This window comes from Schaalia canis (genome assembly GCF_003858455.1).
Taxonomy (GTDB): domain Bacteria; phylum Actinomycetota; class Actinomycetes; order Actinomycetales; family Actinomycetaceae; genus Pauljensenia; species Pauljensenia canis.
Genome location: NZ_RQZF01000014.1, coordinates 1 through 57200 on the forward strand (window position 1 = coordinate 1; position 57200 = coordinate 57200).

The 57200-nt window shown below is 58.4% G+C and carries 40 protein-coding genes; 11 read left to right on the forward strand and 29 right to left on the reverse strand.

The annotated features are described in order from the left end of the window. The coding region (locus tag EII11_RS10555; RefSeq protein WP_165867142.1) for a hypothetical protein at positions 1–1031 on the forward strand (1031 nt) is incomplete at its 5' end. Continuing rightward, on the forward strand, positions 1028–1771 hold the full coding sequence (locus tag EII11_RS09795) for a hypothetical protein (RefSeq protein WP_124872235.1): 744 nt from the start codon (positions 1028–1030) through the stop codon (positions 1769–1771). The genes EII11_RS10555 and EII11_RS09795, both read left to right, overlap by 4 nt. Before the next feature lie 464 nt (positions 1772–2235). Here EII11_RS09795 and cysS read toward each other — a convergent pair whose 3' ends face one another. The 5 genes from cysS to EII11_RS09820 form a co-directional block, all read right to left on the reverse strand. Further along, on the reverse strand, positions 2236–3684 hold the full coding sequence (gene cysS, locus EII11_RS09800; protein ID WP_124872237.1) for a cysteine--tRNA ligase: 1449 nt from the start codon (positions 3682–3684) through the stop codon (positions 2236–2238). 10 nt (positions 3685–3694) lie between these two features. Continuing rightward, positions 3695–4507, reverse strand: a complete 813-nt coding sequence (locus EII11_RS09805; RefSeq protein ID WP_124872240.1) for a heme ABC transporter ATP-binding protein — start codon at positions 4505–4507, stop codon at positions 3695–3697. After that, complete coding sequence (locus EII11_RS09810; protein WP_124872242.1) at positions 4508–5611, reverse strand: FecCD family ABC transporter permease; 1104 nt, start codon at positions 5609–5611, stop codon at positions 4508–4510. Beyond that, the gene (locus tag EII11_RS09815; protein WP_124872245.1) at positions 5608–6717 is read right to left on the reverse strand and encodes a heme/hemin ABC transporter substrate-binding protein; all 1110 of its coding nucleotides are present in this window, start codon (positions 6715–6717) and stop codon (positions 5608–5610) included. The genes EII11_RS09810 and EII11_RS09815 overlap by 4 nt, the downstream gene beginning before the upstream one ends. A 112-nt stretch (positions 6718–6829) precedes the next feature. Next, positions 6830–10798 carry an HtaA domain-containing protein gene (locus EII11_RS09820; protein WP_124872247.1) on the reverse strand — a complete coding sequence of 1323 codons (3969 nt, stop codon included), beginning with the start codon at positions 10796–10798 and terminating at the stop codon, positions 6830–6832. Between the two features lie 226 nt (positions 10799–11024). Between EII11_RS09820 and ispF the strand changes: the two genes are divergently transcribed. After that, positions 11025–11525 (forward strand): 2-C-methyl-D-erythritol 2,4-cyclodiphosphate synthase, encoded by a 501-nt coding sequence (ispF, locus tag EII11_RS09825; protein WP_124872250.1) that lies wholly within the window; start codon positions 11025–11027, stop codon positions 11523–11525. Between the two features lie 188 nt (positions 11526–11713). Here the strand turns inward: ispF and EII11_RS09830 are convergent, their stop codons facing one another. The 7 genes from EII11_RS09830 to EII11_RS09860 form a co-directional block, all read right to left on the reverse strand. Beyond that, on the reverse strand, positions 11714–13132 hold the full coding sequence (locus EII11_RS09830) for an MFS transporter (RefSeq protein WP_124872252.1): 1419 nt from the start codon (positions 13130–13132) through the stop codon (positions 11714–11716). 134 nt (positions 13133–13266) lie between these two features. Beyond that, positions 13267–14049 carry a 2-C-methyl-D-erythritol 4-phosphate cytidylyltransferase gene (gene ispD, locus EII11_RS09835; protein ID WP_124872334.1) on the reverse strand — a complete coding sequence of 261 codons (783 nt, stop codon included), beginning with the start codon at positions 14047–14049 and terminating at the stop codon, positions 13267–13269. Positions 14050–14062: 13 nt separating this feature from the next. Continuing rightward, positions 14063–14671, reverse strand: coding sequence for a CarD family transcriptional regulator (locus EII11_RS09840; protein WP_420820454.1), 609 nt, complete (start codon positions 14669–14671; stop codon positions 14063–14065). A gap of 129 nt (positions 14672–14800) precedes the next feature. After that, on the reverse strand, positions 14801–15487 hold the full coding sequence (locus EII11_RS09845; RefSeq protein ID WP_124872255.1) for a response regulator transcription factor: 687 nt from the start codon (positions 15485–15487) through the stop codon (positions 14801–14803). Continuing rightward, positions 15484–16644, reverse strand: coding sequence for a sensor histidine kinase (locus EII11_RS09850; protein WP_124872258.1), 1161 nt, complete (start codon positions 16642–16644; stop codon positions 15484–15486). Before EII11_RS09850 ends, EII11_RS09845 begins: the two co-directional genes overlap by 4 nt. Before the next feature lie 205 nt (positions 16645–16849). After that, on the reverse strand, positions 16850–17587 hold the full coding sequence (locus tag EII11_RS09855) for a phosphoglyceromutase (protein WP_124872261.1): 738 nt from the start codon (positions 17585–17587) through the stop codon (positions 16850–16852). Positions 17588–17761: 174 nt separating this feature from the next. Beyond that, entirely contained in the window at positions 17762–18103 is a 342-nt protein-coding gene (locus tag EII11_RS09860) for a histone-like nucleoid-structuring protein Lsr2 (protein WP_124872264.1), read from the reverse strand. A gap of 247 nt (positions 18104–18350) precedes the next feature. On the opposite strand from EII11_RS09860, the gene EII11_RS09865 reads away from it, so the two are divergent. After that, positions 18351–18797: a GNAT family N-acetyltransferase gene (locus EII11_RS09865; RefSeq protein WP_124872268.1), complete on the forward strand. Its 447-nt coding sequence runs from the start codon at positions 18351–18353 to the stop codon at positions 18795–18797. 162 nt (positions 18798–18959) lie between these two features. Here EII11_RS09865 and EII11_RS09870 read toward each other — a convergent pair whose 3' ends face one another. The 4 genes from EII11_RS09870 to EII11_RS09885 all read right to left on the reverse strand — a co-directional run bounded on the left by EII11_RS09870 (position 18960) and on the right by EII11_RS09885 (position 27787). Continuing rightward, positions 18960–19949 carry a class C sortase gene (locus EII11_RS09870; protein WP_124872271.1) on the reverse strand — a complete coding sequence of 330 codons (990 nt, stop codon included), beginning with the start codon at positions 19947–19949 and terminating at the stop codon, positions 18960–18962. Between the two features lie 86 nt (positions 19950–20035). Continuing rightward, complete coding sequence (locus EII11_RS09875) at positions 20036–21706, reverse strand: SpaH/EbpB family LPXTG-anchored major pilin (RefSeq protein ID WP_124872274.1); 1671 nt, start codon at positions 21704–21706, stop codon at positions 20036–20038. Positions 21707–21749: 43 nt separating this feature from the next. After that, positions 21750–26522 (reverse strand): MSCRAMM family protein, encoded by a 4773-nt coding sequence (locus EII11_RS09880; RefSeq protein ID WP_124872277.1) that lies wholly within the window; start codon positions 26520–26522, stop codon positions 21750–21752. 410 nt (positions 26523–26932) lie between these two features. Then, positions 26933–27787 carry an aldo/keto reductase gene (locus EII11_RS09885; RefSeq protein WP_124872280.1) on the reverse strand — a complete coding sequence of 285 codons (855 nt, stop codon included), beginning with the start codon at positions 27785–27787 and terminating at the stop codon, positions 26933–26935. A gap of 59 nt (positions 27788–27846) precedes the next feature. On the opposite strand from EII11_RS09885, the gene EII11_RS09890 reads away from it, so the two are divergent. Further along, positions 27847–29148 (forward strand): M18 family aminopeptidase, encoded by a 1302-nt coding sequence (locus tag EII11_RS09890; RefSeq protein ID WP_124872283.1) that lies wholly within the window; start codon positions 27847–27849, stop codon positions 29146–29148. Between the two features lie 199 nt (positions 29149–29347). Here the strand turns inward: EII11_RS09890 and EII11_RS09895 are convergent, their stop codons facing one another. Further along, positions 29348–30916, reverse strand: coding sequence for an aspartate-alanine antiporter-like transporter (locus tag EII11_RS09895; RefSeq protein WP_124872286.1), 1569 nt, complete (start codon positions 30914–30916; stop codon positions 29348–29350). 180 nt (positions 30917–31096) lie between these two features. Here EII11_RS09895 and EII11_RS09900 point away from each other — a divergent pair, with 180 nt between their 5' ends. The 4 genes from EII11_RS09900 (at position 31097) to EII11_RS09915 (ending at position 33965) form a co-directional block, all read left to right on the forward strand. Continuing rightward, the gene (locus EII11_RS09900) at positions 31097–32038 is read left to right on the forward strand and encodes a DUF2510 domain-containing protein (protein WP_165867144.1); all 942 of its coding nucleotides are present in this window, start codon (positions 31097–31099) and stop codon (positions 32036–32038) included. After that, positions 32028–32474 (forward strand): RNA-binding S4 domain-containing protein, encoded by a 447-nt coding sequence (locus EII11_RS09905; RefSeq protein ID WP_124872292.1) that lies wholly within the window; start codon positions 32028–32030, stop codon positions 32472–32474. Before EII11_RS09900 ends, EII11_RS09905 begins: the two co-directional genes overlap by 11 nt. 72 nt (positions 32475–32546) lie before the next feature. Further along, complete coding sequence (locus tag EII11_RS09910) at positions 32547–33407, forward strand: aldo/keto reductase (protein ID WP_124872296.1); 861 nt, start codon at positions 32547–32549, stop codon at positions 33405–33407. A gap of 120 nt (positions 33408–33527) precedes the next feature. Beyond that, positions 33528–33965, forward strand: a complete 438-nt coding sequence (locus EII11_RS09915; RefSeq protein WP_124872299.1) for an ACT domain-containing protein — start codon at positions 33528–33530, stop codon at positions 33963–33965. Between the two features lie 230 nt (positions 33966–34195). Here EII11_RS09915 and EII11_RS09920 read toward each other — a convergent pair whose 3' ends face one another. Further along, positions 34196–35320 carry an NADH:flavin oxidoreductase/NADH oxidase gene (locus tag EII11_RS09920; RefSeq protein WP_124872302.1) on the reverse strand — a complete coding sequence of 375 codons (1125 nt, stop codon included), beginning with the start codon at positions 35318–35320 and terminating at the stop codon, positions 34196–34198. 41 nt (positions 35321–35361) lie between these two features. Between EII11_RS09920 and EII11_RS09925 the strand changes: the two genes are divergently transcribed. Further along, the gene (locus EII11_RS09925; RefSeq protein WP_124872305.1) at positions 35362–36684 is read left to right on the forward strand and encodes a DUF4921 family protein; all 1323 of its coding nucleotides are present in this window, start codon (positions 35362–35364) and stop codon (positions 36682–36684) included. 22 nt (positions 36685–36706) lie between these two features. Here EII11_RS09925 and EII11_RS09930 read toward each other — a convergent pair whose 3' ends face one another. Beyond that, positions 36707–37804, reverse strand: a complete 1098-nt coding sequence (locus EII11_RS09930; RefSeq protein ID WP_124872307.1) for a substrate-binding domain-containing protein — start codon at positions 37802–37804, stop codon at positions 36707–36709. A 243-nt stretch (positions 37805–38047) separates the two neighbouring features. On the opposite strand from EII11_RS09930, the gene EII11_RS09935 reads away from it, so the two are divergent. Continuing rightward, entirely contained in the window at positions 38048–38314 is a 267-nt protein-coding gene (locus EII11_RS09935; protein WP_124872310.1) for a DUF4235 domain-containing protein, read from the forward strand. A gap of 187 nt (positions 38315–38501) precedes the next feature. On the opposite strand, the gene EII11_RS09940 is transcribed toward EII11_RS09935, so the two are convergent. From EII11_RS09940 to EII11_RS09985, 10 genes are all read right to left on the reverse strand, one after another. Further along, entirely contained in the window at positions 38502–46136 is a 7635-nt protein-coding gene (locus EII11_RS09940) for a DUF7927 domain-containing protein (protein ID WP_205649286.1), read from the reverse strand. 402 nt (positions 46137–46538) lie between these two features. Continuing rightward, on the reverse strand, positions 46539–46892 hold the full coding sequence (locus EII11_RS09945; protein ID WP_124872315.1) for a sterol carrier family protein: 354 nt from the start codon (positions 46890–46892) through the stop codon (positions 46539–46541). Then, positions 46892–47485 (reverse strand): RloB family protein, encoded by a 594-nt coding sequence (locus tag EII11_RS09950; protein ID WP_338068047.1) that lies wholly within the window; start codon positions 47483–47485, stop codon positions 46892–46894. Before EII11_RS09950 ends, EII11_RS09945 begins: the two co-directional genes overlap by 1 nt. Beyond that, positions 47482–48816: an AAA family ATPase gene (locus tag EII11_RS09955; RefSeq protein WP_124872319.1), complete on the reverse strand. Its 1335-nt coding sequence runs from the start codon at positions 48814–48816 to the stop codon at positions 47482–47484. The genes EII11_RS09950 and EII11_RS09955 overlap by 4 nt, the downstream gene beginning before the upstream one ends. Positions 48817–49006: 190 nt before the next feature. Further along, on the reverse strand, positions 49007–51385 hold the full coding sequence (purL, locus tag EII11_RS09960) for a phosphoribosylformylglycinamidine synthase subunit PurL (RefSeq protein WP_124872321.1): 2379 nt from the start codon (positions 51383–51385) through the stop codon (positions 49007–49009). A 182-nt stretch (positions 51386–51567) separates the two neighbouring features. Beyond that, the gene (purQ, locus tag EII11_RS09965; protein WP_124872323.1) at positions 51568–52275 is read right to left on the reverse strand and encodes a phosphoribosylformylglycinamidine synthase subunit PurQ; all 708 of its coding nucleotides are present in this window, start codon (positions 52273–52275) and stop codon (positions 51568–51570) included. Next, a complete protein-coding gene (locus EII11_RS09970) occupies positions 52272–52541 on the reverse strand; it encodes a phosphoribosylformylglycinamidine synthase subunit PurS (protein ID WP_124872326.1) in 270 nt (89 codons plus the stop codon). The genes purQ and EII11_RS09970 overlap by 4 nt, the downstream gene beginning before the upstream one ends. 99 nt (positions 52542–52640) lie before the next feature. Next, positions 52641–53576, reverse strand: coding sequence for a phosphoribosylaminoimidazolesuccinocarboxamide synthase (locus tag EII11_RS09975; RefSeq protein WP_240623142.1), 936 nt, complete (start codon positions 53574–53576; stop codon positions 52641–52643). A gap of 65 nt (positions 53577–53641) precedes the next feature. After that, complete coding sequence (purD, locus tag EII11_RS09980; RefSeq protein ID WP_124872329.1) at positions 53642–54973, reverse strand: phosphoribosylamine--glycine ligase; 1332 nt, start codon at positions 54971–54973, stop codon at positions 53642–53644. A 103-nt stretch (positions 54974–55076) separates the two neighbouring features. Then, positions 55077–57023 (reverse strand): hypothetical protein, encoded by a 1947-nt coding sequence (locus EII11_RS09985; protein WP_124872332.1) that lies wholly within the window; start codon positions 57021–57023, stop codon positions 55077–55079. Positions 57024–57200 lie beyond the last annotated feature (177 nt).

Sequence of the window (57200 nt, forward strand, 5' to 3'; positions counted from 1 at the left end):
CAAGCCAACCATCCAGCGCACGCCTAGCATCCAGCACCATCGAATACCTGGCCAACCGCACCCAAGGCATGGACTCAGCAGGCAACCCCCTGATCTTCCACAACGATGACGAGAAGATCCTGCCCGGCACGGTCGGAAAAACTGGCATCAACAAGCTTGTGCATATCCTGGGCACACACATGCTTTCAGTGGAAGAAGCAATCCGATACGGTGATGACTACAAATCTGCCATCGGGGCTTCTGAGACTATCGGGCGTGATGATTACGGAAGCATGACCAACATCCCGCGATTCAATAGGCCAGATTTATTGACGCTAATGAAGCCTGTTGTTTCGTCGGACGAGGGACTGCGTGCTCTGCGTCAGGCTGTGACGAACTATCAGGATTTGCATTTCGCTGTGGTTCTGCGGGATCACTATGGTAAACCTTCCTATGATCAGGCCCTGAAGCACGCGCTTGGAACAGATGCCAAGCTTGAGGGCTTTTTCATTGACCAGATCGCAGAGGCGCGCATTGATGCGATGAAAACTAAGGCTGACCTCGCGCAATACTGGATTGATCTAGGAAAAGATATCTCAGGCAACCTTCCCTTCTCGGACATCCCAGTTGCCGGGAACTTCGCTGGGTTCTTGGCAGACCGCTCCTTGAGTGAGCTTGAAAGAAGTGTTCTTGGGAACATAGAGCATGAAGAATCAGCAGAACGCCTCACCGCTGAACTCTTGGCCCAGGATGCCTTGCGTGCGCGAAAGGGCGCGATCGTCGGTGCTCTGAACGAAGCAGGCATCATCGATCATGACTTAGTCGTCCAGTTCTGCACCGACACCGATATGCCAACACGCGATGCACACGCCTGGCTTCAGTCCGATTTCCCATCCGTTGATGTGACAGAGCAAGACATCCCTGATGAGAGGATGCGCTCGTCAGAGGAAGTCAGAAGGCAAAAGATCATTGATCGTATTGCCGGTAGGTACTTCGATCTACACGACTACACTCAGGACTACGAGACAGCTTTCGAAGGATTCTTCAAATGAAACCCCTTAGTGACAGAGCACGCATGGTGCTGGGCACAGTCTGCGCCGCCCTACTTTTAGGCGGGTCGCTCAGCGCATGCTCTCACACACCAAACACGAGAAACGCTCCGCCCCGGGTAGAACTCTTAACAGCAGATGAACTCAAAACCGCTGAGCCTGCGGTCCGCGAAGAGTACTACATTGGTTCTTCAACGAGATGCGGTCCAGATGAAAATGGGAAGCTGCCGTCTGCTCTTGAGAAGACTCCAAATGTTACCTATTTTGAACAAGATGAACGGCGAATCATCATTGGGGTCTGGGATGAAGAAGACTCACGCCCTTCACAGACACTTGAGGATATCGTAAACGGCATAACGCATGACAAGTGCCGATTGGGGAAAGCCTACTTCACGGCTTTGGGGGAGAAATATAGCTCCAGCCAATGGCGCGTGGATCCGCTCAATTTTGGCCAAGATGTCGTGGCCTTCCGCGCCATAGAGTGGGCGGTTCGTCCTGAAAATCCGGTTCCTCCAGCGCCGGTGAAACGCGAAGGCGTAGAGGTGTACTCGACTGCGCGTGCTTATGGGATCGTTGACGGCAAACTCGTCATGGTCCGAATAGACGACACTACCGTTGAACCCCCAAGCGAGGCAGAACTGCGCGCCCTATGGAACGCCCAAGCAGGTAAAGTCCTCTACCTTGACGGCCTCGAACACGCTCAAGAACTCCTCACACCCCAAAGCGAACAAACAAACAAGTAAGAGGCCAAGCTAGGCTTGACCACCCAACACCAGGCCTTGCCCTCCCACCTCACATGCGGACAGCCTCGCCAACCCCTGCGCCCTCGCCACTTGACAAACAGCAAAGAGATACCGCAAAACATTGAACCAGGACCTGGGTCCCACAATTCAGAGCATGCTCACCCCACACCAGTTCACCAGGATCACGATTGAGGCATGCCCGACTCCGCAGCACGGTTATCCGTTGGTTTCGAACTCTATTGTTCCGAATCCTTCTGCGACACGAACGGGAGCATCATGACCCTTCCCAAGCGCCTTTTTCACCTCTTCAGCGCCGGGGATTGCTTCCCCGCCCGTAGCGCCGCCGCGACAAACACCCCGACCAGACGGCATCCCACTTTGCCGAGTCTTTGAAACATCATGGTCTTTGCCCTATTATGATCCGATTCTTCTTCAGGGCAGCCTCGATCACTCTGCCACTGGCCTTACGCCAGATGCCAGCTTGCTCCTTCGCGGCCGTCCTCAACGATCACACCGGCGGCAGCCAGACGATCACGCAGGGCGTCAGCCCTCGCCCAGTCCTTTTCGGCGCGCGCCTGAGCGCGTTCCTCAATGACGGCTTTCACCAGCGCATCAAGGGCATCAAACTGCGCTGAATCTGCACCGGCTCCGCCCTCGTCCTTCCACTGCGGGGACACGGGATCCAAGCCGAGCACGTCAAGCATCGAACGCACAAGAAGTTGTTCGCGGCGAGCAGCCTCCACATCACGGGCCTCCACTGCCACGTTTCCGGCCTTCATATGCTCATAAATGACCGCGAGCGCACCGGCAACATTGAGGTCGTCATCCATGGCGGCACTGAAGGCTTCGGGAAGCTCTGCCGGGGTCAGCGCCTGCACCTCGTCGATGGGCACTTCGCCAGCAACATCAATGGTGCGCTCAACGAAGGCACTGACCTTCGCCCATGCTGCCGCTGCTGCGGGGAGCGTTTCCGGCCCCCATTCGATGGAGGATCGGTGGTGCACGGTGGACAGGGCCCAGCGGACGGCGGCTGCGGGAGCCTCGGCGGTCAGAGTCTCCACAGAGAGCACATTGCCCAGGGACTTCGACATTTTTTCGCCCTTGGTGGTCACCCACGCGTTATGCACCCACATGCGGGCAAAGCCCCACCCTGCCCCATGAGACTGCGCCTGCTCGTTCTCGTGGTGGGGGAAACGCAGGTCAATACCGCCACCGTGAATATCAAACTCTTCACCCAGGTAACGCTTGGACATAGCCGAGCATTCCAGGTGCCAACCTGGGCGGCCCCTCCCCCACGGGGAATCCCACGAGGCATCCGCCGGTTCGCTGGGTTTCACGGCTTTCCACAGTGCGAAGTCACGCGGGTCGCGTTTGCCGGCCTCCACAGCCTCGTCAATCTGAGCGTCATCTTCGGTGGAGAGCATGTCGTCAAGCTTTTGGCGGGTGAGGGAGCCGTAATCGGCTTGCGAGCGCACGTCGAAATAGACATTGCCTTGCCCGTCAGCGTAGGCGTGACCGGCCTCCATCAAGCGTGCAATCAGGTCGATTTGTTCGGGGATGTGCCCGGTTGCTCGGGGCGCCACGGTGGGCGGAAGGACGCCGAGCGTGGCATAGGCGGCATCAAATTCGCGTTCGAAGCGTGTCGCCCACGCCCACCACTGCCATCCGGCCTCGGCGGACTTGGTGAGGATCTTGTCGTCAATGTCGGTGACGTTGCGAACGTAGGTAACGCTCATGCCGTAGCGACGCACCCAACGGATCAGGGCGTCGAAGGCGACAGCACTACGCAGGTGCCCCACGTGGGGGGAGCCCTGCACGGTCGCGCCACACAGGTAAATGCCAACGTGACCGGGGGTGACCGGTTCGAGGGGTTGGAGGCGGGCGGACTTGGAGTCGTACAGGTGTAGTGCCATGCTCTCTATCTTAGTGGCGCACCTGCTGGGGCAGAACCACGAGGCGCCCGTCGTGAACGGTGGCGACCTCAATGGGCCATTCGTAGACGCGGCTGAGTAGCTCCCCGGTCAAGACCTCTGTGGGCGGGCCAAAAGCGGCGATACCCCCCTTTTCCATGAGGGCGATTTTGTCGCAGTAGGTGCCCGCTAACTGCAGGTCGTGCATGACGGCCACCACCGCGTGCCCAGCTTGGGCCAGCTCACGGCAGACCTGCATGGTGCGTTCCTGGTGGGCAATATCGAGGGCGGCTGTGGGTTCATCAAGGTAGACCAGCCCCGTTTCTTGGGCGAGGACGCGCGCGAAGGTGACGCGGGCTTTTTCGCCACCTGACAGGTGGGTGACTTCGCGGTCCTGAAGGGCCGTAACGTCGGTTTGCTCCATGGCTCGCGCAACGGCGGCCTCGTCAGTGTGAGTGTCCGTGTCCCAGCAGTGGCGGGCCATGGCGACAATGTCGCGCACCAGGTATGAGAAGGGGAACTCAATGGTTTGAGGCATGACGGCGCGTAGTTGAGCGAGCTCCTTGCGGCTGTGCTCCTCGATGGGGCGCTGCCCGTAGCGGATGGTGCCTGCTTGAGGGTGGAGATCGCCAGCCATAATGCCCACCAAGGTGGACTTGCCGGTGCCATTGGGGCCCAGCAGGCCCACCACCTGGCCGAACTCAACGCTGAGGCTGACGTCGTGGAGGATTTGGCGCGTGCCGTAGGAGAAGCTGATGTGCTCCGCCGTCACTGCGGGTGTGGAGAGTGCGGGCGCTGATGCGTCTCGTTCGTTTGCGGGCGTCATTTAGTGTCCTCCTCGTTGCAGGCGGGCACGCAGAAGCATGAAGAAGGTTGGCCCACCCACCAGCGCGGTGAAGATGCCGATGGGAAGGTCTGCGAAGGGGATGATGGTGCGTGCAGCGAGGTCTGACAGGGTGACCAGCAGGGCTCCGGCCAGCATGGCTCCGGGAATGAGTACGCGATTCAGCGGACCCAAAGCCAGGCGCATGACGTGGGGAACGATCAGGCCAACGAAGGCGATCACGCCCGCGTAAGAGACGGCTGCGGCGGTCAGCAGGGTTGACAGGGTGATGGCCGCCAGTCGCAGTGCCTGCACGTTAATGCCGACGTGTCCGGCGGCGCGCTCTCCCAAAGAGAGGGTGTCGAGGCGCTGTGCCAGGGCGAAGGCCCACAGGATTCCGATGGTGACAACCACGGCCACCGTCCACACCTGGGCCCACACCGTGCCGTTGAGGGACCCCATCTGCCAAAAGACAATGTGGTCGCGGGCGGTGGTGGGCGCAATATAGGTGGCGATCGAAGCCAACGCGGTACACACGGCGGTCACAGCAATACCCGTCAGCACCAGGGTGACAACATCAGCTTTGCCGTTGGAGCGTGACAGGAGGTAAACCACCATCGCTGCCAGCAAACCGGAGAGGAACGCTGCGGCGGGCACGGCGAAACCGGCCAGAGCCTGTGGGATGAATACCATTGCGAGGGCCGCGCCAACCGATGCGCCCGAGGAGACGCCGATAATGCCCGGTTCTGCCAGGGGGTTGGAAAAGACAGCCTGCATGACCGCGCCAGCGACCGCCAGTGCTGCGCCCACCAGGAGTCCCAAGACAATGCGTGGGAAGCGAATATTCCACAGGGTTGAGAACGCCAGCGTGTCTTGGGGGTACTCTGTCAGCCCCAGGGGTGCGAAGGATGAGCGCAGGACGTCACTCACGCTCACCTGATATTGGCCCAGCAGTGCCGAGGCCAAAGTGGAGGCCACCAGTCCCACGATGACCACGCTCATGGTGATGACCATACGCACCCGGCGCCGCTCGAATCCCAGCAGTGTGGGCGCCGCTGAGGTGCGCGTGGTGGCGGGGCGCAGTGCAGTCTCGGTCGCTGCGCTCATTGTTCGTCGTCCACGCCGTAGAGGGCGCGGGCAATAGCAAGCAGGGTGTCACCCGTTTGCGGGCCGAAGGACAGGGAGAGGCCATCGGGGATGGCGATGATGCGCTGTTTTTGTCCGGCGCGCGTTTCTGCCACGCCCGGGCGGGCCAGCAGTCCGGGAAGCCCTTCGGTGGATTCCAAGCCGGAGGTCATGACGAAAATAACTTCCGGGTTGAGGGTGACGAGGGATTCAGCGTTCGCTGGCGATACTCCTCGGATGCCGTTAGCTCCTGCAACGTCACGAGCGCCGACGGCTTCAATGAGGGCGGCTGCGCCCTCGTCTTGACCGAGGATGAAGAACACGCCTGCGGTGCCGCGAACATAGAGGAAGGCGGTATCGAGGGGTGTTTCGGGTGTCCATTCTTTGATCTGTGCGAGGGCGTCGTCAATGCTCTTTTGGGTGCGCTCTGCCAGGGCTTTTCCGGCTTCGTCGGCGCCAATGGCGTGGGCGATGGTGCCGATCATGTCATCAATGGTGTCGATGCTGTGATCGGGGTTGATGAGGACGAGGGGAATACCCGATGCGCGGAGTTGATCGAGGGCTTCGGGTGGGCCAACGGAGCGGTCGGCAATGATGACGGTGGGCTGGAGGGAGAGGATCGCTTCAGCGTTGAGGGTGTGTCCGTTTTCGGTGACGACTGGAAGGTGAGCGAGCTGCTTTTCCGTTGATGAGATGGTGCGGCCGACGAGTTTATCGCCGTAGCCCAGGCCAATGAGGGTGCGGCTGATTGCGCCGGGTAGGTCAAGGGCGAGGATCCGCGAAGTGTCCGTAACGGTGACGGAGTTTCCTTCGGCGTCGGTCAGGGTGACGGGGAGTTTTTGGGGGAAGTTTCCTTCGATCGGTGTGGGGTCGTCGAGGTCAGGAACTTGCGAGAGGCCTTCAAGTGTGCGCGGGTCGGGTAGGTTGACCGTTGTCGCAGTTGAGGCAGATTGGGTGTCCTCAACAGACTGGGCCTGTGAGGTGGCCGATTGAGCGCTGGCGGCTGCGTCGGCCGGGTGGGTGGGGGTGGTGCAGGCGCCAAGGAGCAGGGCGCAGGCACCGATTGCTGCAAGAATCCTGGTTTTCATGTTTTCCTCATGACTGTGCGGTGCGGGGTGAAGAATGGGGTCTTCACCCCGCACCGCAGGGTCTTTACCGCTCACATTTTAGGTGGTGAGCAGTATTGCGTGATTGTGGCATTCAGTGGTGCTGGCGTGCACGCACGCCGCGTCCTGACATGCCCACTGCTGCTGCACCGAGAGCCAGCACCATGAGCGACATCCACACGAGAGCCTGGGCCTCGGTACCGGTGGATGCCAGGCCACGGCCTGCGCCTCCGGCGGTGACGTCACCGAAAGCGTCGTACTCGATAAGTTCGCCGGTTTCGGGATCGCAGGCGGTGGCGGGAGCCAGCGACGCGGAGGAGGACATCGGGTCAAGGGCAGTGCCGGCCGCGTAGAAGCCAGCGAATGCCTTAGCACCTGTGTCGGTGAGGGTCACCGATGCACCGTCGAAGCTCAGGCCGCTGTCGGAAGCGCTCACGCCGTTGAATCCGAGCGAGGCGAAGGCCACGCGACCAAGGTTGAACTTGTTACCGGAGGTATCCGAGCCGGACACCGTCATGTACAGAGTTCCACTGTTGCCATTGATCTGAACAGCGGGGTTACTCATGGTGAGATCCAGGATGCCGTTGTGGCCGTAGAACTGGACGGTTCCGCTGTAGTAGATGGTGCCGCTGCCGGTGGAGGTGTTATACAGGCCACCAGAAACGGGGAAGTTGAAGGTTGAGCCATCCCAGGTGACACCGTTGAGGTTCCACCCACCCTTAGCAATAGAGCCACGAACGTAGGTGGTGAAGGAGCTACGGACACCCCATGAGAGGCTGCCGGAGGTAATGCGCTTACGGTGGGGGTCCACCGCACATTCCTTCTTCTGCTTCTTCACATCCGGCGTACCGCCGTTGGCGTTAGGCTGCTTCGTCGTGGGATCCTCGTTCTTCTTCGGGCCATCCTTTGTCGAATCATCCGTGGCGTTGTTGTCCGTGGATCCGTCACCGGTCTTGGGGGTCTCCACAGGGGCACCTGCAGAAATGGTGATCGGGTCGAAGTCGCTGGCACCCTCGGCGTAGAAGCCACCAAAAGCCACGGAGCCTTCCTTCGTGAGCGTGAGCTTGGCGAAGGTGATGGTGGCGTCCTTTCCGGTGCCCTTGACAACGGGGGCGGAGAGGGTGGCGAGGGTGACGCGGCGCAGTTGCGGCGCAGCCTTTCCTTCGGCAGCCTTCTTCAGGGCTTCAGGGTTGCCCAGAAGCGCCATGTCCTTGGCGTCGTAGGGACGGGAGGCAACGTCTGCAACCAGGGTCCAGGTGTTGCCGCTTCGGACGATCTCAGGGTTGGCGATGGTGATGTCCAGCAGGCCGTGGTGTCCGGTGAAGTGGACCTTACCGGCGAAGCGGGAACCAGCGTAGTTGGCGAGGTCAACGCCCACACCCTTAGGGCTGGGGAAGTTGAATTCGCCGGTGGCGCCTTCAGAGAGGGTCCAGGAGCCCTTTGCGAGGCCCTTGAGGTAGCTGCGGAACTGTTCGCGGACACCCCAGGTCAGTGTGGGTGAGAACTTCTGAGGAGTGGTGTCAGCGGAGGAGTTGTCCTTTGGCTGCTCACCCTTCGGGTTTTCCTTGGGGTCCTCGGTCTTGGGCTGCTCACCCTTCGGGTTTTCCTTGGGGTCTTCGGTCTTGGGCTGCTGGTCCTTCGGGGTGTCCTTGGGAGCGTCTGCAGCGCGCAGCGACACGGTCAGTGCGTCAAGCGCACGGTTTCCTGCCTTATAGAAACCACCGAAAGCCTGAGCGCCCTGTTCGGTGAGTTCCACCGAGGAGAAGCTCACCGTTGCACCCGTTGAGGTGTGGGCGAGGTTCATTCCGCCAAGGTTGGCCAGGTGGACGCGTGCAGGTGCGGGAGCGTCTGTCGAGGATGCTGCCGCGCGCAGGGAGGAGCCAGGACGTGCGCCAGGCATGGCGAAGGGGCGGGAGGCAACATCAGCCATGAGCTTCCATGCCTGGCCCTCACGCACGATTGCCGGGTTAGCGATCGTGAGATCAAGCAGGCCACCATGTCCAAGGAAACGTACCTTGCCCTTGAACTCTGCGCCCGTGAAGTTACCGTGGGCAAGGGTTGCACCGTCAGCCAAGGGGAAGACGAAGCGGCCGGTGGCGCCTTCGGAGACCTCAACCTTGCCGTGAGCAATGGGTCCGGTGACGTAGTCGAGGAAGCTCTTGCGGATACCCCAGTTCAGGTCAGCGGTGTATTTCTTCCCTGCATCAGCCTGAGGGGGAGCGGGAGTTTGTGGCTCATCCGCCTTCTTGTCTGCTGCGAGGGTTTCTTCCAGGGTGCGGGGGTTCATCGCCTGTGCTTCTTGACCGGCGGCGGGCTTGTCCTTGAGTTTGCTTCCCAAGGATTCGAGTCCAGTCCAATCAGAGAAGCGGTTACCGCTGACGTGCAGCGAGGTGAACCATTCCTGGCTTGCGGCCGGCCATGTGGCGAAGGTCGAAGGATCGGTGATGAAGTTGTTGGCAACGTTGATCTTCTGCATGGCGCGCATCCTCTTCAGAGGCGTCACGTCAGAGATGCGGTTGTCATTGAGGTAGAGCTCGCGAGTGTGGAAGTTTTCTCCCAGGGGGGAGATGTCCTCGATACGGTTGTTCGCAAAGTTAAGGATGCGCAGGTTTTCAGATCCTACGGGCAGTCCGGCGATGTCCTTGATCTTGTTGTTCGCGGCTTCGATCGTTCCCAGGTTTTCAAGCTTCTTGAAATTCGGGATCGTCGTGATCGCATTGTTGGAGACGCGGAGCGTCTCAAGCTTGGTCAAATCAGCCAAAGGCGACAGATCGGTGATTGCATTGTTGTCGAGCTCGACAGTATGCAGCTTGTTCAATCCAGCCAGAGGTGCCAGGTCGACGATTGCGTTGTGAGAGAACTTGATGGATGCCAGGTTCTTGGCACCTTCGAGGCCCTGCAGAGAGCGAATCTTCTGCTCGTCGGTTTTGTTGATACCGATGCACTGCATGGACTGAAGGGTCTGGATGACCTTATTCGTGATGGGGGTTGAATCCTTCAGATCAAGCTCCCAGCGAATGCAGTGAGCCAATGTAGGGTCAGGAACGTTGACGTCAACGATTGCTTCATTAGGATCTACGAGCGGCTTGTTGCCTGGATCCTTGTAGAGGTCGGGGAAAATCTTCCACAGGACGGGCTCGGGAGCCTTTGCATTGGTCCCGTAGAGCTGAATGGTAGCAACGAAAGGATCGCCCACTTCACCGTGGTAGAAGCCAACGAGTTCCTTGGACATTTGGGTGATGCGCGGCTTATGCGAGGCAATCACCAGGTAACCGTCACGCATTTCCCATGTCAGATCCTGCAGATCAAGCAGAGCCTGCTGAGTGAAGGTCTTTGCGCCGCCACCAGCCAGGGTTCCCTTCGTTGCGGCGTCCACCAGGAGCTTCTTGTTGGTGAAGTCGATGGTGGGGTTGGAGATCTTCACGTCCAGTACGCCACCGTACTTAAGCCAGTGGACCTCGCCACCGAATTTCAAGGTCGTGGGGTTCTTGACGTCAATGTTCTGCCCCTGCTTGGGGTACCACACGAGGTTCTTGCCTTCGGAGAGCTCACGCACGCTGGTGCGGTCTTCATTCTCGCTACCAACGTACTCACGGAAGGAACGCCTGAAGTCCCAGTTCGCAAAGCCCAGGTGGACTTCGTAGTTGGTCTTTTCAGGTTCAGAGACCTCCGCTGCCCCTTCAGGCGCGTCAGCAGCATCGTTTGCTGCTGGAGTATTTGGAGTTGCCTCACCTTGCGCGCCTTCGCCCTGGGCCGCATTTCCTTGAGTGCCCTCAGTTTGGCTACCTGCTGCTTCGCTGGGCTCGGAAGCCTCAGGCTGACCCTCAGCAGCGCCACCCTCTTGCGGCACATCCTGAGGGGCAACAGGGTCGCCGGCAGCGGCTTCAGCGCTGTCGGGCGAGGTTTGCGCGCCAACAGTGGGTTCACTGCTGACTGTTTCGGCGTTGTCGGCGGTAGGCATAACATCGCTCGCCATTGCGGCGTTGCCTGGGAGGATGCTTGCTGTAGCAAGAAGGGCTGTCACCACGCTGGTGACAAGCGCTCGCTTTGTTACAGGTCTCATGGTCTGCAGTACTCCTAAATACACTATAGGCGCACCAATATTCTATTGGCCCCATTCACCTTAATTAGGGCACCCTAATCGGACAAACAATCTGACAGGCTGCCATTAAAAAGGAAGGGCAGATGACCTGCATAAACAGGCATTTAATTCATAGATTATTGATCTAATTCTCATTCTCCGTTCCCGCCTCAGGCGCAACGCCGCCGTCCTGGCCTAAAGTGGAGGGATGTCGACACCTCCTCCCGTCTTTCGCATTGGCCACGCTCTTGACGTCCACGCCTTCTCCCCTGAGATGGACGGCACTAAGAAACTCATGGTCGCCTGCCTGGAATGGCCCGGCGAAACGCCCCTGGTAGGTCACTCTGATGGCGATGTTGCCGCTCACGCTATCTGCGACGCGCTCCTAGGCGCTGCGGGCCTGGGCGATATGGGCACCGTCTTTGGCACCGATCGCCCCGAATGGTCAGGGGCTTCCGGCGAGGCTTTCCTGCGCGAAGTCATGCGGATGCTTGAGGTTGCCAAGTGGCGTGTCGGAAACATTCACGTTCAGGTCATTGGTAATCGCCCCCGCATGAAGGCTCGCCTCCCCGAAGCCGAGGAACGCTTGAGCGCCCTCGTTGACGCCCCAGTCAGCGTTTCAGCAACAACCACCGACGGCCTCGGTTTCACCGGCCGAGGCGAAGGCCTTGCCGCTCAAGCCACAGCTCTCATCGTCCGCGCAGACTAACTCACTTCAGCCCCGCCCTACCCTAGCCTCAGCGACGCATAACCCCTACGCCCCAGTTACGTGACACTTGTTGCGTTTGGTGACAGCTATACCTGTCACGCTATGCAACAACTGTCACACAACCATCGAGGCGTCACCACCCTCAGCGCCGCCATGCGCAACTGAGCTGACCGGCTACCGTCGCCGCCTTAGCTTTCATAGATATTGATGTGGGCGTCATCCTCACGGATAGGGATAAGAAGCAGCAGGCCCACCAGCAAGATGAGGACAATGCCGACAATGCCCCAGTGGGTAGCCGAGTGTCCCTCGGTAATCTTCGAACCGATCCAGACAGACAGACCATACATCGCTGGAGCCAGGAAGGACACTGCACGGCCCGTGGTGGCGTACAACCCAAACACCTCACCTTCACGGCCTTCAGGAATGATGCGCGCAAGGAAGGAACGTGAAGCAGACTGTACCGGCCCAACAAAAACACACAGAATCAGGCCCAACACCCAGAAGGTGATCTTGCCGTAGTCAGCCATGAAGAACACACCCATGCCAGCCAGGATCATCAGAAGCAGTGATGCCTCAATCACGCGCTTAGGTCCGAAACGGTCATCCAGGGCACCAAAGGAGATGGTGGCAATACCGGCGACAATATTTGCCGCCACACCGAACATCAAGACCTCGGACTTCCCAAAGCCAAAAGCAGAGGCTGCCAGGATCGCTCCGAAGGTAAATACTCCAGCCAAACCGTCACGGAAAACTGCTGAGGCAATGAGGAACTTCAGGGTGTGGGGAGCCTCTTTGGCAAGGCTCTTCACCGTCTGGAACAGTCGACGGTAGGAGTCAATGATCGACTCTGAAGGCTCAGGGGCGCGGGAACGGCGAGGCTTCGGGGGCCGAATGACCACGGGCAAGGCGAAGATGCCAAACCATGCGGCGGCGATCAGCATGGACACGCGCACGTCCATATTGTTCGTACCGCTGACACCAAAAAGGCCAACCTCAGGCTTGATGAAGCCGAAGAAAAGCACTAGCAGCAGGATAATGCCACCCACGTAGCCAGCGCCCCAGCCCAAGCCAGATACGCGCCCCATGTTCTTCTTGTCAGCCAGGTGATTGAGCATGGCGTTGTAGTTGACCGAAGCAAACTCGAAGAAAATATTGCCCAGGCCCAGCAGGGCAATGCCCAGCCAGAGGGCACCGATGGGGCCAAGTGGGCTGCCGGGATACACGAAGTACATGACGCCCATGCAGGCTACGACGGCGTAGGTGAAGATACCCACCAGCAGACCGCCTCGCCCTGCACGGTCAGCGCGTTGGCCGGTCACGGGGGCCAGCAGGGCGATGACAAGGCCCGCGATGGTCAGGCCCCAGGAAAGGTACTGGTGGGCGTCAGTTTCATTCGTGAAAAGCCCATCCGTCGTCAGGTAGACGGAGAAGATGAAGGTGGTGGCAACGGCATTGAATGCCGCCGACCCCCAGTCCCAAGCAGCCCATTCAAGGATGGGGCGGGTGAAGAGTTTAGCCTTCTGTGGTGCAGTAGCCTGCGTGGTCTGCGCCTGCGTGGGGTCGGCCGTGGCCTGAACAGCATTGTGCGCAGCTTCGGGCTGGGACATGGTGCCTCCATGGTGCGTGGGCGGTGCCCTGGGGTGACGGCCGGAACGGTCCGCCAATGGAACGGTAGCACGAGGCGGCCCGTGAAACAGAGTCCTTCGTCTATGTGTGGACGCCACTCACAACAAGCTGGGCATCAGGAGTTGTTGTGACGACGCTCCAGGACCTTCATCATCGCTTCAACGAAGAGCAGATCCTTCGTTGTTGTGATCTTCAGAGCCATTCCGTCGCCCTCAACTACGTGCACGCGGCCGCCCATGGCTTCAACGAGGCCCGCGTCATCGGTGGCTGCGGTGCCTTCTTGCGCGCCGCGCTCACGTCCAGCCTCGTGGGCTGCTTGGAGGGTGCTCCAACGGAAGCCCTGCGGGGTTTGGACCGATACCAGGGTCGAGCGGTCGGGGGTGGCGACGACATAACGCGGCTCCGTCCCCGCTGGTGAATCGCTGTGCGCGGAGGCCACCTGTTTAACGGTGTCGGTGACAGCAAGGGCTGGGATGACAGCCTCGCATCCGTCTTTTACGGCGGCGATCACACGTTCAATCATGACTGGGGGCGTCAGGCAGCGTGCAGCATCATGGACGAGGACGACGCTGCTATCCCCCAGCGTGGCTCCGCAGCGTTGTGCGAGTGCGGGAAGTGTCGCCATGCCAGCGGCGACGGAGGCCTGCCGGGAGGCTCCACCTGCGACGACCTCGACGGGAAGGTCAGGATGACCTGGAAGAGGGGTGACAAGATTACTGAAATCGTCAATGCGTTCGGCGGGAGCTGTGACAACAATTCCTGCGACGCCAGCATCAGCCAAGCCTTGGGCAGCCCGCACGAGCATAGGTACGTCTCCCACAGGCACGAGGGCCTTAGGAAGAGCGGCACCCAGGCGTGTGCCAGAGCCTGCGGCGGTCAGTACGGCAAAGGTTGGCACGGACGTATTACGCTCAGGCGGTGGTTTCAGCGGCGTCAGCGTCCGCAGATTCAACAGCCCCTGCTTCAACAGCCCCAGATTCAACAGGCTCAGAGTCAACACCCTCAGAGGCGCTGTCAGCTTCGGGGTCTACGGTGTAGCCTTCAGCGAGCACAGCGTCAAGGCGTTCGGCGGCAGCAGCCTTGGAGATATTGCGGGCGAGCGCCAGTTCGGAGGTGAGAATCTGGCGAGCCTTGACAAGCATGCGCTTTTCGCCGGTGGAGAGCTTCTTAGAGTCATCACGGCGGGTCAGGTCACGGACGACCTCTGCGACCTTAACAATGTCGCCGGTGGCGATCTTCTCCTGGTTGGCCTTGAAACGGCGTGACCAGTTGGTGGGTTCTTCAATGTAGGGGGCGCGAAGAACGGACAGCACATGGTCGAGGCCGTCCTCGTCAACAACGTCGCGCACGCCCACGAGGTCGACGTTTTCAGCGGGAACCTGGATGACGAGGTCTCCCTGGTTCACGCGAAGCTTGAGGTAGGTCTTCTCTTCCCCGCGGATAGTGCGGATAGAGATGTCTTCGATTGTCGCTGCCCCGTGGTGGGGGTAAACAACCGTCTGACCAATTTCGAACGACATAGGATCGCGCTCCCTGGGACTCGACACGGCAAATTACATTCTATCATCACCATTGGAACCCCCCGGGGAGGAGTTGCCCACAACACAGTGACCCGACTACACCTGAACTGCCGGCCTAGTGGGGCGGCATCACAGTGCGACGAGCTTGTAGCCCACACCTCGTACTGTCACCAGACGCTGCGGAGCCGAAGGGTCGCGCTCGATCTTTGAACGTAAACGTTTAACGTGAACGTCCAAGGTCTTAGAATCATGGAAATCTTCAGTCCCCCACACACGTTCCATGAGCTGCGATCGCGTCAAGACCCGCCCAGCATTGCGGGCCAAACATGCCAGAAGCTCGAATTCACGCAAGGGCATGGACACAACCTGGCCATTAACGCTGACCTCGTGACGCTCCACGGATAGGCGTAATGCGCCTACCTCTAGCACCTCATCGCCATCGTCGCTTGATGAAGGTTCCCTACGACGCATGACAGCTCGCACGCGCGCCAGCAGTTCACGGTAGGAGTAGGGCTTCGTAATGTAATCATCAGCGCCGTTTTCTAGACCGACAATCCTGTCAGCCACATCATCTTTGGCCGTCACCATAATGATGGGCGTGTTGTGGTGGCGACGGATTGTGGCGCAGATGTCCATTCCTGAGATACCCGGCAACATAAGATCAAGCAAAATGAGGTCAAAGCGCCCCGATAGCGCCTGCGTCAGGCCGCTTTGTCCATCTGCCGCTTCGGTGACGGTGTAGCCATCGCGTTCAAGGGCGAAAGCGAGGGCTTCACGGTAAGTGTCTTCATCTTCGATAATGAGGATGTCAGTCATGAAAGGTCACGTCCTTCCCTTTCAGCGACGGGCAGTGTCATGGTGAAGGTTGAGCCAGCGCCCTCTTCAGATTGGACGCTTACGGTGCCGCCATGTTCGGCAACGATGTGTTTGACGATGGACAATCCCAAACCGGTGCCTCCTGTTGCTCTGGAGCGTGCGGGGTCCACCCTGTAGAAACGCTCAAAAACGCGTTCTTGAGCGTCGCTGGGAATACCGATCCCCGTATCAGCGACATGGATGTTCACCCAGTCGTCAGTGCGTTCGCAGCTTACGCGGACAACACCTCCGGCGTGAGAGTAGCGAACTGCATTGTCAAGAAGGTTATGCAATGCGGTGATCAGCAGATCTTCATTCCCCCACACCAGAAGAGGTGGAAGAAGCGTGGTGTTGGGGCTTTGCAGGGTGATGTCGTGCTGTTCGGCTCGTGTTTCTTGGCGTTGAATGGCAGCATTGACCACCCCACGGCAATCAGTGATTTGGGGTTCGTAGGGAGCTTCGGGGCTTTGGAGGCGCGAGAGGTCGATAATGTCTTGGACGAGGTTTCCTAGCCTGCGTGCTTCGCGGGTAAGGCGTGGGGCGAAGCGTGCAATGGCCTCGTGGTCGTGGGGGTTTGCCGAAATTGTTTCCGCAAGAAGACTGATCGCACCGACGGGTGTTTTCAGTTCATGGGAGACATTTGCAGTGAAGTCTCGGCGGGCGGCTGCGTCACGGCGATGTTGGGTGCGATCTTCAGCGATGATGAGTACCCTGCTGGCGGGCAAGGATGCGGCATGGATGTGAAAGTCGAGCATTGCCTCATCGTCCATGCCTGATCGCGGTAGTTGGATTTCTCGGGAGATGAGGCTCCCTGCGCGACGAGCCCGACGGGCAAGGCTGATCAGTTCGGGGTGGGTGAGTTCTCGCCCGTGAATGATGCCTTTGGCGTGGGCATGAGCGTCGGCGCGAACCACCTCGTCATCTTCGTCGAGGATGATGGTGATGCCCGGAATGGCGTGCAAGACTGCAGATAGTTCGGCGGAGAGGCCATCAGTGGTGGCGGGCGTTGTCGAAGTATTGGCGTGTTCGCGTTCGGAAATACGGAAGGCTGCCACGCCAACAGCGCCGACGAGGACGCCAAGGGAGGCCACCATGATGAGGATGAGCACGTCTGGCACGCCTCCACCATAACTGGCATTTCCGTTGCGGGAGGGCCCATATCCCACATTCTGTCGATCTTGGTCGAGGCCGAGCCGAGTCTACGAAGGGGGAGTGAGCGCGGTTACGGCCCCGTGAACAAAAAGGGGGCTGGTGGGAGCGTTGTGCTCCCACCAGCCCCTGGATGCTGTGTCAGGTATCTATTGATACGTGATGTTTAGCTTGTCACTTGCCTTGGTTGGCAACTGCAGCGATCTTGGCCTCTGCCTCAGGATCGAGGTAGGTGCCACCCTTCTTGACGGGCTCGAGGGTTTCCTCGTCCAGCTCGTACACCAGTGGAATACCGGTGGGGATGTTGAGTTCAGCGATGTCCTCGTCAGAGATGCCATCAAGGTGCTTGACGATAGCGCGCAGGGAGTTGCCGTGCGCAGCGATCATCACGGTCTTGCCGGACTTAATGGTGGGGACGATTTCCTCTTCCCAGTAGGGCAGGAGGCGCTCCAGCACGTCCTTGAGGCATTCGGTCATGGGGATCGGTTCTCCAGCGTAGCGAGGGTCAGCGTCCTGGGAGAATTCAGAGCCGGCCTCGATGACGGGCGGGGGAACGTCGTAGGAACGACGCCAGAGCATGAACTGCTCATCGCCGTACTCGTCGCGGATTTCCTTCTTGTTCTTGCCCTGCAGTGCGCCGTAGTGACGCTCGTTGAGGCGCCAGTTGCGCACAACGGGGATCCAGTGGCGGTCGGCAGCATCAAGAGCCAGATTGGCAGTCATGATGGCGCGACGCAGCATGGAGGTGAAGAGGATGTCGGGCAGAACGCCATGTTCCTTGAGGAACTCGCCGCCGCGGACGGCCTCGGCGCGACCCTTGTCAGAGAGGGGCACGTCAACCCAGCCGGTGAACAGGTTCTTTGCATTCCATTCGCTCTCGCCGTGGCGGAGCAGCACGAGTGTGTAGGTCATGGCTCTATTCTTCCATTCTTCGCCCACTGCTGTCACGGCCTAAGGGCCTGACTTGTTTCGGGGCCATATGCGCGAAGGGAGTACGACGGTTGGCCGCCCCGGGATCGCCTGATAGATACGGGAAACCCCCGGGCGATACGCACCGGGGGTTTCCTTTCGTGGTTCTTGCGGAGGTCAGCAGGTTGCTGGATTCTCCTGGTAGTAACGCTCAATGATCTCGGTCGAGATGCGACCGCGATCTGAAACGGTAATACCCTTACTTCGCGCCCATTCGCGAATGGCGGAGGTGTCATGTGCGGAAACTGAACGTGACGATGAACGTCGCTGTTGACGGGCTGCTCGTCCAGTTATGCGGCGGGCAACGGCGGTCCATTTAGCAAATGCTTCATCCATCTCAGCAATATGCTCAGCACTGAGATCAATCTCGTAGCAGACGCCCTTGTATGCAAATTCGATGGTGTCAGCGGCTTCACTCTGATCGAGATCATCGATCAAAAGAACCTGTGTCTTTTTCATTTTAAAGTAACCTTCCTGTCTGTTCAACAGAAACGGTGAATCGGCCTTACATATCATAACAGTTAGAGGCTTTTAGAAATCAAATCGAGAGATACGCAATGCACACACATGCGGGAATCTGATAGCAACAATTGCACATCTGTATTGGCCGGCTCTTCGAGGCAGGGGTAGCATGTCAGCAGTTAAAACAACACCCAGCCGCACCAATGCGGCCTCTATCAGCACCCCCTCACCCCTTAGGACAGGCATGAGCATCGAAATCGCACACTCCCCTAACGCCGAACTTGTCTCTGCCATGGAGCGCCTCATTCCCCAGCTTTCACGCAGCTCAGCCCCACTTGACCAGGCAGGCTGCGAACGCTTGTTGGCTCAACCGGGTGTATTTCTTTTTACCTTCCGCCCAGACACCCCAAACGATGATGGCGAGCAGCCCATTCTGGGGATGCTTTCACTGGTCACCTTCGAAATTCCGACCGGCATCCGCGCCTGGATCGAAGACGTCGTCGTCGACAACGAAGCGCGTGGTCACGGCGCCGGGCAGGCACTGGTTGAAGCAGCATTAACCCACGCTGAAAAACTTGGAGCACGCACGGTAGACCTGACTTCCCGCCCTTCTCGTGAGGCAGCCAACCGTCTTTACCAAAGGTGCGGTTTTGTTCAACGTGAGACAAATGTTTACCGGTTTAACGGTTAAGACACCAGACCCAGAAAAGTTTTTCACGAAAATCTAACAGCGCCTCGGAAATAAGGAGGGGAACACCCCTAAGGATTTCCGTCCCCAATCCGGCAAAAGGTGCCATCTGTTACCCCACTGCCAACATCCTTGATGCAAGTTTTGAGTGAAGACTGAAACCTATTATCTGGTCATTTTATCCGCGAGTTTCCCATTCCTACGCACATGCTGAGGATGCATAGTCGCACCCTCTTCACGGCGGAAAGAACCCCGCGCCCCTACCTCGTCCACTCGGAAATCCTGAGGACTTTCTCGGCGCTGCACGCGATACTGCCACCACGCATGGATAGCATTCACGGCCGCAAGGACAATAAAAACGAGCGCCCAAATCGCCCACCATGGGAAGCGCGGCAGTTGCGACTCATCCTGTGATTGCTGCACGTCCTTAATGGGTGTTGGGGTGACGCGCTCGCCGGTGACGAGAATACGGTGAGAGTTAATCCCTAAAGGCGTACAGGTCACCAGCGTAGCGATATCTTTTTGCGCCACCGCACGAAGGCTTTGGTTTTCTTCGGGCTGCACAACTTCTTTTTTGGCAACCTTATAGGTCAACACCTCACCGAAAACCTCAACGGTAAAGGTGTCGCCATTATTGAGTTGGTCAAGGTCGGTGAAAAGACGGGACTGGGCAAGACCTCGATGAGCGGTCAGCACCGTGTGCGTTCCTATACCCCCAACGGGTAGAGATGTTCCCTGGAGGTGCCCTACCCCGCGGCTGAGCACCGTTTCACTTGTGCCGTGGTAAATCGGCAGATCAACGTCAATGCTTGGGATACGCACCCTTCCCATCAGCCCTTCATGATCAGCCTTGAGGAGATCTTCGTAGGGCCATAGTGACGCCACCATCGGGTCAACAAAGTTACCAACCCCGGCAGGCTTCCGATGATTAGGCAGAAGGTCAGCTCCCGCGCTCAGTGCTGCGTTGTACTGGCGTGCGGCGCGCAGTTGAACATCCGCTTCAGGATCGGCATGTGCCACGTTGGAACCAAGAGCGTTGATGATTTGTGACTGCCGGTATTGATTGATCCACGAGGCAGTGTCGGAGTAGAGCAGGAGCCCACCGCCAAGGAGGATCAGGGCGGAGGTGAGGAGCCGTAGGAGGAAGAGTCTCATGCGTAGTTTTCAGGTAGTGGTCGCGTGCACGATGGGTGCAGGCGCTTTTATGCGCCTGCACCCATCGACAGTGGCGTCAGGATCTGTCAGTGACGCTTCTTGCGACGCATGGCAACCAGGAAGGTTCCCATTGCGGTCAGCAGAACGGCACTGCCTGCCAGGGCAAGGAGGACCTGGCCCGAGGCGCCGGTCATCGGCAGGCTGGGCAGGATGTCTCCGGCAGTGCCACCGGGCGTCTGCTTGTCAACATTAATCTTCCACTTATCGTTGATGATGTCGACGGGGGTGCCCTTGTCGCTGCCTTCGTAGTTAGTGTAGGGGGTCAGCGTTTCGGGGCCGTTAAGCTCGAACTTGATGGGGTCGGGCAGCTTCTTGAAGCCAGGAGGAGTTTCCACCTGAACGATGTAGTAGTCACCATTGGGCAGGGTGAAGGTTCCATTACCGTTCTTGTCGGTGACGATCTCGGTGCGTCCGTCCTTGCCAACAACAACGGCCTCGTCGCAGCGATCGCCGCTGGTGGCACAGGCCTTAGCAGCGTCTTTATCTTTGAAGATCTTGTACTTTGCGCCTTCAACGGGAACGGTGTTGTCGCCACCGCCGCCGGGGGTTTGCGCAAGAATGTCCACCGTGCTCCAGGGGGCAGGGGTGGGAGCGCCATCGCCACCGGGGACGACGGGCTTAGGGCCGTTAGGATCGCTCGGGTCGACATTCTCATTTCCGTTGTAGAACACGCCCGATGCCCACTGGTCGGAAGCGTTGGGGCCGCCGGAGTTGACGATGCCACCGCCGGTGACCTTGTCGGCAATCTTCACCTGAAGCTCAACAACCAGCTTCTTGTTGCGGTGGTTCATCAACGTGGCACCATCAGCGATAGTGGCTTCGACGGTGCCCATCTGACCGGGGGCACTGGGGGAACCATCGGATTCAAGTCCAGTTGTCTTGGCGACTACGTTAACGGCAGTTCCAGAAGCGAAGGCGGTACCGAAGTTTGCCTTGTCGGTGTCGGCGGGAAGGATCTTTGCGCTCACGCCCACGTAGTGCGTGTCGGTATCGATCTTGTCGGTGAACTTGAAAGAGGTGATGTTCTGCTGGCCAGGGATGGTAAAGGAGACGTACCACTTAACGACGTCGCCAACCTTGGTGGCCCCGGTCCCGTCGAAGGTTTTTTCTACCAGCGAGGCGGTGTTCTTGGGGTAGACGTGAACCTCGTAGTTCCAGCCGGATGCTGCGTCCTTCGAGGGGAAGGGGACGGTAACAAGGAAGGGCTTGGCGACCGAGGTAATACCGTTGTTGCCGTGGTCGGCGCCTTCAGTCACGAGGTAAACGCCGATGGCGCCCACGTTGAAGGTGGCCGAACCGTCAGCTTGGGTGCGCTGCGTGGTGGCGGGTTCAAGGGTGAGGCCCTGACCGGTGATGGTGTCAGCGGTTGGGGTGGCCTCGAACGCGGTCTTGAGTGCCGCGAGCTTGGTCCAGCCTGCCTGCTCAAGAAGGTTGATGCCGGTGATCTTTTGGACGCTGAATTCAACGTCCTTCAGAGGGCGCGAGCCTGCGGGGGCTGCTACCTCGTGGGAGGTACCTGCTGCTGCTGCGGCGCTGGGCTCGGAGAGCTTGTGAACAATAATCTTGCTCTGTGCGTTTTCTTTGATATTGGCCGTGCCGTCGGCTGCCATTGCAGGCAGGGCGACGATGGCCAGCATGAAGGCAACCACCAGGGCAAATACCCGGGTGAGCGTCATGCTCGGCGTGCGAGTACCCATTTCAGGTTCTCCTTTTCTGGTTTCTTGTGCACTGTGGCGGGATTCAGGGACGTTGTTGCGCTGTGCGCAGCAACAACACAGTGGCCACGCCTGCGATCAGAAGCACAAGCATGCCGCTGATAAGCAGGTGGTCTCGGCCTAACCCGCCTGTGTGCGGGATATTTGGGACACCGGAGTGATCATTGGTGATGGCGTCTCCACCGGTGAAGGAGTGGGTCAAGGCATCTGCTTGGACTGTGAAGTCCTTGCCGTTAGCTCCGTTTTCCGGCAGGCGGAAGCCGACGGGCGCTTGGGTTTCGCGCAGCTCGTAGTTGCCCCATTTGAGCGCATCAATATGGAACTTTCCAGCTTCGGGTTGTTTATCCAGGCCCGTGCATGCGGCTGCTTCGTTGGCAACGCAGTCCGTCAGAGGCACGCCCTGGGCCCAGTCGCCGTCACCGTTGCCTCCTTCTGTTGAGGTCAGCATCCAGGCTGACCCTTCTAGAAGGCTTCCGTCAACGGCACTGATCTTGTCGAACGTCAGTGAGCCAAGTTGGCGGATGGCATAAGTCGTAACCTCTGCAAGATTGCTCGCACTGACGGTGACCTTAATGTAGTCCTTGCCTTCGGCAACGACCTTACTCACACCCGACACTTCTTCTACATGAAGTCGATCAGGATCAAAGCCCTGCGGTGTCACGGTTCGACCGATGTAGTAAATACCTGGCCGCATTCCAGAGAAGACGTACTTCCCACTCTTCTGATCGAAGGCCGCTACCTTTCCTGTGGCAACATCGAAGCTTCCGGGAGTGGCACTTTCTGGGAAAATCTTCCACTCTTCGTTTCCGCTCATTGGTGCAGACGTTCCTACACCGAGCGCGGTGTCGGGATAACCTCCATCAAAACTGCGGAGCGTCACATTGGTAAGTCCTCCGACGATGGTAGCCTCACAAGTGACAACAGCATCCGTGTCGGGCACCTTTAGCGTCCAAGTCTTGCGATTATTTGCCATACCCTTATCCGTCGCTACAAACGTGATCTCTGGCGAAGAGCCCTCTTTATAACGACACTCCAATATGGGTTGATAGGCGCTTAACGCATCCGCTGGAGAGGTTGTCAGAGTGACTGTTCCCTCGGCCTCGTTCATCGTCCTCACAGGCGAGGTCAGGATGCCGATCGTTGTCTGGCCTGCTGGAATATTCGAAGAGGCTGACGCAGTGGATGCCGGGGTGGCGGGATTTGTCTGATTCCATGCAATGGTGAATTGATGGGTGGATCCTTTCAGACGATCACCCTTAGCCTTTAGTTGGATACTCGGGCACGCTCGATTGGAGTCAACCGGAGCGTCAAAGTGCTGCGCAGTACGGTACTGATTCGGCACTGACGTTGCGAAGGCATAACCAGGATTGGCTACGGCATCAATACTGCCATCCTGGTTTTTCGTCCATGTCACCTCTGCGGTACTTGGTGGTATCACCCAGTAAGCATTACTGGGTCCACAAGGGTCAATTTTGCGATGCCCCTTTAAGGCAGAAATCGTTTGAGGTGCCGGGACAAGCTTCCAATTGAAGGCATAGGTGTGTTCCGTTTGTTCCGTTGCCTCATAGACGGAACGCTGCGAGCGTTCACCGCCATAGTAGAAGGCGTGCCCAGGCAATGTTGGGATGTCTTCTTTCCACATCATGCCCTCAGGTGGGCTGGGTGATGTCGCAATGAGAGTACATTCATCCTTCCACCATTGCCGACCTACCTTTGTGACTGTGGTCATACGGGGATTTTGGCCCGCTGGCACTGTCATAGCCGGAAGAGCCGGAACAGCATGTCCCGAGTTCTCACAGACCAAGCGACCGTTGAATACCAACGGACCGACGTCGACAGCAGCAGTTACTGGGATTTCGACGGTGTTCTTCCATCCAAAATCGAGCAATTTCCCAAGGATATTCCACCGCACATCAGAGAACTCATAATGCTGGTTACGAATACCGAACTCAAGGTTTGACTGATTAGGATTCCCCTTAATATCACCCTTTGATGTGATGATACTGAATGCTCGAAATCCTTCTGACTGGACAGGGCTGATAACTCCCATTTTCGCCGAAACTACAATGTCGGCCTTGTTATCACCTGCCAGGCCGGAAAGAACACCTTTGAGGGAGTAATAGTCCCGTTCAAGAGTCAGGAGACCTGTGATCTTATCCTGACAGCTTCCCTTCTTAAAGAAACACCTAGCTACACCTTGGACTTCCGGCGGAAGCGTCGCAGCAAAGAGGTCGCGACCGAGAGCTTCCTTGGGGAAAACGATAGATCCCTTTGGATAGCGAATCTCATAGGAGATGGCGTCACTTTGACCGTTGTGACTCTGAATAGTTGTCGTGGTGGAATGCGAAGCGCCGGGAGCAGAATCATTGGCGGGTGCCGTCATGAGAACGCTTGTGTCATGACAAACATAGGGAACACTATAGCCATCCTCAGCCCTTATTTGTCCGTTGTAGGTAATATCCAATCCCGGAAAAGTAGGTAAATCGTAGGGATTTGTAGCCTCTGTGTGGGCTTTCAGAAAAACTGAACCCTTCGAGGATGGACATTGACTCGACTCCTGAGAACTTCTGCTACCGATTTCATAATCAAATCGAAGGGTACTCGCGTCGGGATCCGTTGGATCATATGCCGGAATTGTTACGACACCTTCATCTATAAATAAAGGAATCTGCGTAACCGCCCCGGTCGAACTCCCAGTTTTCACTGTACCGTCGCTACCAATGCGCCTATAGTCCCATTCTGAGGATGAAGAATAGGGAATATTCCAATAGAAAGCGGAGTCGTAATCATTGCCGGTATTAAACTTTAACTCCTTATTTCCCACATTCTTAACTGTCACATGAAAACGCTTGTATCCACCCGTTACATACCCCTCCGGATCACTCGCGAAGCCCGAATGCAGACCTCCCGCATAGAGGGGAAGATCATTATCGGCAGTGACCGTAATTTCAATCTTCGGCTTTTTCTCGCCACAAGCCCAAGCTCCACGCACCGTAGTTCCCGGCGTCAAAAGCACATCTTGACGCCGATCAAAGATTCTACGGAAACCCGTGGAAGAATTCTCGGACTGAAGATAGACGACAGTCCCATTATTAGCAAAAGGAGCCCTTACTTCGACCTTGGGTCGGAAGAGAAGGTCAACAGGCTGACTTTCCTCACGATTCGGGACTTTTAGACATTCAGAAAAAGTATAGGTGGTGGTCGCCTGAAGTTTGATTTTTTTACCAGGCGGGACAGAAACCTGCCTTTTCCTGAAATTGTGGACCGAAATTGGGTCACGTAGCCCTTCGAGAGCACCGCTAAGACGCAGCGGCCATTCAAGAGGAGGACATACTGTATTGTCCTCATCATCAATGCAATTTACCTCTTGTTCTGCCGTTATTGCCCCGGGATTTTCCCGAGTTAGAAGGTGTCTCTGATTCGGCGCATTGTAGCCCGATTCATTCAGCATTAAGGAGAACCGCGGATCCAGACCGCTTTCCAGAGAGGCTAAGGGGATGGGCTGCGTGCCGGTATTTTCTGCGACAAACTCCACCCTAGTCACCGCTTGCCCGGGAGATGCGGAAGAGGTGTTTGCTGTGAGATCGCGCATACTTAGATTCAGCGTTGTCTCAGGACATGGTTTTGCAGCAAAAGATGCAACCTTCTCGACAACATCCTCTTCAGCGCCTACTCCAACGATCCTGGGTTGAGGACTATTAGAATAGGTGCTCGCGCCATTTTTTACCGTAAGTGCATAACTCCTACCCTCGGGCCCAATGCATGACGCAAATAGCTTGACACGAAACTTAAGAACTAATTTTTCACCTTTCGCCAACACAGGCAAAATAGTGCTTTGCACTTGATATGGGCCGGATCCTGAAATTTGATGATTAATCGCCGAGTAATAAGAGCGGAAGTTATTCGGACTCACCTGCAGGTTCTCACAGAGGCCAGAAGATGAGTTCTGCTCATCACATTGAACCTCTGTTAGATACTCCTGCCCAAATGCTTCCAAGCGATCCCGCCCAGGAATTCGGCTGCCTCCATCTGAATCATCGAAGGCTAACTGTGACTGAACCTGTGGCCGAAATTGCCAAAGGTCTTGCCTTCCCTTGTTTTCCCAGGAAATAGTATATTCAGCATAATCAGCCGAGGCTCCATTCTCATCATCGGGAGCACCCACTCGCAGTGCGGTAGGAGGAGATGGGGGCGTAACTACAACATCCACACGCGACGTTGGAGGTGTACTACTATTCGCAATGAACTGACGGAAGGACTGTTTAGTAGCCGATTCGAGACCTGACCCGGGTCCCACACTCAGACTGTGCATCGTCTCCGATTTTTTGTATGGAAGGTGGGCTTGAAGTCTAATCCGGTAGTGATGCTGCGGGGGCAGTGAGTTCAGAGCACCAGTCATGCTCGGCGAACTATTTCCCTCCCAGATCTCATTGTCCGTAAGTATAGCTCCGCCACCGGAAAAACAATTTTCCTTCTTCACAAACTCAGGTTCCCCGCCAGCGACAAGACGATAAAGTTCGCACGGTTGATCTTCATCAAGGAGAGAAGCGTGCCACGTTCCTTGACCGAAGGTGAACGTGACAGGAAGATCAGTCAAGGCCTCTGTACCAATATTCCCGATGATGGCGGTGTATTCCGTTAAGGTCCCAGCATTAGGGCTCTCGGCATAGTGAAGGCGCAGATCAAGATCGCCTTCACTAACAGCAGCGGCAGCACGCACAGAAATGATAAAACCCGCCAACGCTAAAACCATCACTACGAGCGTGACTACAAACTTGCGTAGCCTAAACACTGACATTGCGGGCCTCCATTGAATGCGGGAAGTATGGCAGTCTTAGCTGACTTCTAATGCTATATAAAATACGATCACACTTTAGCTATACATATTCAACATAGGCAAAAATTTATACCAATTGGACAGCTTAGTTGCCTAATTCATGGATGAGACGGGCTCTACATCCAGATACGAGGCACCCCAACGACTCTAGCCAACTGTGCTTTTCCTGCGGACTTGCTGCATATGAACCAAGAATTTCGACGCTCACAAACAGTGACCAAGCCGCAGAAGTTTGCCCGCCGCATTAAGAAAAAGGCAGATGCTAACGACTCAAATAGCTCACTACCAGGTCAAATAACAATTCCATTACGAATGGCTGCCTGGAGGGTATGCACTCTCACCTTGACAGCCCGCCAACAGGTGACCCACGCCTAGAACTCCTCATAAACGGCCGGATCCTGCCCCTTCATACGCCCATCCACACGCACCAAGGCAGTAATCGCCTCCAGCTCCTGTGCACTCAAGCGACACTCCACAGCTAACAGGTTTTCACGTTGACGCTCCACATTCGCGGACTTCGGCAACGGGATACTCCCCCGCTGCACATGCCACGCCAACACCACCTGCACGGGCGTCACCCCATGCGCCCGCGCGATGCTACGGACAACGGCCTCGTCAGTTGAGCCATTATTACGGCCCAAAGGACTCCATGACTGCGTGCGCACCCCCAACTCCTCATGCACACGCAACGCCTCGACCTGCGGGAAATACGGATGCAACTCAATCTGATTTACCGACGGCAACACGCCTACCTCATCGCGCAGACGCTCTAAATGCTCCGGCAAAAAATTCGACACCCCCACCGAACGGATCAGACCCTGCTTTTGCAGGTCCACCAACGCCTGAAACGCCTCCACATACAACCCCACCTTCGGATTTGGCCAATGAATCAAATACAAATCCCAATAATCCAAACCCGCCCGATACAACGACTCATGCACCGTATCAACCGCCTGATCATAAGCGTGACGCCTGCCCGGCAGCTTCGACGCCAACACCAACTCATCACGGCCCACCCCACAACGACGCTGCACCTCACGCACAGCCTGCCCTAGTGCGCCCTCATTCTCGTAATTAAAGGCCGAATCAAGAAAGCGGTAGCCCTGCTCGATCGCGCTCACCATCGCCGCGACCCCCGCAACGCCATTCAACTTATAGGTGCCCAGCGCCATCGCCGGAACACTCACGCCATCATTCAAGGTGTACTGCGGAATGTTCACACTCATGTGTCGAGCATAACCCCGCCCTCGAATACCCGCCCACATTTGAGGCTTAGGATTGAACTATGACTTTCTCCTTCGACCCCACCACCGCCAACGCCCTCGACTACACGCATTTCCTCAACGACTGCCCCTCCTCCTTCCATGCAGCCCACGTCGTTGCCGGGCGCCTCGTCGACGCTGGCTTCACCATGCAGGACGAAACCCAACCGTGGGACGCCACCCCCGGCGGACACGTCATGATCCGCGAGGGCGCCGTCATCGCCTGGGTCGTCCCCGAAAACCTGGCCGATAACGCCGGATTCCGCATTGTCGGAGCACACACCGACTCCCCCACCTTCACCCTCAAGCCCAACGCCTCCACCCAAACCGCCGACGGCTGGAACCAATTCGGCGTCGAAATCTACGGCGGTATGCTCATCAACTCCTGGCTGGACCGCGAGCTCGCCCTCGCCGGACGTGTCATCACCCACGATGGGCGTGAACTCCTCGTCCGAACCGGAGCCCTGGCCCGCATCCCACAGCTCGCCATCCACCTTGATCGCACGGTCAACTCCGAAGGCCTGACCCTCAAGCGCCAACAGCACATGCACCCCATCTGGGCAGTCGACGCTCCCGGCGCGAACATCCTTGACATTATCGCCCGTGATGCCGGGCTGGAATCGGCAGCAGACATCGCCTCCTACGACATCGTCACCATCCCCCAACAAGGCGCCGGATTCTTTGGAGTCAACGGCGAGTTCATTGCCTCTGGACGCCAAGATAACCTCTCCTCCGTACACGCGGGCCTGGTTGCCTTGGAGACGGTTATTTCTGAAGGAATACCTACCGATGGTGATGTGCGTGTCTTTGCCTGCTTCGATCACGAAGAAATTGGCTCCCACTCGCGCACCGGCGCAGCCGGGCCGCTGCTCAGTGATGTCCTCACCCGCACCGCACACGCCCTGGGCCGCGACGCCGAAGGCCTCGCACGCATGATTGCGGCGTCCTTCTGTGTGTCCGCCGACGCCGCACATTCCGTGCATCCCAACTACGGTGAACGCCATGACCCCGACACCCGTCCCATGATGGGACGCGGCCCCGTCATCAAGATCAACGCCAACCAGTCCTACGCTACCGATGCCACCGGCATCGCACGCTGGAAGCAGGTGTGCGTGGCTGCGGGCGTGCCTGTGCAGGAGTTCGTGTCGAACAACGATGTGCCGTGCGGCTCCACCATTGGCCCGATCACCGCCACCCGCCTGGGCATCCGCACCGTTGACGTTGGCATCCCCCTGCTTTCCATGCATTCGGCCCGCGAAATGGCTCATGTCAACGACCAGTACGCGCTGACAACTGCCCTGGCGGAATACTGGAAGCAGGGCTGAGTGACGACTGAGCGCTTAACGTCAGCGATAGCGCTTTAATGTACAACTTAGTGCCTTGTGTGCGGTTTAGTGCCTTGTGTACGTGGTGCACCACGTACACAAGGCACTAAGTTGTACACAAAGCCTTAAAGCGTACGCCGGGAAGGGAACACAAAGCCTTAAAGCCTACGCCGGGAAGGGAACACAACGCCTTCACGCGCTACATCACCCACAGCAGGGGCACCAGCAGAATCTTGACAATGATGGTGAAGGCAAAAAGCGTGGCATAAGCGGACTCAATGCGTTCATCGGCCAGGCGACCTTCCGCAGCTTGCAGCACTGCAGGCTGCCCCAAGAAACCGGCCACTGCACCGGCCGTACGCGCAGCCGACAGGCCCAGCACGCGGCCCGCGAGCGCCTGCAGTACGCAACACACTGTCACAATCAGCGCGGCCAGAAGTACAGCCTTCCAGCCTGTCCATGTCACCAGCAGTGCCGCCATGTCGCCACCGGTCACCAAGCCCAACGCCGCGAGGAACAACATAATGCCGATCTGGCGGATCGTCATGGCTGCTGAAGCGGGTAAGGTCCACAGCAATGGACCTGTTCGGCGCAATGCGCCTAGGAGCAACCCCACCAGCAAAGGCCCGGCAGCAGAACCCAGTTGGAATGAGGCTCCACCTGGCATCGGGAAAGGTACGGCCCCCAGCAGCATGCCGAGCACCATGCCGATACCAATAGCCATGGCGTCAACTTCAGCGACGCGTTTTTCCGAATCCCCCAGCCATGTCTGAATGGCATCAAGCTCGTCTGCGGGGACGACAACAGCAACATGATCTCCCATTTGTAGGGCAAGATCGTCGCGGGCAAGAAGGTCCAAGTCGCCGCGTCGTACACGGGTGATGACAGCACCGAAGCGGGCAGCAGTATTGAGCTCAGAAATGCTGCGTCCAGCTACTTCGGGATTTGACACGACGATGCGTTCAAAGGCAACGTCTGATCGGTCGTGAGCAAGGTGATGATCGAGTACATCACCTACTTGGGTGACAGCTTTCTCCACTGCTTCGGGAGCGCCGACCATAATGACTTCATCCCCTGCCAGCAGGTCCTCACCGGGCACGACAACGCGTGTTCGGTCGCCTCGTCGCAGGTAGCTCATCCGTAAACGCTGCTGTCGCCACCCGGGTACTTGGCGTGTATTAATGTCCTCGCGTACCCGCACTGTGACGGCTTCAAGTCCCAGACCTGCAGTTGAAGGCGTGTCTTTGGCTCCCACCCATGAGCGCATGACCGTGATGGACACAATGACTACGCCGACGATGACACCCACCGGGTAGCCCAGTGCGTAACCGACCGCGGCTTGCGGGTCGCCTGTGACGCGCGCCGCCGCATCCAGGGCGGGGGCGGCTGTGAGTGCGCCGGTGAAAACACCGATGGTAAGGGATTTATCGAGTTCAAAGAACCGCCCGCCCAGCAAAGCTAAAACTGCGCCGACGACACTAATCATCGCAGCCGCCATCAGCAGACCGGATCGCGAGCGCAGATCGTGAAAGAAAGCAGCGCCGGCAGATACGCCAACGGTGTAGACAAAGAATGCCAAGCCAATCTGCTGGACGATCTCTAGGCCCTGGCCAACACCGGGGTAGAAAGCGGACACTGCCAGCCCGATAAACAGGGCGCCGGCAGCACCAAAACGAATCGGGCCGATGCGGATTGCGCCGATGGCGGCACCGATTGCCACAACAAGAAAGAGGGTCAGAAGGTGATTCGCCGTCAGTAAGTCCGCCATATCTCTAGCTTAGTTCGCCCCCTCATTCTGCCCGCTATCAGAGAGCAATTCTGCAAAAAAGCTCATTTCCTGGCACGATTAACAGCAGCATTATTCCGTGACTGTCGTGATGGTGGCGATTGTAGAACCGGCACACGGTTGCGGGGTTTCGGTCGGTGGTGCATGAAAGGATGGTTGCCCATGACGCATCCTCCCCACGGTTGGTATCCCGACCCCAGCGGGCAGAATCTCTACCGGCGCTGGGATGGAGAAAAGTGGTCTGACCTGACTAGTAATGATCCGTCATCGCCGGAGGCAACCTCTTTAGATCCTCTACATTCGGGCGAGGCCAACGCCACTGCTTCTTTCCCCGGCACCTTTGCGCGCACTGCGCCCTCCTTCGGGCCGCAGGCTGATTCTTTGGAGGATCTTTTTCCGTCTCGCCCTGTCTCGCCCGCTACTGCTCGACGCCAGCACTGGCGCAAGGCCCTTGCCTGGACGTTGATCGCTGGGGCGCTCCTTATTCAATTGGGTGCCATTGGGGTCCTTGCGATCGAGAATTTCAATCTCGAAAATCTTGTTGTTGAGCAGCGCAATGAAATCGACACGCTGAAGCGCCAGCGCGAGGAAGAAAACCAACGGCGCGAGCAGGAAGCACAAACACAGGCAACGGCATGGTGCGCGGGAGTGTCGGAAGAAAATCGTCTAGCTGTCCCCGAGCTTTTTATGAAGTATCAGCGGGCGGGACGTCTGACTCAGGAAGCTACTCAGAATGCCTGCGCGGATCGGGTGGCTATTGCCCACGCCGTGTCCGTGGTGGATTTTTCTTTATTGCAGTCGATTGTCATTGATGAATGTTCGCATGTTCCCGGTGAGGATACTGCGTTAGTTCGTGGCACTTTGGCGTTAGCTGGCCCCTCAGTGGGCGATCACGTTGCTGAGTCTTTACAGACGGGTGATGTGTGGATTGATGTTGCCCTTGTCGGTGCTCGCAGTAGTTCTCCTGCGGCAACCACGCGCGTTGAGGCTGTCTCACCGGGTGAGTCCCGAACCTGGGAAGTGACCTTACCTTTCCAGGGGCTTTCTGATATTCACTCGTGCCGTATTCATTCCGTGTCATGGTGGCCGTCCAATGCCTCCTAATCACGTAGTGGATGCTGATGCTGCCCCTATTGTCCCGCCTCCTGCGAACGCTTTAGCAAGCGGCTCGGAGGTGCGTGTTGATACCTGGTTGTGGGCCGTGCGCCAGACGAAGTCTCGTTCGGCTGCGACCGCCGCCGCCCGCGCGGGCCACGTCAAAATCAATGGGACTACCGCGAAGGCCTCGCAAAAAGTCCGTCTCGGTGATGAGGTTCGCCTCAGGGTTGAAGGTTTCGATCGGGTTCTTATTGTCACCGGTTTATTGGTGAAGCGCGTGGGCGCACCCCAGGCTCGCGCCTGCTACGAGGATCGTTCTCCTCTGCGGCCTCGTATGGCGGGGGCTGTTCCAATCCGCGAGCGCGGCAGTGGGCGTCCTTCGAAGAAAGAACGCCGCGAGTTGGATAGGCTACGAGGACGGGATTCCCATGAGCACTACTGATTAAGCCTGCCAGTGGTGTACCGCTACTGTTCGTCGTATTTTTGCCGTCCTCCATCGTTGTAAGGAAGCACCATGACTACGCCCGCATCTGCCGCCCCGATTCCCTATCTGCCCCTGCCCACTGGCGCGCTGATCCCTCAGCTTGGGTTTGGCACCTATAAAGTCACCGAAGGCGTGTACGAGGCTGTCACCTCAGCCTTGGCGTTGGGGTATCGTCACATTGATACGGCACAGATGTATGGCAACGAGGCCGAGGTGGGCCGCGCGATTGCCGATTCGGGTATCCCTCGTGAGGAATTGTTTATTACCTCTAAGCTCAATAATGACGTTCATAAGCCTGGCCCTGCCCGCGAGGCTTTTGCTGCGACCTTGCGTGATCTTCGCACGGATTATGTGGATCTGTTCCTTATTCATTGGCCACTGCCTGGCTTGTATGGTGGGGATCTTCTGATGCCGTGGCGAGTGTTGGAGGAGTTTTATGCGGCCGGTCAGGCGCGTGCTATTGGCCTGTCGAATTTTGAGCGGCATCATGTGGAGGTCATTCTTGAGGGCGGCTCGGTTGTTCCTCACGTTAACCAGTTCGAGGCTCACCCGTATTTTCCGAATAACGAGTTGCGAACTTTCTGCTGGCGTCAGGGGATTGTGACCGAGGCGTGGTCGCCGTTGGCTCGCGGGAAGGCGGCACAGGATCAGCGTCTTGCTGCCATTGGCGAGGCGCATGGGGTGAGTGCCGCGCAGGTCGCGTTGCGTTGGGCCTTGCAGCGCGGCGACATTATCTTCCCGAAGTCAGTGACTCCTGCCCGTCAAGCAGAGAACTTTGATCTTTTCGCTTTCTCTTTGAGTGCTGACGAAATGGCTGTTGTTGATTCTTTGGACGAAGGTGAAAAAGGGCGGGTTGGGTCACACCCCGACACGATGAACCGCATCCGCTAGCGAAACAAATGGCGGATTTTCAACGCTTCTGCCTGTGAGGGTGGCATCTGACAACAGATGTGTTTTCTCGGTCAACGGACAGCGCTTTAAGACCTGTCTGGATGCGGATACCCTCGAAACATGTCCGCATTGTCAGATCTTGATCAGGTCCTCGCCTCCCTCGCCCCTACCCCCGAGGGTGTCTACGTGTTTGCTTCCGTAGCTGAGGTTCCTGCTGGCCTTCAACCATTCGCGCAGATCCGCGAAGCCGAAGGCATTACCGTCATCACCACCTTTGAAGACGCTCAAAAGGCTGGCCTTCCCCTTGATGAAGCCTACGCCCGCATTACTTTGGGGGTTCATTCTGCACTTAACGCTGTCGGCTTGACCGCTACGGTTGCTCAGACGATGGCAAGCCGCTCAATTTCATGCAATGTCATCGCTGGCTACCATCATGATCATCTTTTCGTCCAGGCTGACCGGCAGGCTGAGGCTGTAGCCTTGCTCAAGGAACTCGCTGAAAGCGCGCAGGGCTGGTTGCCCTCCACTGACGATCTTCTTGATGACCCCACTCTCTGACCATCTTCACTATTGATCCTCGTCAACGGATCACGCTCCACAAACCCCGGCACCGCTCACGGCGCCGGGGTTGTTCGTATCGGACGGGTTGCTTCTCAGGGACTTCTGCCCACTCATCGCGCGTGGTTGCACCGATTGCTCCGGGCCAGGCGCAACTCGATCGACACGGCGGAACCCGTACAACGCGGGACTACCGGTGGACCAAGAGAGCCTGACAGGCGCACGCCTCCCTACAGTCGCTTCAAGCTTCGCTGGTATTGGGGCGGTAATTCAGGATCACACCGCAAATGCGAGCGCCACACCTGAGGCAGCATCGGATCGCTCAGCAGCCCGCGAGCGACCTCCACGACATCAGCCTGTCCAGTCACAAGGATCTGCTCGCCCTGCTCAGGGGCTTGGATCAGGCCACAGACGGACACCGGCGCCGCACTGCCCTGATCACGCAAAGCAGCGCGCACAGCCTGGGACCCAAAGACCTGATAGCCAGGACCGGCAGGAATCTTCACATCCGGGTAGCTACCACCTGAGGACATGCAGAACATATCCATACCGTCCTCGACCAGCAGCGATGTCAACGCCACTGTTTCTTCAAGAGTCCAGCCTGGACGCCCGTCAGCGGGGTTTTCCGCCGACCAATCCGTCGCTGACAGGCGGATCAGGAGGGCCTTATCGCCACACACCTCGCGGACACGGCGGGTAATCTCACGAACAAAGCGGGTGCGACCGTCAAAAGTGCCACCCCACGCATCCGTTCGCTGGTTCGACGCCGGAGAGAGAAACTGGTGAATCAGGTAGCCATGCGCACCATGTAATTGCACGCCGTCAAAACCTGCCTCCACCGCGCGCCGTGCAGCCTGCACGAAAGCCTCAATGATCTGCCAGATCTCATCCTCTGTCAGTTCATGAGGCGTCGGCTCACCCTCCGCAAAAGGAATGGGAGAGGGGGCCACGGTTTCCCAGCCGCCCTCGCCAATCGGTAGCGGGCCATGATCCAACCAGCCCTGCGGGCGCGATGCTTTGCGCCCAGCATGCCCAAGCTGAATAAAAGCGGCGGCACCACCTTGATGGATAGCGTCGGCAAGCGTCGCAAAGGCTGGAATCAGTGCATCATCATGCAAACTCAGGCAATGGCTGGAAATGCGCCCCTCTGGGGTGACGCCCGTAGCCTCAACAATGACCGCACCAACCCCACCCAGGGCGCGCGTGAAATAGTGATGACGGTGCCAGTCGGTCGGCGCACCCAGCTCAGCGCCCTCGCTGATGGCCGAGTACATGCACATTGGCGGCATCCACAAACGATTCCGCGCCGTCACGGAACGAACAGAAATAGGCTGAAAGACACGTGCTCGCGACATGTCTTTAGGCTACACCGCCGGAAGCAAACTAGAGTGGTCATATGGCAAAGGAGCACCCTGCGGGGAAAGACGCTGCAATCATCCGACTGGCTGATGGCACCATCAAACAGAAAAACCTACTCACCGGTACTGAAGTGTGGACCGTCCCCGGACGAGGCCACCGCCCCCTTGCTACTTCCGAGCCAGACCTCTCCCCCATTGACAGCGCCGATCATGGCCGCTACTGCGCCTTCTGCGAACAGCGCTACCTGGAGACACCACCGGAAAAGTCTCGCCTGATTCGCGACGCTGAGGGCAAGTGGCATAAGCTGCACACCCTGAAAGCAGAAGAACTGCACGACACTGTCGCTGAGTTCCGTCGTATTCCCAATCTTTTCGAGATCGTCTCTTACAACTACTGGCATCTCAACCACGGACATGTTCCTTCCGAGGACGAACACCGCCGCATGGCCGAATACCTGGCTTCAGGGACCGGCTTCGATCACGTCATGCAGCTTGTGCGGGCACGGCTCATGGCCTCAGGAATGAGCGAGGACGAGTTCGCCGTACTGTCGGATTCTGACAAACTCCGCCAAGCCAACGGGTTCTTCTCTGGCGGGCATGACGTGATCGTTGCGCGACGCCACTATGTTGATGGTGCAGAGAATGCCTCTCAACTGGCGTCCTCGGGGACGCTCACGCCCGACGAGCACTACCAGTACACGAAGTTCACAGCCGATGCGATGGCTGAACTCTACGGTCTTGACCCGGCTGTGCGCTATGTTGCCGCCTTCCAAAACTGGCTGCGTCCCGCGGGGGCCTCCTTTGATCACCTGCACAAGCAGCTCGTGGCTATTGATGAACATTCGGTGCAGACCCAGGCTGAGCTTGACCGCCTACGTCAATTCCCTGAGCAGTACGAGGATATTCTCCACGTTGCTGCCACCCGTAAGCTCCTGCTCGCTCAAAACGATCACGCCGTTGCTATTGCAGGCTTTGGGCACCGTTTCCCCACCATTGCGATCTGGCCGCTGCATGCGCCCCAAAACCCTTGGGAGGTCAGTGACGAGGTCATGCGTAGTGTTTCAGACCTGCTTCATGCCATGCATGCGGCTACCGGAGCCGATGTGCCGTGCAATGAGGAGTGGTATCACCGTCCGCCTGACGTGAATGTCCCCATGCGTTGGCGCATCCTCCTGAAGTGGCGGATTTCCACCGTTGCTGGTTTCGAGGGCGGCACCCGCATTTACCTCAACACCATGGACCCGTGGGCTGTGCGTGAGCGCGTCCTGCCGCGCCTGGAAGAAATGCGCGCGGCGGGCACTATCGCCCCGATGAAGTTGGGGGATGAGTGCCGGGTATCGCGCGAAATGCTGCGGGACTGAGCGCCTACTCGCCCTGTGTCCCTTACCAGCCCTGCGGGGTGGGTTGAAGCTGTTCGGCGGTGAGGGGGGCTGCGTCCTCGCGGGGCGCAGCGTACACACCCGTCACCGTATTGGTGGCCTGCTCAGTATCGAGGGGGAAAGCTGCCCCTTGCGAGGCCAGGAGCGCCTGGGCTGGGCGCGTGTACAGGTACGCCATGAAGGAGTGTGCGCCCTCGGGGTTGGTGGCCTGCCCATGTTGGGCAACGTAAAGGGTGCGTGACACGCAGCTTCCCGCGATGGGGGCAAGGTAGGATTCTGTGCCCGTGTTCGTGACAGCGCGAGCGGCCTGAGAAAGAGGGGCAACCGCCAGGGGGCGGGCACCACCGTTGAGGGTCCACGCGGCGTGGGCCTCGTCGACGGGGAGGACCTGCATTCCGGCGGCCTTCATTGAAGTTAGCCATGCGCTCATCTGCGCGCCTTGGGTTGCGGCAATCAGGTGGACAAAGCTGGCACCAGCGGGTGAGTCTTTCGGTGAGGGAACAATAAGCCGAGCGGCGTTGTCAGCGGCACTGAGGTCGCTGATTGTGGCCGGGGGCGTGAGCCGGTTGGCGGCGTACCATTGCGTGTCGGCCAGCACGCATACGTCGTCATGTGCGTAGGGAAGGGCTGCCGGTACCTGTTCAATGCTGGCAGCCTGTGGGGGTTGGAAGCCTTCAGGCGTCTGGGCGGCAAGGGTGGGGCGTAGGCGGAGGATTGCTCCCCCATCGAATCCGACGAGCACGTCCGCGGCCGTGTCTGCAGCGTTGTGCGCCTGTTCAATCTGCAGGGCGTATCCGGTGGTGGCGTGGAAGTCAGCGACGAGCGCTTCAGGGAGGGTGGCGTCGGGGGCGAGGAGGACGCGCACGAGGCTCCTACCCGTTGATGGTGTTGGGCCCACGAGGGCGGTGCTCGCGGCCGGGTCGGCGCTTGCGGGTGGCGTGTCGGCGTTGGCGTGCGCTGTGGCCGGACGAGGGGGGTTTCCGGGGAAGGGGTCCGTTGTCAGGGTGGTCCCTGGAGCGATGGAGGGGGTGCAGGCACTCAGGACAAGGGCACAGAGTGCCAGACCTGCTGCAGGACGCTGCAAGTGATGTGTCGTGCTCATGGGAACCCCTTTTCGATGGTGTTTATCCAGTGTAGGAGGCTTTGGGCGCTAGTCGGAATCTGCGCTGCGGTGTGTGGTGCAACGCTGCGCACACCACACATGCTTTCGTCGCTGGAAATGTTGCGGCAGAAACTGTGAGTTTCATAGGCGAGGACGATCGGATGTAGGGCATGATGGAGGGGATAAGTGCTCGGCGCCATGCCCTGTCGCGGGTCGAGTTGTCGCCTTCTTTGAGGAGTATCAATGGATATTGGTTGGAAGCTGGCTAGCACGGCTGCCCTTGCCTTGTCGGCAATGGCCGCTGGCAAGGTTGCAGAAATCGGGTGGAAGCTCGTGACCGGCAATGACGCCCCCACCGACGATGACGATACCGCCACACTTGTTGGTGTCATTGCTTTTGCCGCAGTATCGGCGGCCGTTGTGGCTGTTGCTCAGCGTTACGCAATTCGTGGCGCTGCAGCGATCTACGATCCTGACGGTGATAAGGGCGTGCGTTCTATTTCAGCGTAAGCGGATTGCCAGACCAGGTTTTCATCGCACCTGGTGGCGAAAAACGGGCGATTGTGTCCTGTTTTTCGCCACCAGGTGCGACCCTTTTAGGTCATGGCTGTAACGGTGGGGGCCGCCACACGACAATCGTGTGGCGGCCCCCCGCTTGAGCCAGGAACACCCTCAGGTAATTCCCTTCAAGCCCCTATCAGTCCTGCCGGCGTCGACGTAGTGCAGCCAGGCTGATAACGCCAGCGCCCATGAGGATCGCTGCGGCACCGGCTAGAGTCTGAGCGATGCTACCCGTGGCCGGGATCTTCACCTTCGATGAAGGCTTTTCGCTTGCAACCAGCTTGTGCGTGGTTTCGCAACCGATGGCGGTATCACAGTTGCTGCGCTGAGCATTCTCAGGTGTGGTGGCCACCGTATTGACCATGCTGGCAGCCTGATCTGCAGTGACCTTCACTGAGAAGGTGATGGTTGCTTCAGCCTTTCGAGCGAGATCACCCGTCCAGTGCAGCTTTCCTTCCTTGTACTCGACGACACCCATATCAGTCTTTGCGTCATCGTTGTAGGAGGCGTAGGGCAGAACCTTTGCCAGGTCATCAATGATGGCTGCTCCGAGAATACGGTCACCATCAGTGTGACGAACCTTCAGCGTGTAGGTGATGGTGTCACCCTTCTTGACCGTGGTCCCAGAGGGTGCCAGTGCAGTCTTGGAATAGACGAACTTTCCTTGGGGCACCTCGTGGGTGGTGTGGCAACCCAGGGTGTCGTCACATGAACCTCGTGGGTCATCGGTGGCGACATTGTTTTCAAGGGTTGCGGGCCCTTCAGTCTTGACGGTCACGGAGAAGGTGACAGTGGCAGTAGCACCGCGTTCAAGGTCGCCCGTCCAAGTCAGGACACCGTTTTCTACCGTGGCTGTGCCCGAGGTTGCCGCGACATCCTTGTTGTAGGTCGCATTCTCCAGCAAGCTGGTGAGTTCATCCTTGATGGAGGCGCCCAGAACGCGATCGCCCTCGTGGTGTGCGACCTTCAGCGTGTAGGTGAGGACGTCCTCGGTGTAGACCTTGCTGTTGTTGGGCACGTTGGCCACCTTGGAGAAGGTGAATGAGCCAGCGGGCACCGAGTGCGTGGTCTGGCATCCCACCGTGTCATCACAGCCACCGCGCGGATGGGTGCTGGTGACCGTGTTGGTCAGGGTTGCGCCCGTCTGAGCATTCACGGTGGTGGGGATGGTGATGGTGGCCGACGGGGCGGTCTTGCCATCCAGGTCGCCTGTCCAGATCAGGGTGTCACCCTGCCAGGTGATTGTACCGAAGGTGGCGGTCACCTCGTCACGCTTGACGTCAAGGTGTTCCTCCAACGCTGCGAAGTCGTCAGAGATGGTGGCGTTCTTGATGCGGTTGCCGCCGGTGTGGCGCACGTTGATCGTGTAGTTCAGTGCGTCACCGGAGTAGACCTTCTCGCTATTGGCCACGTTGGCAACCTTGGAGTAGACGAAGCTGCCTTCAGGTACCGTGTGGTCGGTGCGGCACATGCCGTCGGCCACGCAGGTGCCGCGAGGATCCGTTGAGCCCAGGGTGTTGGTCAGTGTGACGGTGGCGTCGGTGTCGACCTCAACCGTGAATGTCACGACGGCTTCGCGTGCCGTGGTGTCGTTCAGAGTTCCTCGCCACTCCACTCCGGTGACCTTCTGGTCGTTATTGGGATCCTTGAGGAAGCGTGCTGTGCCGGGACCCTTGACCGTGGGATCACCAACGGGTGTGGCGTGCTTGAGAATCTCAGTCAGGTCATCGGTGAAGAAGGCGTCCTTCACGCGGTCGCCACCAGCATGGGTGGCGGTCAGCGTGTAGGTGATGCGATCTCCTGAAACGACGGCCGCGTTGTTGGCAACGTCAGCGGTCTTGGAGTAGGTGAAGGAGCCCTGCTCAACCGTGTGAGTGGTCTGGCATCCCACGGTGGTGTCACAGGAGTGACGGGTCGCGTCCGGGTCCTCACTGGTGAGAGTGTTGACCAGGGTGGCTCCCTGCTCTGCATCGACGCGCACCGAGAAGGTGATTTCTTCGGTGGCGCCCACAGCAAGGTCACCTGTCCACTTCAGAACACCATTAACAACTGGCTCGAGCGTGCCGTTACCACTCTTGACGGTGGCATCGTTGAGGTAGGTGGCGTTCTTCAGCACCTCGGAGAAGTTATCGGTGATAGTCGCGTTCTTCACGCGGTCGCCACCGGTGTGCTTCACCGCAATGGTGTAGGTGATGGTGTCATCCGACTTCACGACCGACCCCGATGCGGGATCTGCGGTCTTGGAGTAGGTGTACTGTCCCTTGGGCACGGTGTGGGTGGTGGTGCAGGCATCAGCGCTTTCGCACTGGCCGTTTCCGCCAGTCACGGACACCGTATTGCTGAGGGTCTGTGCACCCTCGGCGTCAACGATCACCGTGTAGGTGACACGCACAGGCTCTGCCGCTGTGTGGGAGATGTTGCCCGTCCAGGTGATGGTCTTGTCGGCCTCGTTGTAGGTGGGTGTTCCCGAGGTGGCACTCAGGCTACCGTCCTTAAGGCGCGCTTTCTTGTCTCCCAGAACGTTCACGAGGCTGTCGGTGATGCTCGCATTGCGCACGGTGTCGCCACCGGCGTGCTTGAGGGTCAGGGTGTAGGTGATCTCCTGGTTGGAGAGGACCTGCGTTCCTGTAGCCGGGTTAGCTGTCTTAGCCACGGTAAAGCGGCCAGGCGTCACCGTGTGTGTGGTTTCGCAGGTGGCGCCGGTCTGGCAGGTGCCCTGGTTGTTGCCGCCATTGGTCACAGCGTTAACCAAGGAAGCATCCCCGGCAGCATTCACCTGCACCTTGTAGGTGATGGTGGCAGATGCTCCGATAGCCAGATCGCCTTCCCAGACGAGCCTCTTTGGATCTGCAGGGTCAATTTGAGCCTGACCTGCGCTTGCAATGGGGGTGCCCACGAGCACAGCGTCGTCAAGAACCTTGCTGAGGTCGTCAACAACTGTGGCACCCTTGACCTTGTCGCCACTAGCGTGGGCAACAGTCACGGTGTAGGTGATGATGTCATCGCTGAGCACCTGACCATTAGCCTGGGGCTTCCCTTGCACTTCAGCCGTCTTGGAGAAGTGGTAGCTGCCTGCCGGGATGGTGTGGGTGGTGGTGCACTGATCCGCTCCTGGGGCGCAATCACCGTGGGGGTGAGAGTCTGCAGAGACGGTGTTGATGACACTGCGGTCCCCGCCGTGATCGGTAGCCGACTTAGTGACCACCGAGTAAGTGATGGTCACAACCTGGCCGGGAGCCAGGTCGCCGCTCCACTTAATGCTGTGGGAAGCTGCATCAAAGCTCGCATCGGGCAGAACATAGCCAGTGGGCGCACCTTGAGTGGTCACGGCGATATTCGTCGGATTCTCCGTGTCATCAAGAACACGCGTAAGGTCGTCCGCCACAGTGGCGTTACGGACAGCAAGCGGGGAATCGTTGGTAGCAGTCACCGTGTAGGTGATGGTCGTGCCGGGAGCAAGTTCTGTTCCGGCTGCACCACCTTGCACAGCAGCGGTCTTCGCCACCACATAATGGGGGTTACCCCGAGGACGGACCTTCTCGTCGTCTTCGGCGGTCACCGTCGTTCCATCAGGGCTGGTGCCCTGAACGGTTGCGACGTTGTCGATGGTGCGGCCAAACTCCAGATCTTCAGCGCGAATCTGGTAGGTGGCAGTCCATACAACCTGCTGCCCAGGAAGCGCAGTAATGGTCGGCGTGGCGCCGGCATCGCTCACCGTGGCAGTGGTGTTTTGGCGATCAAGAGTGATCGGTGTTGTCAACTGAATCGTGTGACCGTGACCATTCGTGAAGGTCTTTTCTGCCAGGGTCACGTTGTTCAGGGGAGCACTGCCAGAGTTCGTTGCCGTGAAGGTGTAGGTGACGGTGTCTCCTGCTGCTGCCTCAGGGCGGTCAGACTTCTTGACCAGCGTGATTGCGGGGGCCACGATACCGGCATCGATGTCAGTCTTGTTCTCGCCGGCGCGAAGAACCACGCCTGCAACAACACCATCGACAGCAGGATCAGAGTCGCGCGTCGTGTCGTCTCCTTGCTGGGTTGCTGTGAACTCGTAGTTGTTCGCCTTGTACTTGTCAGGGATGATGAAGGTGATGGTGTAGCCCGCATCGTTTGATGCGCGCAGGCCCGTGAAAGAGTACGTGCCGTTAGTTTCGGTGCGGGTCTCGCGGCGAACCGGGTTGCCTAGGTCGTCGGTACCCTCAAGCCTGACCACAGCTTCAGCGACGGGCTCCTCGCCATCCTCGTACAGACCATTGCCGTTCGCGTCGATCCACATGCGGTCGCCTAGGGATGCTGCGATGGTGGTTTCTGCACGACGCAGGGGGCCAATAGCGTAGGTGAGGTTCGAAGCACTGGCGGCAACCGTATTGACGTAGTCTTCGGCGGGCACGTTGCCCACGCCGGTCATTGCTACTTCAAATTCGATGCTGCCATTTGCGGGCAGGGCACCTGGGCGAGTGACGCGAATACCGGTCACTTCGCTCTTGGTGGCAGGGCATGCACCTGCAGCTCCTGCGACAGGTTGGCCACCCGCATCAGCGTCACACCAGACGGTGCTACCGCCTGGCAGATTGCTTGCGTGCTGCGGGTCTGGGTTCAGGTCGGCAGCGGGGGTGGAGGTGTACTGAATGACCCAGCTTGCCGAATCGGCGCTCTTGGGGACCATCTCCGTGAAGGTGAAGTCTCCCGTGTAGCGGGTGCCGTTGATGCCCTGTGCAGGCAGAACATCAATGACGGTCGCATCATTGACTGCCTGAGTGTTACCGGAGCCAACATTCGTCACTGCCACCTTCCAACGATGCACGTCACGGTGGGTGGAGTCAGCAGGGTTCACCTGCAGGACCGGGGTCAGAGCAATCTTTGCTAGCTGCAGACCTGTCTTGTTTCCAACAGAAATACCGGCGCTGGAGCGGCGCTTTGCCAAAGGTGAGGCGTCGCCTTCACCCCAGATTTCAACGTTGTTAACGTACACGCCGTTGGGAACAGTACGCAGCACTTCAGTGGTAACAATGATGGGATCAATGACCGCGTTAGCCTCGGCCTTGGGAAGGACCCAACGGATGTAGGTATCACCAGGGGCGCAGGCAGTGCGCTTGATGTCTGCAGGGTTGCTTCCGGGGAGTACCAGATCAGGTGTGCGTGATGCGCTGACGAAGGCAGAAGCGCCGGGCAGACAGTCCTCAATCCACACGTCCTTGCGGATTCCAGCGATGATGGAGCCAGAGGTGAGGGACGGGGTGATCTTGTAATCGACGAGGTCATCGCCGGTGACCAATGGCGTGGTCGAACCGAAGTCACCACTTTGTCCCTTACGGACCTGCTTGTTGATGCGCACATTGGCATCGGCGGCGATCAGACGGTCACCGAGGGTACCCGAATTACCCGTGGCAAGACTTGTTCCCGGCTCAAAGCCAGACTCAGCCCACGGGGCAGAATCGTCAGCCAAGACCTGATCCATGGTGTAGCTGATCTTGTCAGTGGAGATCACGCGCTTGGTTGATGCCCAGTTGGGAATAACTGTGCCGGGTTCTAGGTCAGGTGCAACCTCGAAACCGAAGGCAATATTCACGCTGTAGCCATTACCGATCGAGCTGAAGAGGCCAACAACCGGTGGGCTCACGAAGTAAGCACGCGCACGGGACACTGCTGTGTAAACACCGCGGGCGGCCTTTTCCTGGTCATTACCGGGAACGTCACCCGGGTTGTCGTACCACGGTCCCTTATCGTCACCACAGGTGGATGCGGTGCCGTTTCCGCCGGGTGTTGCAGAGTATTGGACCTTAAGTTCGGGAACCTGGTCTGCGCGGATAGCATCCGTGGTGGATCGTCCGCTAGGAAGCAAGACATTGTTGTAACCGGTGAACCAGACGGCTTTACCGTTGGAGGCAACACCTCGGCCAAATCCCGTTGGGATGCCCTCACGGGAGTCGTAGACAGCGCCCTTCCAATTCTTTTCCTTCAAGTGAAGTTTAGAGTTGTCCCACGCGTCACAGACGATGGTCGAACCCGTGAAGTCGTAGAGCGGACTCGCTGCAGTACCTCGGATCAGAGCCACAACATCTTGAGTCCCAGCTACACCGGTGTCACCCGAGCGGAAGGTACCACCCCCGGGCAGACCTTCACCCACCCAGCCGTTACCGGGCGAAAATTCTTCAGGCTTCGAGTTTCCAGGCTTACCGACATCGCCACCAAAGTACTTATTAAAGCTTCCTGGAAGCCCAATCTTCAGAGTCTTGTCCAGCCAGTTGTTGCCCGCGTACACATCCTGGGTCTGGCGATCATTGGAGGTGAAGCCCTGGGCCGTGAAATCGGTGTAGGTATTTCTCAGGTTAAGAGCACGCTCACCGTTGCTCACTTCACCGAAGTCCCGAACAATGTCGGCGGGGGTATGAACCAAGAAGGTATGTGCGACAGCGTAGGCTTTGTTTGCCGGCACGGCCTCGTTATTGGGGCGTACCGCCTTTGAGGGGTAGGTCCGCAGAGTGAAGTCAGCATTCTTCACTGTCAGCGTGACGGGAGTGCCGGGGCCGCCTGGCTGGGCGATTTGAAGGGCTCCCGAGTCACGTACAGAGTTTTCAACTGTGTTAAGGACAGTGTTGGAGTATTCACCGATCTTGCGACCGGGCATTCCATAGTAGGTTGCTGCCGAGGTGACGCGGCTACCGTACTTGTCCAGGTTCGCTTTGACCTGGTTGATCTGATCAGGCGTTAGACCGGGAATCTTGGGATCGGTCTTCTCGAAGATCTTCTCTGGGCGGAGGTCATCGTGAATAACAACGTCTCCGACGACGGGCATGGCCCCCTTACCGCCGACGGCTGCAGAGATCAGCAGGTTGTAACGGGTAGCAAAACAGGCGCGATCTCGATCCCAGAAGCAGTTCTCAATTGCCGGACCGTAGGCATAGCCCAGACCATCTTTGGTTGACATAGAGTTCTTCGAAACGTCCCACTTCAGGGCTGCAGAAGCCGCAACCTCGGGCAGGGCCTCATCGGTGGGAACCTCGGCGATACCATCTGCAGTAGCGGTAAGGGACTTGATAGCCAGGCGCTCACCGTGGTGGACAAGGTTGGATACTTTAGCGACAAGCTCCACCTTCAGAGCTGAGGTTTCGGTAGCACCAAGGTTACATAGCAGAGTCTGCTCCTGGAGCTGGTCACGGGAGTTTTCTGTGAGGGGAAGAGTGACATTCGCCGTGGGGTCAGCAGGAGTCAGGCTGGAGCCTGGTTGGCGACAGACGCCAGGCAACTGGGTGATGTAAAGACCCTTGGGGAAAACGACCTTCGCGGTGAAGTTATCTGCCGGCCCTACTTTGGAGCGGTATTCAAGGGTGTAGGTGACTGTGTCGTTGACGCGGACGATGCCATTGGTGGCGCTGGAGTCATTACCAGCGGAGTCATCGACGGTGAAGTCAGGCTGCCCGTCGCCAGTGCGGTCGTCATCGGGGGTGCCATCGGCTTTGATTTCCATATGAACACTGAGCTCGTTGGCAACAGCCGCATCAACCTTACGGAAGGGGCTGCGGTTTGTCGGAGCCGGGGCAGTGTCAGCGTTTTCGGCTGGGGTGGGGACAGCCTCTGGAGTGGAGGGTTCCGGCGTTGCGGGGGCAGTTGCAGGCGCATCGGATTCGCTTGACTCGGCTACGTTTGCCGCGCCTTCATCAGGGGCAACTGGCGCATTACCGCTGTTGACCTCAGTGATGTGAGCCTCTGATTGAGATGCCACATCGCCATCGTTAGCGAAGGCGAAAGTGTTGGTCCCAATCACTAATGTCACACACAGCGCGCCAACAAGGGCAGCACTGGGACGTATCTTTGTCGAAAGCCGACCGAACATAGGCTCTCTTCCCCTCTTTCAGATGATGTGGGGACCCTGGCCGGATACGACATCTACTCAAGCTTGCGCAGGCGGTAGAACACTGCGGGAACCCCAAAGATCTTCAATATCCACAGTCATTCCTCATAGTACTTTCAGGATTCCTTAATTCACAGGGTGGATTTTCTCCCCAAAACAGCATCAATATTTTGACTACTACGACCAAATGGTCAAACTTCCGCAGAAGATGAGGGCAGACAGTCGGATGGATAGTAATTTTAAATTACATCTATCAGCCCCGGTTGAGGAATCTCACAGCTTCGCCTCAGGGTAAAGAGGGCCACTATCAGCTAGAGCCCCTCATCAGTCCCGAAAACAGTCCGTCAAATCAGCGCGCTCCCCTGATGCCTGAATGCACCCCTGCGCAACAGCCTCGCTCCACGAGATCTGACCCACCACAAGCGACAGCCATGTCGACATGTCCATCTCCACCACCGCAGGCGGCGTTCCCCGACGATGGGTCGAGCCCTCAAGAATTTGCACGGCCCCTGCGGGCGGCACACGTACCTCAACCGACCGCCCAGGAAAACGCTCGGCAAACTCCTCCAAGGTAAAACGCACGGCCGTCAACAGCACCGCCCGCGTTACAGCCTCGGGCGCCTCCTGCCATGCCTGCAGAGCAGCCCGCCCCTTCTCAACAGAAATCCGTCGCGGCATTACTCCTTTTCCCTTCCTGGCAACAATCGTTGAACAAGGTGCACCATTCCCGAGCCTGGAGAGGGGGGCATTTGCCCCTGCTCATGCACCTCAGCAGACGGCAGTTCACACTGCACACAGGCCTGATGCATATTTTCGAAGGGGAAGTCTGTTGGTAGCGACTTCTCAGCGGGCTTTCGGCCCGTGATCTGCCCAAGATGTCTCTGCGCATCTGCCTGAGAGTGATAGGTCTTCACTCGTTCATAGTGGGCAATCAACCAGACCTCGAAACATGGGCGAGAGATAACCGGCACCCAGAGTTGATTCTTCCTGGTCCGTTTTTCACATCCACGAATCAGTGGCAACAGATCGCGACCATCCTCATCGACGACAATCCAGATCTCGGTATAGCCACTGAGATCATTGGCATCGAGCTTGCGCAGGAGGGTCGAGGCTTCCCCAGGAAGAAACTGCACCGTAATGGAGAGTTTAGAGCCCTTCGCTTCACTTTTGAGGCGTGTGAGGTAGGTGCGTTCCGTTCGCTCACCATTCGTGACGATAAGGATTGCCGGGCGCAGAGAGCGTTTCTTCCGAGAGCGCGCCACGTTTATCACGCCCCACAAGGCTGGGTAAGAAAGTCGTAAAGGAGTGCGTCATCAATATTCGGCACCGCTCCGAATTGGCCAGCCATATAGCGACGCTCGCTATTGTTGCCCACGCGGTTGTCGAAGTCTGCCTGCGAGAAGAGTTCTGACAGTCCTGTAGCATCCTTCTCAACAAACCACACATTCTGGGGCGCAAGCAGCCGGGCAGGAGCGTTACCCAGCAGCGTGACGTCATGAGTGGTGAAAATGAGTTGAGCGCTCTTAAGATTCGTGCGCTTACTGACAAAGAGTTCCACAATGTAGCGCACGAGGCCAGGGTGCAGGCTGGCGTCAAGTTCATCAACGAGGAGCACGCCTCCTGAGCGCAGGATGGTGAGTGCATGCCAGACAATGGTGAGCCATGCGAGGGTGCCGGAACTTTCTGCACTGAGAGGGAGCTCAAAGGACTGACCATCTTTGCCGCGGTGGGTAAAGAATACTTTTTTGAACACTCTAAAACGAGCCTCAGGCTCATGGCCTAGGTGGCGGCCTGGAAACTGTTCCCGGGAGATCATTCTGAGCGCCACAACAAGAGACTCCCAGTCACTCTGCAAATTGCGGATATCAGGCCGGACGTCAATCTTCTCAATACCAAGGTCGCCCGCCTTAAGGACAGCCCGCACAAGATCTCTCTGCTCTTCGGGCGCTTTGACCATTTCCTCAAAAAGAGGCAGAAGCAGCTCAACGTCTGCTGCTTCACGGAATGACACATGGCGAACACCCGTGTCACTTGCAAGGGCAGATGCAACAAGGGCGAGCATGCTGTGCTCATAACGACGGGCAAGGGCAAGGAAGAGGACTGTGGACGTCGTCAGTTTCAGCACCTCAGAGCTCGGCCCTTTCAGGCTCGGCCCTTTGGTGAAGGACATTTCCGCATCTTCACTCTCTTGGGTGCGTTCAAAGAGCATCCGGGCAGTTCCGCGAGGGTAGGCATACAGGCCCTCGAAACTCACGCCCCACTGACGCACTTCCACCCGATAGCGGTAGCGCACTTCCTCAGCAACAAAATCCACGTCATATGAGGTGCGTCGTTCTGACTCGTCAATGGCAGCGCAGGGCTGATACAGCACGGTCGTGGACTTCTCCGGCGCCCTGAGTGCGCGCGCCAGACTATCAATGGCCTGAATCAGGGTCGTTTTACCTGAGGCATTCGGGCCATAGATCGCCGCAATAGTCTCGACACAATCCACCCAGGTTTGCCCTTCGCGGGGGATATTCGTCCTGAAGGAGCGCCGCGTGAGATCAAGGGTTGCTTCTTCTGCGAAGGAACGGAAACCGGAGACGCTAAATGACAGTAGCATGCCATCATGCTATCAAGATAGGCTTGTATCAGGAATACTTTTCCGAAAATGCCCCTAACTCACACCTCATCCCTGCCTCGAAGTCTCCTCCCCATCAAAGGGCAGGGCCCGGAGGGGTACTCCTCCGGGCCCTGCTCAATCAGCCTCACTCAATCAGCACCACTCAGGGGTGATGTTGCATTCGGGGCACTCAGAAACGCTCGCGTAGGGCGGCCTCCGATTGTGTGCGCAGCTCGTCAAGACCAACGATCCATCCAGCACCGTTACCCATATCGGAAAGCAGATCAGCACCGACGACGGCCAGCATGTCACCACCGGTGGTACCGATTCGCACGGCGGGCACGCCCTCGGCCTCGGCAGCGGCATAAACGGCAGGCAGCGCCCCTTCGGGGACGGCTAGCAACGCACGCGCCTGAGTTTCAGTGAACAGCAGCGTGAAGTCGTCCAATTGGGCGCCTCGCACGGAGTTGGTTAGGTCGAAACTGCCACCAATACCAAAACGCAGGGAGGCATCAACGAGTGCTTGCAGGAGGCCACCATTAGAGAGGTCGTGTGCGGCGCGCACCAGAGGCAGGCCATCGGGGCCGTCGGTGGCGGACAGCGCTCGCACAACATTACCCAGGGAGACCTCGGCATTAAAGTTCACCACTGGGGGCATCCCGCCCAGGTGCTGGTGCACAATGCGCGCCCAGGCAGAGCCGTCGAGTTCGTCGCGGCTCTCACCCAGTAAGACCACGGCCAAACCTTCTTCGGTAAAGCCCGAGGGGTTTGCGCGGCGCACATCCTCCATAATGCCCAGCATGCCCACAACGGGCGTGGGGTTAATCGAGGAATCCGGCTGCCCCTTAACGGTGCCCGAGGAATTGTAGAGTGAGACATTACCGCCGGTGACGGGCACACCCAACTCGATACATCCGTCAGCCAGGCCGGTCATGGCCTGCACGAGCTGCCACATGGCATCGGTATCTTCAGGGTTGCCAAAGTTCAGGCAGTCAGTAATGGCAACGGGGGCTGCACCGACGATGGCCACATTGCGGTAGGACTCAGCTAGGGCCTGCTGAGCGCCACGGTAGGGATCAAGCTTGGTGTACCACCCGTTAGCGTCAGTAGAGATCGCCACGCCCAGGTTCGTGTCTTCATCCACGCGCACCACGCCAGCATCGTCGGGCTGAGCCAGGGCGGTGTTGCCCTGCACGTAGCGGTCGTACTGGTCGGTGATCCACGCCTTGGAGGCCTGGTTGACGTCGCTGAGGACTGCGGTAATCACCTCACTGAGTTCTTCAGGGGTTGTTGGGCGAGGCAAACGCTCGCTTGAATCCGCGTTGAGGGCATCCTGCCAGGTGGGGCGGGCGTAGGGGCGGTCATACACCGGGCCGTCGTGGGCGACGGTCTTAGGGTCAACATCGACGATACGGTGCCCGTAGTGGTCGATGGTCAGGCGGCCATTACCCGTGAGGTGGCCGATGACGGAGGCTTCGACATCCCACTTGTCGATAATGGCGAAGAAGGCCTCGCGGTCCTCGGGGGTGACGATCGCCATCATGCGCTCTTGAGATTCTGACATGAGGATTTCGCCGGCGGTCAGCGTGGGGTCACGCAGCAGCACATTTTCCAGATCAACGTGCATGCCGGAGTCGCCGTTAGAAGCGAGCTCAGAGGTTGCGCACGAGATTCCGGCTGCGCCGAGGTCCTGGATGCCCTGGACAACGCCTGCGGCGAAAAGTTCCAGGCAACACTCGATAAGGACCTTTTCCATGAAGGGGTCGCCCACCTGCACGGAGGGGCGCTTCGCGGGCATACCATCCTCGAAGGTTTCTGAGGCGAGGATGGAGGCACCGCCAATCCCATCACCACCGGTGCGCGCTCCAAAGAGGACGACGAGGTTGCCTTCACCGGTAGCGTTAGCTAGGTGAATGTCTTCGTGGCGAAGGGTGCCCACGCACAGGGCGTTAACCAGAGGGTTGCCCTGGTAGGAGGCGTCGAACTCGGTCTCGCCACCAATATTGGGCAGACCCAGGCAGTTTCCGTAGCCGCCCACACCGGAAACGACGCCGTGAACAACGCGAGCGGTATCGGGGTGGTTGACGTCGCCAAAACGTAGTTGGTCCATGACGGCAACAGGGCGCGCACCCATGGAGATAATGTCGCGGACGATGCCGCCCACGCCGGTTGCTGCGCCCTGGTAGGGCTCAACGAAGGAGGGGTGGTTGTGGGATTCAACCTTGAAGGTCACGGCCCAGCCTTGGCCGATGTCGACCACGCCGGCGTTTTGGCCCATGCCGACGAGCAGGCGTGAGCGCATCTCGTCGGTGGTGCGCTTACCGAATTGTTCGATGAGGTGTTTCTTGGAGGACTTGTATGAGCAGTGCTCTGACCACATCACCGAGTACATGGCGAGCTCTGCGTTCGTGGGTCGGCGTCCCAGGATTTCGCAGATGGTGTCGTATTCGTCGGCTTTAAGGCCGAGTTCAGCCCAGGGCATCTCTTTGGTGGGAGTTGCTGCGGCGTCGGCGGTAGTGTCGGGGAGTTCGCGAGGATAGGTGGCGTTCGGGGTGACCTCGGCGGTCATGTGTGGCTCCATTGTTGTTGTAGCGCGTCAAAATAACGGCGGGAGAACAGAAGAATCGGTTATCCACAGATTGTGTCCACAGGGATGTGGAAATCCTTGGGGATTGGCCTATTCATGTGTGGATAGAACTGTGGATGACGGAGTGTGTGCAGCTCAGAGGCGCACACTATCGACGTTTCGGACTAGCTCACCATGTCGCGCAGAAGGGAGGTGAAAATCCCCAGACCTTCCACGCCGCCATGCCCCTGCATTCCCTCAGCCCCAACAGCCAGCGGGCCAAAACCAGCCTCCACAGCATGTTCGGGGTGAGGCATCAGGCCCACCACATTGCCAGCAGCATTCGTAATGCCCGCAATATCATTGGCTGAACCATTGGGGTTGACATCAACGTAGCGGAACACTACGCGCCCTTCACCTTCCAAGCGCTCAATGGTGTCAGGAGCAGCCTGGAAGCATCCTTCGCCATTCTTCAACGGCACAGTGATCTCATCCCCCACTGCGAAGGAGGCTGTCCATGCGGTTGAGGCGTTCTCGACGCGGAGCTTCTGGTCGCGGCACAGGAACTTCTGATGGTCGTTACGGATCAGCGCGCCTTCAAGCAGGTGGGCCTCGCACAGGATCTGGAAGCCATTGCAGATGCCCAGCACTGGCATTCCCTTACCGGCAGCCTCCACGACGGAACCCATCACGGGGGCGACAGCGGCAATAGCTCCGCAACGCAGGTAGTCACCGTAAGAGAATCCGCCGGGCAGGACCACCGCATCAACCTCGTGAAGGTCAGCGTCTTTATGCCACAGGGCAACGGGCTCACAGCCTGCCAGCCGCACAGCGCGAGCAGCATCCCGGTCATCAAGGGTACCGGGGAAGGTGACGACGCCAACTCGCGTCACAGCGCACCCCCAGCGGCATCGGTGAGTTCTTCGACGCGAACAACATCTTCAATAATGGGGTTCGACAGTACTTCCTCGGCTGCGCGTCGCGCGTCAGCAAGGAGTTCATCGGTGACAGGGCCGTCCACCGTCAGATGAAAACATTTGCCTTGACGTACCGAGGTGAAGCTGGTGATTCCCAGCCTCGGTAGTGCTGAGCCAACGGCCTTCCCCTGGGGGTCCAGGATTTCCGGCTTTGGCATCACTTCAACAATGATGTGCCCCACGGCGTCCTCCTTGCGTGAGCTGAGGGGTGTCCACGATCCCCTCTCTCGGTGAGTGCGGCCGGTTGACCGCTCCCCGTAGTGTTACCGGCTGATGTCCGGTCACAGTTGTGGTTCCTCGCCGGTTAGGCGGCGGAAGGCTTCGATGTAGCGCTCGCGTGTGGCGGCGACGACCTCGTCAGGCAGTGAGGGGGCAGAGTCGGCCGCGTCCTCAGCGCTGCGGTCCCACCCGGATGCGGGGGAGGTCAACCAATCGCGCACATACTGCTTATCGAAGCTGGGTGTCACCTGGCCTTCAACCCACTGGTCGGCGGGCCAGAAACGTGACGAATCAGGGGTAAGGATTTCATCAGCGAGGACGACCTCCCCCGTGTGTGGGTCAAGGCCGAACTCGAACTTTGTGTCGGCCAAGATGACACCGCGCTCGGCAGCGATATCGCGGGCGCGCGCGTAGACCGCGATGGAAAGTTCACGCAGGCGCTCGGCAAGCTCAGGGCCGACCATGTCCACGGCACGCTCAAAAGTAATGTTTTCGTCGTGGTCGCCCAGTTCAGCCTTGGCTGCAGGGGTGAAGATCGGCTCGCTCAGGCGGGAGGCTTCGGTGAGCCCCTCGGGTAATGGCAGGCCGCACACTGTGCCGCTCTGGCGGTATTCGACGAGGCCCGAGCCGGTCAGGTAGCCGCGTACAACACACTCAATGGGGATCATGTTCAGGCTGCGGCACACGACGGCGCGGCCCTGTACCTCGGCGGGCACGTCGAGGGCGTTTGGCCCCAGGTGGTTGGGGACAATGTCCTCCATGCGGCGCATCCACCAGATGGCCAACTGGTTAAGCACTTTACCTTTATCAGGGATTGGCGTTGGCAGGACAACGTCGTAGGCGCTGATGCGGTCGGAGGTGACCATCAAGAGCTGCGAGGGGCCGCTGGCGGCGTGACGGTCTGCACGGGAGATATTGGCTGCCTCGGGAGCATAGATGTCACGCACCTTACCTGATGAGAGGTGCACCCATCCGGGGATACTCATGTGCTCGGTCATTGATTGCGCCTCCTGCAGTGTTCCCAGGGTGAGTGTTCCCAGCGTTAATGTCCCAGCGTTGATTCTTAGGGTCGCCAGTCGTCCGCCAGAACATCTTCTGGCCATGTGGCAATGTCACTGCGATGCTGCTCGCCACTGAAGCGGATACGCGCCACACCAGCGTAAGCGGCCTCACGGGCGGCCTCGATTGTCGCGCCACGACCCACAACATTGAGCACGCGCCCACCAGAGTTCACCAGGGCATCCTCAGCTTCGACGCCGCAGCAGTTGCCCGCGCCATTGGGGTCGGGCTCTGCGGGGATGAGCGTCGTACCGGCGTGGATGACGTGCACGCCCTCCACTGCTTCTGCGTCGTCAATACCGGTGATCGTTTCGCCGGTGCGCAGCACGCCGGGGTATCCGAAGGAGGCCATGACCACGCACACGGCGGCATCCTCGGACCAGCGTGGGGCGGGAACCTCGGCGAGGGTGCCGGTGGCCGCGCCGTAGAGCAGGTCAATGAGCGGGCTTTGGAGGCGTTCGAGGACGGCCTGCGTTTCCGGGTCACCAAAGCGCGCGTTAAATTCGACAACTCGCACACCGCGCGAGGTCAGCGCCAGGCCGCAGTAGAGCAGTCCAATGAAAGGGGTGCCTCGGCGGGCCATTTCTACCACCGTGGGCACAGCAACCGTGTCAACAACGTGGTCGACCACGTCTTCAGGCAGCCACGGGAGCGGCGTGTAGGCGCCCATACCGCCGGTATTGGGGCCGCCGTTGTTGTCCAGCAGACGTTTGAAGTCTTGGGCGGGGACGAGGGGGACGACGGTGGTGCCGTCGGATAGACAAAAGAGGGAGACCTCGGGGCCGTCAAGGTAGTCTTCTATGACCACGGCGCCATCTGGGCGGGCCAGGCATGCTTGCGCGTGATTGCGGGCGGCTTGGCGATCCTCCGTGACAACAACGCCTTTCCCTGCAGCTAGGGCATCGTCCTTGACAACATGGGGTGCGCCGAGTTCATCAAGGGCGGCATCAACCTGCTCAATAGTGGTGCAGGTGAAGGCCCGCGCGGTAGCGACACCGGCAGCTTCCATGACGTCCTTGGCAAAGGACTTGGAGGCTTCAAGCTGGGCGGCGGCTTTAGTGGGACCAAAGCAGGGGATGCCCGCGTCAGCCAACGCGTCAGCGATACCTGCAACCAGAGGGGCCTCGGGGCCAATAACGACAAGGTCAACGGCGTTGTCGTGGGCGAGGGCGCAGACTGCCTCGGGGTCAAGGGGGTTAAAACGATGAGCTGTTCCCAACTCATCGAGGCCAGGGTTGCCTGCTTGTATCAGCAGTTCAACATCGTCGGAGGTACGAACCATTGCACGGGCTAGGGCATGTTCACGCCCGCCATTTCCCACAAGCAGGACCTTCACGCTGTCAGCCTAACCCGCGCGCGTGCCCCTCGTCTGCTCTGCCCATTTACTGGGCACACACGTCTCAGACCCGCACTCTTTCAGGTCTTGTCGACATGTCAGTTCACCCTAAACGCCACCCCAATGCTGCGAGCACTCCGCCGACAACGAGGAAGAGGTAGTACCAATATTCCTTGAAGGTATCGCGTTGTACCATCCGCTTTTGGCCGTCTCGGTAGGGAGTGCGATTGTTGGGGGTGTTCCCAGGCATGTGGGTGCCGGTGGTGCTCACACGCACTGGCCACTCGGCCTTCTTAAGCTGGTCAGCCTTTTTCTGTGCGACGGGTGTCTTTAGCCCAGTGGCCTGCCACGGCGGCTGAATGTAGGCGTCGTCGAACACGCCGTATTCCCGGGCTTGAATAAGGTGGCTGAAATGAGCTCGGTACCTTTTAGCCGTGAGTTGTCGGATGGGGACGCCCCGTGATGCACAGCGTTCTTTCTTCTGCGCAATAATGCTTTTGAGCTGTTCTGAGTGCAGGAAGATATCAGGCACCAGTTCGAAGAATCGGCCCGCGCGGTCAAGAAGGATGGCCGAGTCCCCGAATGTTGTCCACGCGAGGATCTCCTCCCACGCAATGCTCTGCCGACGAATCAGCGCAGAGTCAGGCGTTTCGTGAACGAACCATTCGGCAACGGCCTCGGTGTCGTTGATTGTGAGGCGATGGGGTGCACCTTGGATGGTGTTAGCATCGTCGAAAAGTAGACCCGTCCAGAATTGTTCACCCACCGGTTCAAGGAAGTGCCGGTCCAGGTCGCCTGCTTCAAGTTCCAGCGGGTAAGCATCTTCTTTTCCTCGCCCGTAGGGAAGGCGTAGCCCTCGTGAAGAAAGTAGGGGCGGGAAGAGTTCGGTAAGGGGGCCGCTGGCAATGCGGCTGGGAATGTGCATGGTTGTCAGGAAGGTGGCGAGTGCTTCACGCACTCCTTCCTCAGTGATCCCGGCGTGTTCAATGCGACGAAGCCAGAGCTGAATTTGCCATCTTTCGTGGAAGTCACTGTCGATAAGCAGTTCGCGAAGTTTGTCATCTGTCAGCTCTGCTACGAGGCCAGGAGATTCAAGGCTGTTGGTGACGCCAAGAAGGACGCACACCAGGTCATGTGCATCAATGGCGGTCCAGCTACCGTGTCCGGCAAAGGAAATGATGATGTGATCGTTCCATAGAGCCTGAGTGTGAATGAGGTCGGCTCGGTTTCCGGCAAGCTTTTCAAGATGGAAGTAGAGGAAACCCGTCAGGATGTCGTAGGCGACGAAGGCTTCGGCAGAGATCGGCGCTGCCGCTGATAGGAGCGGTGAAAGATCGTCTGTTTCGAGGTGCCCGCGCTGTGAGTAGGCGGGAGTGGGGCGATCTGTTTGACGCAGGAAAGCGTCTTCTGTCATTGGGGTTGGTGTGTCGGTAAAAACCGTGCCGATCAGGGCTGGCGTGTTGGTGACGAAGAGGTGTGCTCGGTCGGATCGGTGCGGTGAAAGTTCTGCAGCCAGGGCTTTCATCTTCGCTTCAAGCACAGGTGCGTCGTGGTGAATCATGAGCGGGCGCAGGGCGATACTGTTGAGGCCCATTCGTAAAACACTGTCGTTGTGCCAGCATGTTCCACGGAAGAAGTCTTGGCTGACGCGATTTCCTTCAGGGACGTAGGGGTTTTGGAAAAAGTCAGACACTACCCGCGCCCCGTGAACGAGGTCGTTGACGTTTTTGGCGCCAAGGAGGATTGCGCAGGGGGATGGTAGAACGTCTACGCGGATGTTGGGGGCTTGTGAGCGTGCGTTCCCGGCGTAGTAGTGGGAGCTTTTCCAGTTTTCGAAGTGGGTAATCAGGCAGGAGAGAAAGAATTCGAAGACTCCGCTGTTGTCGGCGGATTCTTCAGCCATGCTGTAGTCAGCGTAGATTTCAAGAAGATGGGGCATCGCTTCAGTGTCGATGTTGTCTTCGATGGATCCGCGGCTGAGAAGCCAATCTCGGTCATTGACGGTATAGATCTGTCCTGGAATGTAGACGGGCTCATCTGCACTGCTCATTGTTCCACTGTATTGCCTGATGCAATGGCCCGCTCCCTGTTGCTACAGGAAGCGGGCCATTGTGTGAATTATTGCGCTTCACCCCAGTGAGGGTTTGGCGCGGTGGGGTGTTTTATTGGGTTGCGCGGCGGCGGGCTAGAACACCCGCAGCACCAAGTAGCATCACCAGTACCGCGA

Bases quoted from the DNA above. Each gene is read 5' to 3' on its own strand.
- EII11_RS09985 (WP_124872332.1), bottom strand. From the start codon at position 57,023: ATGAGCAGTGCAGATGAGCCCGTCTACATTCCAGGACAGATCTATACC.
- ispF (WP_124872250.1), top strand. From the start codon at position 11,025: ATGTCGACACCTCCTCCCGTCTTTCGCATTGGCCACGCTCTTGACGTC.
- EII11_RS09820 (WP_124872247.1), bottom strand. From the start codon at position 10,798: ATGAGACCTGTAACAAAGCGAGCGCTTGTCACCAGCGTGGTGACAGCC.
- EII11_RS09905 (WP_124872292.1), top strand. From the start codon at position 32,028: ATGCCTCCTAATCACGTAGTGGATGCTGATGCTGCCCCTATTGTCCCG.
- EII11_RS09945 (WP_124872315.1), bottom strand. From the start codon at position 46,892: ATGCCGCGACGGATTTCTGTTGAGAAGGGGCGGGCTGCTCTGCAGGCA.
- EII11_RS09870 (WP_124872271.1), bottom strand. From the start codon at position 19,949: ATGAGACTCTTCCTCCTACGGCTCCTCACCTCCGCCCTGATCCTCCTT.
- EII11_RS09880 (WP_124872277.1), bottom strand. From the start codon at position 26,522: ATGTCAGTGTTTAGGCTACGCAAGTTTGTAGTCACGCTCGTAGTGATG.
- EII11_RS09875 (WP_124872274.1), bottom strand. From the start codon at position 21,706: ATGGGTACTCGCACGCCGAGCATGACGCTCACCCGGGTATTTGCCCTG.
- cysS (WP_124872237.1), bottom strand. From the start codon at position 3,684: ATGGCACTACACCTGTACGACTCCAAGTCCGCCCGCCTCCAACCCCTC.
- EII11_RS09890 (WP_124872283.1), top strand. From the start codon at position 27,847: ATGACTTTCTCCTTCGACCCCACCACCGCCAACGCCCTCGACTACACG.
- EII11_RS09900 (WP_165867144.1), top strand. From the start codon at position 31,097: ATGACGCATCCTCCCCACGGTTGGTATCCCGACCCCAGCGGGCAGAAT.
- purL (WP_124872321.1), bottom strand. From the start codon at position 51,385: ATGACCGCCGAGGTCACCCCGAACGCCACCTATCCTCGCGAACTCCCC.
- EII11_RS09920 (WP_124872302.1), bottom strand. From the start codon at position 35,320: ATGTCGCGAGCACGTGTCTTTCAGCCTATTTCTGTTCGTTCCGTGACG.
- EII11_RS09860 (WP_124872264.1), bottom strand. From the start codon at position 18,103: ATGAAAAAGACACAGGTTCTTTTGATCGATGATCTCGATCAGAGTGAA.
- EII11_RS09925 (WP_124872305.1), top strand. From the start codon at position 35,362: ATGGCAAAGGAGCACCCTGCGGGGAAAGACGCTGCAATCATCCGACTG.
- EII11_RS09955 (WP_124872319.1), bottom strand. From the start codon at position 48,816: ATGCTACTGTCATTTAGCGTCTCCGGTTTCCGTTCCTTCGCAGAAGAA.
- EII11_RS09910 (WP_124872296.1), top strand. From the start codon at position 32,547: ATGACTACGCCCGCATCTGCCGCCCCGATTCCCTATCTGCCCCTGCCC.
- EII11_RS09930 (WP_124872307.1), bottom strand. From the start codon at position 37,804: ATGAGCACGACACATCACTTGCAGCGTCCTGCAGCAGGTCTGGCACTC.
- EII11_RS09915 (WP_124872299.1), top strand. From the start codon at position 33,528: ATGTCCGCATTGTCAGATCTTGATCAGGTCCTCGCCTCCCTCGCCCCT.
- EII11_RS09810 (WP_124872242.1), bottom strand. From the start codon at position 5,611: ATGAGCGCAGCGACCGAGACTGCACTGCGCCCCGCCACCACGCGCACC.
- EII11_RS09830 (WP_124872252.1), bottom strand. From the start codon at position 13,132: ATGTCCCAGCCCGAAGCTGCGCACAATGCTGTTCAGGCCACGGCCGAC.
- EII11_RS09840 (WP_420820454.1), bottom strand. From the start codon at position 14,671: ATGTCGTTCGAAATTGGTCAGACGGTTGTTTACCCCCACCACGGGGCA.
- EII11_RS09865 (WP_124872268.1), top strand. From the start codon at position 18,351: ATGAGCATCGAAATCGCACACTCCCCTAACGCCGAACTTGTCTCTGCC.
- EII11_RS09795 (WP_124872235.1), top strand. From the start codon at position 1,028: ATGAAACCCCTTAGTGACAGAGCACGCATGGTGCTGGGCACAGTCTGC.
- EII11_RS09895 (WP_124872286.1), bottom strand. From the start codon at position 30,916: ATGGCGGACTTACTGACGGCGAATCACCTTCTGACCCTCTTTCTTGTT.
- EII11_RS09975 (WP_240623142.1), bottom strand. From the start codon at position 53,576: ATGACCGAGCACATGAGTATCCCCGGATGGGTGCACCTCTCATCAGGT.
- EII11_RS09855 (WP_124872261.1), bottom strand. From the start codon at position 17,587: ATGACCTACACACTCGTGCTGCTCCGCCACGGCGAGAGCGAATGGAAT.
- EII11_RS09935 (WP_124872310.1), top strand. From the start codon at position 38,048: ATGGATATTGGTTGGAAGCTGGCTAGCACGGCTGCCCTTGCCTTGTCG.
- EII11_RS09805 (WP_124872240.1), bottom strand. From the start codon at position 4,507: ATGACGCCCGCAAACGAACGAGACGCATCAGCGCCCGCACTCTCCACA.
- EII11_RS09845 (WP_124872255.1), bottom strand. From the start codon at position 15,487: ATGACTGACATCCTCATTATCGAAGATGAAGACACTTACCGTGAAGCC.
- EII11_RS09885 (WP_124872280.1), bottom strand. From the start codon at position 27,787: ATGAGTGTGAACATTCCGCAGTACACCTTGAATGATGGCGTGAGTGTT.
- EII11_RS09815 (WP_124872245.1), bottom strand. From the start codon at position 6,717: ATGAAAACCAGGATTCTTGCAGCAATCGGTGCCTGCGCCCTGCTCCTT.